Source organism: Microbispora sp. H10836, from assembly GCF_012999525.1.
In the GTDB taxonomy this organism is placed as follows: domain Bacteria; phylum Actinomycetota; class Actinomycetes; order Streptosporangiales; family Streptosporangiaceae; genus Microbispora.
This window is the reverse complement of record NZ_JABBWU010000020.1, coordinates 114,205-171,875: the sequence shown is the minus strand read 5'-3', so window position 1 is coordinate 171,875 and position 57,671 is coordinate 114,205. Positions and strand designations below refer to the sequence as shown.

Below are 57,671 nucleotides of genomic sequence, written 5' to 3'. Positions count from 1 at the left end.
GGAGATACTCCTCCTGCTCAACGGTGAGCGCGTCGATCGAGATGCCGGCCGCGGCCAGCTTCAGGCGGGCCACCTCGGCGTCGATGCCGGCCGGGACGTCGTACACGCCGGGCGTCAGCCGCGCCGACTCCCGCACCAGCCAGGCGACGGCGAGCGCCTGGGCGGCGAACGACATGTCCATCACCGCCGCCGGGTGCCCCTCGGCCGCGGTCAGGTTCACCAGGCGCCCCTCCGCGAGCAGCAGCAGCCTGCGGCCGTCATTGAGGACGTACTCGTCGGTGTTGGGCCTGATCCCGAAGCGCACCTCGCGCGCCATCTCCTCCAGCGCGCGCACGTCGATCTCGACGTCGAAGTGGCCCGCGTTCGCGAGGATCGCGCCGTCCTTCATGACAGCCAGGTGCTCGGCCCGGATGACGTCGCGGTTGCCGGTGACGGTCACGAACACGTCGCCGGTCTCGGCGGCCAGGCTCATCGGCCGCACGTCGTAGCCCTGCAGGGCCGCGTCGAGTGCCTTGACCGGGTCGATCTCGGTGACGACGACCCGCGCGCCGAGGCCTTTGGCCCGCTCCGCGACGCCTCGGCCGCAGAAGCCGAAACCCGCCACGACGACGGTGCGGCCGGCCAGCAGGACGTTGGTGGCTCGCATGATGCCGTCGAGCGTCGACTGGCCGGTGCCGTACCGGTTGTCGAACATCCGCTTGGTCCGGGTGTCGTTCACCGCGACCATCGGGAAGCGCAGCGCGTTCTCCGAGGCCATCTGGCGCAGCCGGATGATCCCGGTCGTGGTCTCCTCGCAACCGCCGATCACGTCGTCGAGAAGTTCGACCCGCTCGGTGTGCAGGGTGTTGACGAGGTCGCATCCGTCGTCCAGGACGATGTTCGGCGCGATGTCGAGCGTCTGGTGGATGTGTCGGTAGTAGGTCTCCATGTCCACGCCGGCGCGGGCATGGACGGCGATGCCGTACGTTCTCAGCGCCTCGGCGACGTCGTCCTGCGTGGACAGGGGGTTGGACGCGGCCAGGGCGATCTCGGCGCCGCCCTCCCGCAGGGCCCCCATGAGCACCGCCGTCTCGGCGGTGACGTGCATGCAGGCGGCGACGCGCAGGCCGTCGAGCGGCCGATCGGCGCCGAAACCGGCGCCGACCGCCCGCAGGACCGGCATCGACCGGGCCGCCCATTCGATGCGCCGCTCTCCGGCCTCCGCGATGTCCGCCGTGACGTCCGGCTGAATCACGCCGTCTACCTCCTGACGAGGCGCGGGCCGGGCCCGCGCCCTCGTCGTGCGACCCGCCTGTCAGTAGCGGTAGTGGTCCGGCTTGTACGGGCCCTCGACGTCGATGCCGATGTACTCCGCCTGCTTCTTGGTGAGCGTGGTCAGCTTCACCCCGAGCGCGTCGAGGTGGAGACGGGCCACCTTCTCGTCGAGGTGCTTGGGCAGCACGTAGACGCCGATCGGGTAGGCCTCGGTCTTCGTGAAGAGCTCGATCTGCGCAATGACCTGGTTGGTGAACGAGTTCGACATGACGAACGACGGGTGGCCGGTGGCGCAGCCGAGGTTCATCAGCCGGCCCTCGGCGAGCACGATGATCGAGTGCCCGTCGGGGAACACCCACTCGTCGACCTGCGGCTTGATGTTGTTCCTCTCGACACCGGGGGTGCGGGCGAGGCCGGCCATGTCGATCTCGTTGTCGAAGTGGCCGATGTTGGACACGATCGCCTGGTGCTTCATCTGCGCCATGTGCTCGGCGGTGATGATGTTGAAGTTGCCGGTGCAGGTGACGAAGATGTCGGCGATGCCGACGACCTCCTCCAGGGTGGTGACCTGGAAGCCGTCCATGGCGGCCTGGAGCGCGCAGATCGGGTCGATCTCGGTGACGATGACCCGGGCGCCCTGGCCGCGCAGCGCGTCGGCGCAGCCCTTGCCCACGTCGCCGTAGCCGCAGACCACGGCGACCTTGCCGCCGATCAGCACGTCGGTGGCGCGGTTGAGGCCGTCGATCACCGAGTGGCGGCAGCCGTACTTGTTGTCGAACTTCGACTTGGTCACCGAGTCGTTGACGTTGATCGCCGGGAACAGGAGCGTGCCGGACTTGTGCATCTCGTACAGCCGGTGCACACCGGTCGTGGTCTCCTCGGTGACGCCCTTGATCTCCTCGGCCACGCGGGTCCACCACTTGTCCTCGGAGACCGTACGGCGGAGCGTGTCGAGGATGACCGCCCACTCCTCGGGGTCGTCCTCACCGGCGACCGGCACGGCGCCGGCCTTCTCGAACTCCACACCCTTGTGGACGAGCAGCGTGGCGTCGCCGCCGTCGTCGAGGATCATGTTGGGGCCGGAGCCGTCGGGCCAGCGGAGGGCCTGCTCGGTGCACCACCAGTACTCCTCCAGCGTCTCGCCCTTCCAGGCGAAGACCGGGACACCGGAGGGGTTGTCCACCGTGCCGTCCGGGCCGACGACGACCGCGGCGGCGGCGTGGTCCTGCGTGGAGAAGATGTTGCAGCTCACCCAGCGGACGTCGGCGCCGAGCGCGACCAGCGTCTCGATCAGTACGGCGGTCTGGATCGTCATGTGCAGCGAGCCCATGATCTTCGCGCCGCGCAGCGGCTGCGCCGCGGCGTACTCCTTGCGGGTCGCCATGAGGCCCGGCATCTCGTGCTCCGCGAGGCGGATCTCTTTGCGGCCGAATTCCGCCAGCGAAAGGTCGGCGACCTTGAAGTCCATGAGTGTCTCCTCCATTGTCCGTCGGTGCGAGTTTAGGTGTCGCGGACGCGCCGACGCATACGGAGGCGTGCGAACCTGACACAAGAATGTGAGATTACGCCGCCGACGGGTGCCAGAGGGCCGCCGGACTGTCTAGCGTGGACCCAGGGAACGGGGACCGGAGGCACGATGCGCATCACCGAGGCGGCCAGGCGGCTCGGCATGTCCCCCCGGATGCTGCGCTACCGGGAGGCCCTCGGCCTGCTGCCGCCCGTACGGGACAGGGGCGCCCATCGGCGCTTCGGGCCCGACGAACTGGAGGCGGTGCGCCAGGCGACGGAGCTGGAGCGCCGGTTCGACGTCTCGCCGGCCGAACTGGCCTTCGCGCTCCGGGCACTGTCCGAGCCGGCGGTGGCCCAGGCCGTGCGCGACCTCGGCGTGCGCATCGGGCGCATCCAAGCGCCGCGCCGGGCGCTGGACTTCGAGAAGGAGAAGGCCCTGCGGCTGCTGCGGCACCGATGAGCCAGGCGCCGACGAGTCAGGCGCCGACCACGAGACGCAGGTCGTCGGCGCGCAGGGAGTCGGCCGTGACGTAGGGCTGCTCGCTCACGATGTCGGTCATCGTCAGTGGGACGTTCAGGGACGGCACCAACCTGAGCGCTTTGACCAGGAGGTTCGGGTGCTCCGCCGTGAACTCCTGGGGCAGGCCGAGAAGCTTGGCGGTCATCTTCGTCGTGCAGATCACCACGTTGCCCTCGAAGGTGAACGTGCTGCCGGTCAGCGTCGTCGGGCCCATCGTCTGGGTGGGCCGCTCCAGCACGGCCTTGTCCATGGTGAAGCGGAGCATCTTGACGGTGCCGGTCGCGGTGGGCATCTCGACCACGCCGGTGAACTTCATCCCGGTCATGGTCAGCGAGGGCGCGCGGACCGCGGCCGTCTCGGTCGCGACCCGCACCGCCCCAGGCGCACTGCCCCCGCGCGTGGAGGAGCCCCCCGGCTCGTCCTCGCCGCCCTCCCCGGGCGACGGCGAGGGACTCCTCCTGCCCGTGAGGGACCCCACGGCGTCCTGCAGGCTCGTGGGCAGGGCCGTGGGGACCGCGCTGGGCAGTACTCCGTCGAGGACGTCGGACAGGCCGCTGGGAACGGCACTCGGGACGACACCGGGCAGGAGGGAGCCGCCCTGCCCGCCCGGACCGGGGTCCTCCCGTGCCACGGCCGTTCCGGCCGCCAGGATGACGGGGAGCACGGCGATGGCCAGCGCCCTCGTCGCCGGGCCCGGACCCCCGTCTCCGCGTCCGCCACCGTGCCCACCGCCGTGCCCGCCGCCGTCCGGCCGCACGCCCCCGTCGTCAGGGCCGTCTACCGGGCCGTCACCGTCATCCGGGCCGCCGCCGGGGCTCTCGTCCTCCGGCTCGGACGCGGACCCGTCGCGGACGCGGGCCACCAGGACACGCGGGCCCTCTCCCGGGGGCTCGGCCGCCGGCCGCTGGGGCCGTGTGGCCCCCAGCCGCTCGTCGCCGCTGACCACCCGGCGCCCGGTGATAGTGATCTCGCCCTCCTGCGGCCCCGGCGGAGCGGCGGGCTGGGTCGGCGCCGAGCCGGCCACGGTGGTCTCCGCGGGCGTCCAGGCGACCGCCAGCGCACCACCGACCAGGCCGAGCAGCATGCCGATCAGGAAGCCGCCGAGGTTGGCGTAGATGAACGACGCGATCGAGATCAGCACGGCGACCACGCCGAGGAAGGCCCGTTTGTCGGGCTGGAGCCAGACCATCAGGCCGAGGATGATCAGCACCAGCGAGATCAGGTAGGTGGCGCCGACCGTGCCCGACTGGATGACGAGCGGCAGGGCCTGGGTCGCGAACGGAATGCTCAGCAGTTCCAGGCCGGCCGCGAGCACCAGCAGGCCGCCCCAGAACGGCCGCGACCGCCGCCAGGAGCCGCTCATCTCCGCCCGCCCGAGATCGTGTGTCCGGCCATCTGAAGCACCCGCATCAGAAGCACTCGTGCTTGCCCGGCTCCACCGACAGCTTCAGCCCCGGCAGCTTGAACGTCGCCGCGTTGACCGACCAGGAGACCTGCCGGAAGTCCTTGATGGTGATGCCGCTCGCCTGCTGGCCGAACATGCCGGCCGCACCCTCGGCGCCCGGCAGCTGGTCGAGGGCGCTGGCGTCACGACCCGCCTCCAGCTTCGTGAAGACCGCGTTGCCCTCGATCTGGGAGGCGTCGACGATCATGTTCTCGGCGGTGACCGGGTCCTTGCCCGTGCCGGCGGTGATCCGGATGGTCACGGCGCCGACGGGCGACTTCACCAGGACCGTCTGGCACATGTTGGTCAGGGTGGCCTTCCGGATGCCGGAGACGGCGACCGGGATCTTCTGGCCCTTCTTGTTCTCCACCGTGCTGCCGTACTGGACGAAGCCCTGACCCTGCAGGGTGTCCGCGGAGACCTTGAACGTGTCACCCGAGACCACGAACGACGCGCCGATCGCCCCCTCGGCGGTCGCGCCGACCAACACGGACGCGACCGCGAGTGCGGGCACGAAGACGAGCGCGAAGCGCTTCCAACGCACGCGTCCCTGCCGGACGCGTCCCTGTTGAGCCATGAGTCACCTCTGGGGGGAACCAGTCAAATGCAGAAGCAAAGTTACCGATCGGTACCGCAGAGGTTGAAGTGACTCAGCATCACATTTCAATTACGGCGCGCAGCGAGAAGTGGCGGACCGTAACAGGGATCATGCGCCGGCGCGCTGCCCAGAGGCGGCGTCCGCCCGGTAGAGGTCCGGCTCCAGGTAGATCACCCGGGCCATCGGAACCGCCTCACGGATGCGCCGTTCGGCCTCGTCGATGCCCCGCGCCACCTCGCCGGCGGTGTCGTCGTGCTGCACCGCGATCTTCGCGGCGACCAGCAGCTCCTCCGGGCCGAGATGCAGGGTGCGCAGGTGGATGACCCGGCTGACCTCGGGGGCGGCCTCCAGCGCGGCGCAGATCTTCTCCTCCACCTCGGGGGTCGCGCTCTCGCCGATCAGCAGCGACTTGGTCTCGGTGGCCAGGATGACCGCGATCACCGCGAGGAGCACGCCGATCATGAGGGTGCCGACACCGTCCCACACGCCGTTGCCGGTGACGACGGCCATCGCGACGCCGAACAGCGCGAAGACCAGGCCCAGCAGCGCGCCGAGGTCCTCCAGCAGCACGACGGGCAGTTCGGGTGCCTTGGCCCTGCGGATGAACGACACCCAGGACTCCCTGCCCTTGTGCTCCCTCGACTCCTTGATCGCCGTACGGAACGAGAAGCCCTCGGCGACGATCGCGAAGATCAGAACGCCGAACGCCCACTGCGGCGCCTCCACGGGGTGCGGGTCACTGATCTTGTGCCAGCCCTCGTACAGGGAGAACAGCGCGCCGATCGTGAACAGCACCACGGCGACGACGAAGGCGTAGAAGTAGCGCTCACGGCCGTAGCCGAAGGGGTGCTTGCGGGTTCTCCCCTTGGCGGCGCGCTTGCCGCCGAGCAACAGCAGCGCCTGGTTGCCGGAGTCGGCCACCGAGTGGACCGACTCGGCGAGCATCGACGACGACCCGGTGAACACGAACGCCACGAATTTCGCCACGGCGATCGCCATGTTGGCGCCGAGTGCCGCGAGGATCGCCTTGGTACCGCCACCCGCACTCACGTTGAACTCCTCAATTCGATCGGCCGAAGCGATCCTAAGGGGAAATCCTCGCCCGGAGTTCCGCTGCGGCCGACGCCGGGTCCATCCCGTACCCGAGAGCGAGGTAGACACTCGCGTAGTCGCAGAGGCCGACCAGGGCGGCGAGCCGGTCCAGCGGGTGCCCGCCTTCGGCCCTGATCTCGGAGACCGGAACGCCCCGGTCCTCGGCCAGCCGTACGGCGGCCGTGCGGGACGCGGCCACCAGGGGATCCTCCTCCACGTCGCGCAGCAGGAACAGGCGCAGGCGCGGGCTCTCACCCGGCTCGTCGGCGAACGGGTCGGCGAAGACGTCCCGCCCGGCCAGGGGGCCGTGGAACGTCACGATCTGGTTGTGCGCGGCCTCGGGCAGCTCCCCCCAGATCGCCGGATAGCCCGCGTTCCCACTGAGCCGGTCGGCCAGGCGGCGGGCCGCCACCGCGGCCAGCGGCGAGGTGCCCCAGATGAGCGGAAGCGTCCCGGCCAGTTCCATCGCCAGCGTCTTGCCGGGATTGATGAACGACTCGCTCGACGGGCGGCAGCGATGGGCCAGGTCCTCCAGCCGCTTGGCCGCCGACTCGAACTCGCTCTCCCCCGCGGAGACCAGGCCAAGCGCGGCAGCCGCCAGGATCGGCGGCACCACGAGCGACCACAGCGTGGCCTTCGGCTGTCCGGCCACCCCGGTCGCGCCACCCACCGGCACGTACGGCCCGCCCGCCCGCGCGACCAGGGCCGACAGCGGCGTGTCGGGCGCGCCCACACCGACGAGCGCGCACCCGCGCCGTACGGCCTCGGCGGTCACGCCGAGGGTCTCCTCGGTCCTGCCGGAGCGGGAGACCGCGATGACGAGATCGGCGGCGCCGGCCCAGCCGGGCAGCCGGTGGCCGCGCACGGTCACCACCGGGACCGGGGCGCCGTATCTGCACAGCGCCTCCAGGACGTCGCCGGCGAGGGCGGAGACGCCCATGCCCGCCACGACGATCGCGCGGGGGCGGCCGTCCCGCCCTATCCGCGCCACGCCGTTCTCCACGGACGATCGGTAGGCCGCCCGCATCTGGGCGGCCGACGACGCGACGGAACGCAGCATGCCGGAGGGGTCGCCCTCCATCAGGTACGCCTGGTCGTCGAGCCGGTCGGGCTCGAACCGGGCCCCTCCGGCAGCGGTCATGCCTTGCGGGCCTCGTCGACGAGGAGCACCGGGATGTCGTCACGCACGGGGTAGACCAGCCCGCACGACTCCGAGGTGCAGGCCAGCTCGTCCGCGTCGGGCATCGCGCGGAGCGGGGACTTGCACGCCGGGCAGGCGAGGATGTCCAGCAGCCAGTCGTCGATCTTCAACTCGTCAGCTCCTTACCACGGCGAGCACTTCGTCCCGGACGGCGGCGACCTTCTCCTCGTCGGCGGCCTCCGCGTTGAGCCGGAGCAGCGGCTCGGTGTTGGACGGACGCAGGTTGAACCACCAGTCCGGACCGCTGACGGTGAGTCCGTCCAGCTCGTCGAAGGTAACACCCTCCCGGCCCGCGAAGGTCTCGCGCACCCGCGCCAGGGCGGCGGCCTGGTCCTCGACCCTGCTGTTGATCTCCCCGGACGCGGCGTAGCGCGAGTAGCGGGACAGTACCTCCGACAGCGGCCGGTCCTGCTCGCCCAGGGCCGCGAGCACGTGCAGGGCGGCCAGCATGCCCGAGTCGGCGAACCAGAAGTCGCGGAAGTAGTAGTGGGCCGAGTGCTCTCCGCCGAAGACGGCGCCGGTGCGGGCCATCTCCGCCTTGATGAACGAGTGGCCGACGCGCGTGCGGACGGGCTTGCCGCCGTGCTCGGCGACGATCTCCGGCACGCCCTTGGAGGTGATCAGGTTGTGGATGACCGTGGCGCCGGGGTTCTTGGCCAGCTCGCGCACCGCGACCAGCGCCGTGACGGTGGACGGCGAGACCGACTCGCCCCGCTCATCGATGACCCAGCACCGGTCCGCGTCGCCGTCGAAGGCGATGCCGATGTCCGCGCCCTGCGAGACGACCGCCTTCTGCAGGTCGCGCAGGTTCTCCGGCTCGATCGGGTTGGCCTCGTGGTTGGGGAAGCTGCCGTCGAGCTCGAAGTAGAGCGGGGTCAGCTCGATCGGCAGGCCCTTGAAGACCTCGGGGACCGTGTAGCCGCCCATGCCGTTGCCTGCGTCCACGACCACCTTGAGCGGCCGGATGCCCGACAGGTCGACCAGCGTCTTGAGGTGGGCGGCGTAGCCCTCCAGCAGGTCGCGCTCGGTCACCGCGCCCGCGCCTGGCGTGCCGCCCAGCCCTGTGGCGAGCAGTTCGGCCGCGCGGTCGCGGATCTCCAGCAGGCCGGTGTCGGTGCCCACCGGTACGGCGCCGGCCCGGCACATCTTCATGCCGTTGTACTTGGCCGGGTTGTGGCTCGCCGTGAACATGACGCCCGGCAGGTTCAGGCTGCCGCTGGCGTAGTAGAGCATGTCGGTCGAGCCGAGACCGGCGTTGACCACGTCGGCGCCCCGGGAGGTCGCGCCCCGGGCGAACGCCGCGGCCAGCGGGCCCGACGAGGGGCGCATGTCGTGCGCCATCACCACCGAGGTCGCACCGGTCAGCTCCACGAAGGCCGCCCCGACGGCCTGTGCGATCTCCTCGTCGAGCTCGTCCGGCACCACGCCGCGTACGTCGTACGCCTTGAAGATCCTGCCGAGGTCGGCCACTGCACGCCCCTAAAAGTCGTTAGTCTTCGCACCTGAGCCTATAGCGCCCGATTGCCCACACAATGAGCCCTCCAACGCGCCGCGCGCGATCTCATCGCGGGGTGTTGTCGCGGGGTGTTATCGCTCCCTGTTCGGCTGGGCGGACTTGAGCACCCGCAGGTGACCTCGGCGGCCCACCTCGACCGCCTGACCGACGGGCTCGCCGGCGGCGGGAGCGGGGCGCGCGGCCTCCCGGACCGCGTTCGCCAGGGCCTCCAGGTCGTCCCCGCTCGGGGCGACGGACTCGGACGGAAGGCGCACGACCTCCCATCCCCTCGGCGCGGTGAGCCGTTCCGCGTGCTCCGCGCACAGGTCGTAACAGTGTGGCTCGACGTACGTCGCCAGGGGGCCGAGTACGGCGGTCGAGTCGGCGTAGACATACGTGAGTGTGAAGACGGCAGGCTGCCTGCAGGCGGTACGGGAACAGCTGCGGACGGGGCTCACGGAGGGACCGTATCCGGTCCGCGTTCACATTGCCACCACCCCGCCGCTCTTATTGAACGTGTCGCCACAATTCAGCGTTCTTTGAAGTCGGTATGACGTTGGTGGGCAAAGCGGACACAACCCGCGGGATCCACCACACCGACGGGACGGGCCTTAAGCTGGCTGCGTGAGCGATCGGAGCGGTGACAGGCCGGATCCAGCGCGGCGGGTGCGCCGGCGCGACCGGCACGGCCGTGGCATGCGCGGCCCCCTCGCACCCTCGCACGTTCCCATCGCCAAGTCCCGCGGCGAGCGGTTCGACGACCTGGTGCTCGAAGCGGTCGACCGGCTCAAGCCGCGGTGGGGCACCCAGCTCGCGTCGGTCGAGTTCGCGGTGGAGGAGGTGCCGCCGGCCGCCGAGCTGGTGGACGGGCCCGCCCGGCTGTCCTCCGACCCGATCCCGCTCGGGCGCGCCGAGTCGGCCCTGGGGGACGAGCCCGCCGCCGTCGTGCTGTACCGCCGGCCGCTCGAGGCGCGGGCCCGCGACCGCGAGCAGCTCGGCACGCTGGTCCTGGATGTGGTCGTCGAGCAGGTGGCCAGCCTGCTGGGCCTCACCCCGGAGACGATCGACCCGGGCTACGACGACCGGCACTGAGTGGCACTGAGCGGCGCTGCGCGGCAGTGAGTCGTTAGGGAAGCACCACGCCCGGCGAATCGACGGTCGGGGGCACCAGCGCCCAGATCCTGGCCATGGCCAGCGGCTGCGCGGTCACCATCTGGCCGTCCCTGGCCGCCTCGTCGAGGACGCGCCCGCCGTACACCGGCCCCGAGCCCGGCTTCGGCCGTACGACGACGCTGAAGCCGCCCTTGCTGCCCTTGGGGGGTGTGAGCCTCAGCTCCTTGGTTCGGGCGGCGGGCAGCGTCACCTCGATCGGGGCCGGCGCCTCGCCCTTCGCGGGCAGCAGCCGCACCTCCACGGTGGCCGGCCCGAACGGCGCCGAGAGCACCAGCCAGGAGGTCTGCTTGCCTTCGGCCCGGCCGTCCGCGACGACGCTGCCGAGGTCGACGGAGGCGGCGCCGGCCGTGAAGGCGACGTCCTGCCTGGCTCCCGTTCCGGTGATCTTCAGGCCCGCCACGATCGGGACGTCGGACTCCAGCACCAGTGCGGCCGGCTGTCCTCCGATGCCGGTGGACAGGTCGAGCGAGGACGCCGAGCCGGCCGGCACATCGAGCGTCTCCTTGTTCTTCAGCGCGTAGGAGCCGTCCTCGAGCACGGCCCTGATCCGCACGACCGTGTCCCGCTCCCCCGGCGCGGCGACGTAAAGCTCCCGCTGCCCGGCGGTGCCGGGGACGCCCGGGACGACGACCCGGGTGGCGGGGGCCGTGGCGACGGGCAGCCAGTCGACGCCCCTGCCCTGGCCCAGCACGGCCTTCACCGCGGCGGCCACCCGGCCGCTGCTCGTGCTCACCTGCAGGGCCATGATCAGCGGAGAGGGCGCGAGGTCGCGCAGCCTGATCACGCGGTGCTCGCCGGGCTTGACGACGACGCCGTTGCCCCGCTCGCTCAGCACCGGGCCTTCCCCGGAGTAGACCATGAACGAGACGTTGGCCGGGGCGGAGTCGGGGTTGGCGAGGTAGAGGGTCATCTCCGCCGCGGCCGGCCCCGGCCCGACGAACCAGCTCTCGGCCCCCGGTTCGACGCAGCGCACCCCGGCGAGCCCACGCTGGGTGCCCGACGTCTCCCGTGCGGTCTGGGCACTCTCCAGTCCGGCGGCCATCGAACCGTCGGCGTCCACCACGAGAGGGCCGCCCCCGGCGGCGACGTCACGCTGCCACAGCAGGCCGACCCGGTCGATCACGTCGTCCTTGCCGCCGCCGTTCTTGCCCGGCGCTTTGATCGCCGAGAGGGTGGCGCTCCCGGGGGTCTGGGGACGCTCGGGGTCCGCCGGCGTCACCACGCTCACCCGGCTGCCGGACGGCGCCGGGCACACGGCGGTCACCGACTCCACCGGCGCCTTGACGGCCTGCGGACGCGCCTGCGCGACCGGCGCGGGCCGGCTGACGTAGGCCACGCCGTACAACGCGCCCAGTGCGACCAGCACCAGGGCGAGCAGGCCGAAGCGGTTCTCGATCAGTCTCCTCACGCGGGCACCCGATCTTCCTTCGCCCGGCGGCGGCCCCGAGGCCCTTCCTCGACGGGCACGTCGGCGTAGTCGCCCTCCGGCTCTCTCGTCCGGGCCCCGGGCGAGGCCAGGACCAGCACGAGCACGAGCAGCGCGCCCTGGGCCCACAGCCAGCCCCGGTGCAGCGCGCCCGCCGTCGCGGGCGGCGGGGGAACCGTCACCTGACCCGCCACGCGCCACAGGCCGCCCGTCTCCGAGAGGCTCACCCTGATCAGGGCGGGCTGCGAGTCGAGCGCCCGTCGCAGGGCCGGGTCGACGGAGCCGGGCACCGTCACGAAGCGCACTCCGAACGACGCGAGCGTCTGGACGTACGTGCTGCCCCGGCCCGAGGCGAGCCCGGCGACCGCGGTCGCGAGACGGGCGCTCTCCTCCCGGGGCGGTTCGAGGTCGGACTCGCCGATCAGCGGCCCCCGGCCGCGCAGCAGCGTGTAGCCGACCCTTTCGTCCCTGGAACGCAGCAGGAGCGTGCCCTCGCCGGGCGCCGACTGGAGCGCGGCGAGCACCGGCACCGGGTCGCTCAGGTCGCCGCGCAGCGGGCCGTCCGCGCCCCTCGTCACCCACAGCGCGGCGGCGGCGAGCGGGGTCGCGAAGGCGACCACGACGATGAGCATCGCGCCGAGACGGCGCAGCCCGCCCGCGGCGCGGAACTCGGCGATCCGGTGCGCCTGATGCCCCGCGGCCACCAGCAGGCCCGTCGCCGCGAACGCCAGCGGCACCCCCGGCCACGCCGTGTCGTCGATCCGGCTGACCACGATCGCCACCAGCAGCCCGAAGAGCATGACGCCCCAGCCGATCGCGACGATCATCTGGTGGCGCCGCAGCAGCAGGGCGGCCAGCGCGACCGCGCCCAGGCCCGCCGTCGCCCACACGGGCGGCACCCCCGGCCCGCCGGGACTCAGCATGAGCAGGGACTCGGCGCCGAGTCGGAGGCCGGTGAGACGCTCGTCGTGCAGGCCGGACTCGAGCAGGATGCGTCCCGGTTCCCTCGCGACCTGGACCAGCCACGGGAACAGCAGGACGACCGGGGTGCCGAGGCCGATCACGAGCGACCGCCTGACGCCTCTGCGGATGCCGCCGAACGACACCGCGGCGAGCCCGCCGAGGATCGCCACGAGCACGTACACGAGCGGGACGAAGGCCGTGCCCACGGTCAGGAGCAGGCCGAAGCCCCAGGCCGCCCGCCGCGACCCGGCGATCACGCGCGTGGCGAGCGCCGCGTAGACGGGCAGCAGCACGATCACGATCGCGGTGCCAAGCCGCCCGCCCGCCACCGCGCCGGTCGCGACCGGCAGCAGGGCATAGGTGACGGCCAGCCAGACCCGCGCGGGCGTGTACGGGATCATCCGCTTGGTCGCCGCGTACGCCGAGATCCCGGCCAGCGGCACGCAGCCGAGCAGCACCACGCCGACGGCCAGCCACACCTTGCCCAGCGCGACCGCCGACAGCCCGGCGAGCACGGCGACGTACGGCGGGGCCCAGGTCTGCGAGCCGAGCCCGGTGCCGTGATGGTCTTCGACGTAGAGCCGCCACAGGTCGGACGCGCCGCCGGTGACGGGCACCAGGGCCCCGCCACCCAGGTGTCCTCCGGACAGGAGCCCGGACAACAGCGTCCTTTCGGCGGCCAGCGTGATCGCGGCCAGGATCAGGCCGAGCATCACAACGGGGCTGCCGAACACGCGCTGGACGCCGCCGGAGTCGGTCAGCAGCTCGTCGCCGTCGTCCTCCTGGGCGCGGTCCGCGGCCGCGTGGTGACGGCCCGCCGAGTCGACCGGGCCGGCTCCGGCGAGGAAGCCCTGCACCATGTCGGCCAGCCGCCGCAGCGCGGCGCCCGGCGGGGTGAGCTTGCGCCGGATCGCGGGCCAGCTCTGCTTCCTGCCCTTCCTGCGGGCCTTGCGGGCCCGCCGCAGGCGCAACGGGCGGCCGATGACCGAGCCGAGCGCGGCGAGTTCGTCGAGGGCGTTGGCCGGCTGCTTGGCCAGCAGGAACAGCAGGGCCCGCAGCGTCGACGCGACGACGTTGCGCAGCACGGACCGCACGAACGCGCCGAACGGCAGGTTCGCCATGAGGACGAACAGGCCGTTGCGCCGGCCGAGCCTGCGGGGATGCTCGTCGCTGGTGGCGATCCTGCGCCGCCGCCGCGCCGCCGCCTCGGCGTGCCAGGCCACCGCGTCGCTCACGTTGAGCACGCGGTGCCCGGCCGTACGGGCCCGCCAGCACAGGTCGAGGTCGTCGCGGAAGAGCGGCAGCGCGGTGTCGAGGCCGTTCAGCTCGTCCCAGACGTCCCTGCGGATCAGCATGCCCGCCGTGGAGACCGACAGGACGTCGGCGATGCCGTCGTGCTGCCCCTGGTCGTACTCCCTCGGCTCCAGGCCGGTGTCGCGCCGCCCCGACCTGCTGACGGTCACGCCCATCTCCAGCAGCACCCGCCGGTCGAGCCAGTCGCGCAGCTTGGGGCCGAGGATGGCGGCCTTGGGATCCTGCTCCGCCGCCCACAGCAGAGCCTGCAGCGCGTTCGCGTCGGGCGCGCAGTCGTCGTGGAGCAGCCAGACCCACTCCTGGCCCGGCGCGGGCGGCAGCCGCCGCAGCACCTCGTGGACGGCCTCGCCGAACCCGGTGGACCGGGGCAGGGTCAGCACGTTGCCCGTCCCGAACGCCTCGGTCAGCAGCTTCCCGCTGCCGTCACGGCTGCCGTTGTCGACGCCGACGACACGGTCGAGAGGCCGGGTCTGGCGCAGCACCGCCGCCAGCGTCTCCTTGAGCCAGCGGGCGCCGTCGTGGGCGACGACGATCGCGGTCACCGAGTGCACGTCGAGTCCTAGGGGGGTCGTACGGCTGAGCGCCGACCACGATACGGCAACCCGGACTCACCCGATCACATCCAGGCGAAACAGGATGTCAGCAGCATCCCGGACATGCCCCGGACATGCGTACGGGGCCGCACGCCCAACGCGCGACCCCGCCGACGTCGTCGTCAGACGGCCTGGCGCTTGATCTTGCGCCTTTCCCGCTCGGACAGGCCGCCCCAGATGCCGAAACGCTCATCATGCTGAAGCGCGTATTCAAGGCACTCGGCGCGCACCTCACACGAACGGCACACCTTCTTGGCTTCCCTGGTGGAACCGCCCTTTTCAGGAAAGAACGCTTCAGGGTCGGTCTGCGCACACAAAGCGCGCTCCTGCCACCCCAGATCTTCACCATCGAGCGCCTGTGCCATGACCAGATCGGTCATTGCACACCTCCCTGTCGCTCGCCCGCCCACATGGAGCCCCCCATAAAAACGCCTGCCCTATACCCACCCTCGGGAAGGCGTAACAACATGTCTGTAATTACACGCGCGTGGCGCGTGTGGCGTCAAGCGGCATAACGATACCCGGGGAAAGACCTGCTCGCCCCGGTTCGTATGCCCCGATCTACGGTCCTATCAGCGTTCGGAACCATACCAAGGGAGGTTGGGGTCGGTTCCGCGGCCTGCCTGATCGGGGGCGGAACCTTCCTCATACTTTGCCTGCGACCGGTCCGGCGTGTAGATCGCCGTGGGGTCGAGCGGCTCCTCCCTGCGCAGCGGGTCGCTGAGGGGGTCTCCGTGGTAGGCGGAGGGGTCGAAGCGGACGGTCTGCTCGGTGGGGCCGGCCGCCGGCGGCTGGAACGGCGCGGGCTCGGACTGGGGGTGGCCGAGCGGGTTGTCGTAGTACTCCGGCAGGTCCTGCGGACCGGTGGGGTGATCCGGCAGGGCGATCTTCTGGTAGCTCTGCGCCTGCTGGTAGGCCTGCGCGAGCTGCTGCTCCCTCGGGTCGGCCGGGCCCTCGTACGCGGGGGGAGCGTCGAAGGCCGGGCCCGTGGCGGCGTGCTCTCCGGCTTGCCGGGCGAACGCCGGGCCGGAGTATCCGGAGAACGGCGACCCCTGCCCGTACGGCTGGTCCTGCTTGGGGGAGTCGTAGGAGGGCTGGTCGTAAGAGGGCTGGTCGTACGAGGGCTGGTCGTACCCGGCGTTGGACGCGCCGGCGGAAACGGCCGGGAACTGCCCGAACGAGCCGGAGTCCGTCTGCTGTCCCGCGTAGCCGTACTGGTCGAACACCGGGCCCTGCGGCGGGGAGTAGTCGGAGCGCTGGGGCGCCGGCGCCTCGGGCTGCGTGCCGTACGCGCCGGTCGGCGGCCGCTCCTGCTGGTAGCCCTGGGCGCCGTAGTCGGCGTAGTGGGCGCCGGTCTGGACGTCCTGCAGCGACGGCCGGGGCTGCTGCGCCTGACCCTGCCCATGGACGGGGGCGCCGGGCTGCCCGAACGGCGGGGGCTGCGGGGCGGTCGGGGCGGGGGCGTAGGAGTGCTGCGGCTCGTGTTCCTGGCCGTAGACGTCCTGGGGCCGCTCCTGGCCGAAGGCGCCCTGGCCCCGCTCCTGCCCGTACTGCTCCTGGCCGTACTGCTCCTGGCCGTACTGCTCCTGGGGGTACTGCTCCGCGTACTGCTGGGGCTCGGCGTACCGGTGCTCGGCGGGCGGCAGCTGGGGCTGGGCGGGCTCGCTCTGCCCGTACGCGGTCCCCTGCGGCTGGTTCTGCGGGTGACTCTGCGGCTGGTTCTGTGGCTGGCCCTGGTGGAGGGCGTCGTACTGGCCGGGGTGCGGAAGGTTCTGCGGCGGGGTCTGCGCGCCGTTCTGGTGGCCGTTCTGGTGGCCCTGACCCGGGCCGCCCTGCTGGCCGCCGGGGGCGGCGGCGTGCGAGGGAGCAGCGTGCGAGGGAGCGGCGTGAGAGGCGATGTGCGGCGCGCCCTGGGGGCCGTTCTGCCCGGGCAGCGGGCCGTTCTGCCCGGGCAGCGGGCCGTTCTGCGGATCGCCCGGAGCGGGGTGCCCGAACTGCTGCTGGGCGAGACCCTGCTGGCCGGGACCCTGCTGGCCGGGTCCCTGCTGGACCGGCATCGCGCCGACGGTGGGGGCGTGAGGCTGCGCGCCCGCTCCGGGGGCCTCGCCGTATCCCTGCGGGGCCTGCTGGCCCAGGGGGCCGTGGTGGCCCTGGGGACCGTGGGGGCCCTGGGGCAGCGCCGGAGCGTACGACAGCGGCGGGTGGGCGTCCTCGCGCCTGCCGAAGTAGTCGCCCGCCGGTTCCGCGGCGGACTGCAGCGCCGCGGCCGTGCTCGACGCGAACAGCGCGCCGAAGACGGCGAGCGCGATCATCGGCAGTCCGGTGATCAGGTATTCGAACCGGTCGCGGAACGTGAGCAGGTCACCCACGAGCACGCCGAGCATGCCGATCACGCCGAAGACGACGCCGAGACCGAGCGACCCGGCCGCGCCGAGCGACACCAGGCGAGCCCGGGGGGTGGGCGCGCCGGCCTTGGCGACGAGCAGGACGGCGCCGGCCGCGAGCGCGGTCGAGAGCGGGGACACGAGGGAGTGCAGGCTCATCGCCGCACGGACACCGAAGGTGCTGCTCGGCGAGGAGCCGATCAGCAAGCGCGCGATGCTCACGAGGATGCCGGTGATCACCACCGCGAGCATCATCCACGCGGCCGGCTCGCGGAGCCGGCCGGTATCGACCTTGAGCACGACTACCCCCATCGGTCCAAACGGCACTCGGGGAAGTTTCGCACATGCCTGACTTAAGCGTCGGCAGACCCAACAACCTCGCAAGCCGAACACACCCTACATATGGCTGTTCGTACCGCTCCCGGGGTGGGTGTCGGCGATGCCGCGTACGGCCGATGGAAGACTGACGGCATGCGCATCGTGTCCCTCGCCGGAGGAATCGGCGGCGCCCGGTTCCTCCGAGGTCTCAAGGCGGCGGCCCCCGATTCCGACATCACCGTGATCGGCAACACCGGCGACGACATCACCCTCTTCGGCCTGCGCGTGTGCCCTGACCTCGACACGGTCATGTACACGCTGGGCGGCGGCATCAACGAGGAACAGGGCTGGGGACGGGCAGATGAAACGTTCACCGTGAAGGAGGAGCTCGCCGCGTACGGCATGGAACCGCAGTGGTTCGGCCTCGGCGACCGGGACTTCGCCACCCACATCGTCCGCTCCCAGATGCTGGCGGCCGGTTATCCGCTCTCGCAGGTGACCGAGGCCCTGTGCGACCGGTGGCGGCCCGGGGTGCGGCTGCTGCCGATGTCGGACGACCGCACCGAGACCCACGTGGTCGTCTCCGACGAGGCCGGCAGAAGGGCGATCCACTTCCAGGAGTGGTGGGTGCGGCTGCGCGCCTCCGTGCCGGCCGAGCAGATCGTGCTCGTCGGCGCGGACGAGGCCCGGCCCGCGCCCGGCGTGCTCGACGCCATCGCGGCGGCCGACGTCGTGATCCTCCCGCCGTCGAACCCGGTCGTCAGCATCGGGACGATCCTCCAGATCCCGGGCATCCGGGCGGCCCTGGAGACCAAGACCGTCGTCGGCGTCTCCCCCATCATCGGCGGAGCCCCGGTGCGCGGCATGGCCGACGCCTGCCTGACGGCGATCGGCGTGGAGACGAGCGCCCAGGCCGTGCTGGAGCTGTACGGCTCCGCCCTGCTCGACGGCTGGCTCGTGGCCGAGGAGGACAAGGGCGTCGCGCTCGACGGCGTGGCGGTGGAGGCCCGCCCGCTCCTGATGAGCGGCCCCGAGGCCACGAGGGACATCGCCGCCGCGGCCCTCGCCCTGGCCCAGTCACTCAGGTCCTGAATCCAGATGTCAGAGGAGCACATGCCCCAGATCACCGTCAGCGGCGTGCCCGGCCTGCCCGAGGTGCGGCCCGGCGACGACATCGCCCTGCTCGTGGCGCGGGCCGCGCCCGATCTGGAGGACGGCGACATCCTGGTCGTCACCTCCAAGATCGTGAGCAAGGCCGAGGGCCGCGTCCGCCATAGCGACAGCGGGACAACAGAGAGCGACAGCGGGACAACACAGCGCGACAGCCGTACGGCCGCGATCGAGGAGGAGACCGCGCGCGTGGTCGCGCGGCGCGGGGACACGGTCATCGCGCAGACGCGGCACGGCTTCGTGATGGCCGCGGCCGGCGTCGACGCCTCGAACACCTCCCCCGGCACCGTGCTGCTGCTCCCCGAGGACCCGGACGCCTCGGCGGGCCGCATCCGCCGGGGGCTGCGCGAGCGGCTCGGCGTGCGCGTCGGAGTGATCGTCTCCGACACCTTCGGCCGGCCCTGGCGGCACGGCCTGACGGACGTCGCCATCGGCGCCGCCGGCGTACGGCCGCTGGAGGACCTGCGCGGCGGCGTCGACCCCTACGGGAATCCGCTCAACGCCACCGTCACGGCGCTGGCCGACGAGATCGCGGCGGCGGGCGACCTGGCGAAGGGCAAGCTGTCCGGCGTCCCGGTGGCCGTCGTGCGCGGGCTGGGCGGCCTGGTGACGGACGAGGACGGCCCGGGCGGGCGGGTGCTCGTCCGCCCCGCCGACGAGGACATGTTCCGGTTCGGCTCGGCCGACGTCGTCTTCGCCCGCCGCACGATCCGCGAGTTCTCCGCCCGCGAGGTCGATCCGGCCGCCGTACGGCGGGCCGTGGCGGCCGCCGTCGCGGCACCCGCCCCGCACCACACCACGCCCTGGCGGTTCGTGCTGCTCGAGACCCAGGGAGCGCGCACGGAACTGCTCGACGCGATGCGGGACGCCTGGGTCGAGGACCTGCGCTCCGACGGCTTCTCCGAGGAGTCGATCGCCCGGCGGATCCGGCGCGGCGACGTGCTCAGGAACGCGCCCTACCTGGCGGTGCCGTGCCTGGTCATGGACGGCTCGCACACCTACCGCGACGAGCGCAGGAACGCCGCGGAGCGCGAGATGTTCGTGGTCGCCACCGGCGCCGGCGTGCAGAACTTCCTGGTCCAGCTCGCCGTGCAGGGGCTGGGCTCGGCGTGGGTGTCGTCCACGATGTTCTGCCGCGACGTGGTGCGCAAGGTGCTCGGCCTGCCGCAGAACTGGGACCCCATGGGCGCCGTGGCCATCGGCCATCCCGCCGCGCCGCCGAGGGACCGGCCGCCGCGCGACCCGGCCGACTTCTACGTCACCAGGTGACCGTCCCTTCCAGGTGCACGTGCTAGGTGCACGTGGGGTGGCACAGCCGCCGGGCCAGCGCCGACAGGAACACGTCGATGATCTGGCCCGGCTCCTGGGCGACGTAGAGCTGGCCGTTGGTGGCCGAGACGATCTCGCCGAGCGCCGCCCGGTCGGCCGCCTTGCCGAACGCGACCACGATGATCTGCACCGGCCTGTCCGGGTCCCACTCCTCGCGGAGCCTGTCGACGAGCTCGCGCCGCGACACGCCCTTCCCGTCGTCCACGCCCGCGGTGAGCACCAGCAGGGCGTTGCTCATCAGCGGGTCGTAGCCCTCCGACACCGAGCGGAAGCCCGCGTCGATCGCGTCGTACAGCGCGCCGCTCCGGTCGCCGAGGGCCTTGATTCCGTCGGCCACCCGGAACAGGGCCGTCCTGCGGATCTCCTCCTGGCCGCCGTCGGGCTCGGTGATCGGGCCGAGGCCGATCAGCTCACGGTGGTCCGCGCCGCCCTTGATGTCGCGGGCGAACTCCCACAGGCCCATGTGGGTCTCGTTCGGGAACAGCTGCAGGCCGAGCTTGGCGGCCTCGACCGCGACGTCCAGCCGGGTCTCACCGCCCGCCCTGATCGGCTCGGCGTTCTCCTTCGACACGTCCGCCAGCACCAGGATCCGGCTCGGCGGGGCCAGCCTGCTCCACGCTTCCAGCGCCTCGTCGATGACCTCCGCGGTGATCGACGGGCGCGAGCGGGGCTGCACGGTCGGAATGTCGTCGCCCGCCGGGAACGGCGGCTGCCCGTCCGCGCCGCGGAACCCGGCCCGCCGTACGGCCTCCTGCGTGGCCGCCGACCGCAGCCAGGAGGCGAACAGCCGCGAGGCGGCCGCCCGGTCGGGGTCCGCGGCCGTCACGACGTACGGGTAGTCGAGGTCGATCGTGCCTTCCTTGGGCTGGAGGGCGACCACGGGCTCGGCGTGGCCCTCGCGGTTGTGCGCCCACACCGACTGCTCGGGGACGATCACCACGGGCCGCGACCAGAAGCCCGGCGCGTCCACCGCGCCGAGCATGCTGCGGTAGTCGGGGGCCGATCCCGACTGCGCCATCCGCACGAACGCCGTGAGGTCGCGGTCCGCCTTCTCGCCGGTGCCGACGATGTCGCGGGCCGCCGCGACGGTCGCGATCCCCGCACCCGACACCGACGGATCGGGGATGCGCACGATGTCCGGCTCGTGCTCGGTGGGCCGGAGCCGCCCCCGCACCGTGGCGGGGAAGACCATGTCCCAGCTCATGGCCGTCCCCCCGGCGGCGAACCGCTCGGCGAGCGAGCGGTGCGTGGCGAAGACCAGCGGGGAGGTCGCGACGACGGTCTCGTCGGCGGCGATGTCCTGCCCGCCCTGCTTGCGGGCCAGCCGCACCCACACCGAGGAGTCGGCGATCCAGCCGTCGGGACGGTCGGGCAGGACGCCGGCCCGGTCGCCGATCAGCGTGCGGAGCACCGGCGCGGGCGGCTGCTCGGCCACCTGGACCTGGACGCACCGCCCCTCCACCTCCGCGCCCGAGGCGTTGAACCGCCCGGCCGCGTCCATCACCGGCGGCGCGACGTCCAGCGCCGCCGCGACGCTCACGAGGATCGGATCCCGGGCGGAACACGTTCCTGCCGACCGGGTGAGGAAGAGATAGGCCCCGCCCACGATGATCACCGCGACCGTGAGGACCGCGACCGCGCCCTTCCAGCCGGCCTGCCTGCGGCGCCGCTCGGCCGTGAAGGCGGCCCGGTGACGACCGGAGGGCACGTGCGGATCCTCCCCAGTTCTCGTAGCTTTCGTGGGGCTCTCGTGGGGCTCTCGTCGCCGGCGCTCCGCGGCGCCGCGCCTGTTCCTGGAACGGTCACCGTGCGCTGCCGAATGTCACGATTCTGCCCATCACCCCCGCTCCCCGCGCAAGAGCAACGTAGAACTTGTTATATACACGGCGTCCAATTAGACGGGCGCCGTCATTCCCGGGGAAGCCCGAGCTCCAGCTCGATCCAGTAGACGCCGGTCATGACGGGAGTGAAGTCGGCGACGACCTCCTGCGCGTAGTCGCCGCCGTCGCGGAGCTTCACCCCGAGCGGGCGGCCCTCGTAGTCGGCCGTGATCCGGTAGCGGCCGATGGGCACGTCCTCCAGGCCCGAGCCGTCCCCGTTCCGGGTGGCCGTCCGCACGATCCGGCTTCCCTCTGAGCCGTCGATCAGCGGACCTTCCGGGACGAGGGTGAGCCGCACCTTCTCGTCCTCCAGGAAGGCGCCCGCGTCGAGCTGGTCGTTCAGGTCGACGCGGAACAGCACCTTGCCCCCGTAGAAACCGAGGCCGTCGGGCTTCTCCCCCGAAAGCTTCCAGGTGAAGTTCCTGATCGCGCCGCTCGGCCCGGCGAACGGCGCGTCGTCGTCGGGCGCCAGGCTCAGGGTGTACTCCCGGCCGTTGTACCGCCTGGTCATCGTCGCCGACGCGTGGAAGGTCACCCCGATGTTCGTGGCGACGCGGTAGCGGCCGTCGCCGCCGGTGCGCACGACCTCGTTGCTGTCGTAGAGCACCTGGTTGTCGGCGACGATCTCGGCCCCCTCGATCGGGCGGCCCTGCGCGTCGACCACCCGTCCCTTCAGCACGCCGGGTTCGACCTCCCCGGGTTCGGCCTCCCCGGGATCCACGCCCCGCCCGGACCGCCCCTCGCTCACCGAGCCGCTCATCACGCCCTCCTCCAGGACCCCGCATCCGCTGAGGACCGTCATCAGCAGGACACCGAGCACCAGCCGTCTCTCCATGCCGACCGACGTTAAGATCGTGATCTTGCAATCGGCTTGGAAAACCGCGCGGCGGCGGCCGGGCTACCCGGTCGGCTGCCGCCCGAACTGCGGCGTCTCCAGGAACCGCACACCGCGGACGGATCCGCACACGCCGTCACTGCGGCGGGCGGCCTCGGCACGCTCCTCGCTCGGCCGGCCGTACGACGTGGTGCGCTGGCGCAGCGGGCGGCCGGTCGGCGCGACCATGGCCGCGATCTCGCTGATCGTCTTGTAGGACCCGTTCTCGGAGCCGGCCATCCGGCTGATCGTCTCCTCCATGAGCGTGCCGCCAAGGTCGTTCACGCCTCCGGCGAGCACGTCCCGGCACAGGTCGTCGCGCAGCTTGACCCAGGAGCACTGGATGTTGCGGATCGCGCCGTGCAGCATGATCCGCGCCAGCGCGTGGACGGCCCGGTTCTCCCGCGAGGTCGGCCCCGGCCGGGCGATCCCCGCAAGGTAGATCGGGGCGCTGTGGTGGACGAACGGCAGCAGCACGAACTCGCTGAACCCGCCCGTCTCCTCCTGGATCGACCGGATCAGCCGGATGTGGCGCACCCAGTGCTCGTGGGTGTCCACGTGGCCGTACATCATGGTCGAGGTCGTCGGGATGCCGACCCGATGGGCCGTGGTGACGACCTCGATCCACTCCCGGGCGGGCAGCTTGCCCTTGGTCAGCACCCACCGGACGTCGTCGTCGAGGATCTCGGCGGCCGTGCCGGGCAGCGAGTCGACCCCCGCCTCCCGCGCCGCGTGCAGCCACTCCTCGACCGACAGGTTCGCACGGCTGGCCCCGTTGACGACCTCCATCGGCGAGAACGCGTGCACGTGGATCTCGGGGCAGCGTTCCTTCACCGCGCGGGCGATGTCGAAGTAGGCCGTGCCGGGCAGGTCGGGATGGATGCCGCCCTGCATGCACACCTCGGTCGCCCCGGCCTCCCATCCCTCCTGCGCCCGGTCGGCCACCTCGCTCAGCGACAGGGTGTAGGCGTCGGCGTCGGTGCGCCGCTGGGCGAACGCGCAGAAGCGGCAGCCGGTGTAGCAGACGTTGGTGAAGTTGATGTTCCGGTTGACGACGTAGGTGACGTCGTCGCCCACCGCCTCGCGGCGCAGCCCGTCGGCGATCCGGCACAGCTCGTCCAGACCGGCGTCGTCGGCCCCCGCCCCCGACTGGTCCCCGGCGAGGTCGAGCAGCGTCAGCGCCTGCTCGTCGGTCAGCCGCGCCGGGTCCGCCTCGGCCTGCCGCAGCGCCTCCCGCACGTCCGCCCTGACCGACCCGTCCCGTCCGCCGCTGGGCAGGCGCTCGCGCAGGGCGTCCCAGTCGCCGTACACGCTGTCGAAGTCGTCGCGGCGGTCGCCCGTGCGGCCCTCGGTGTCGACGGCGGTGTGCAGGTCGGCCCGGCCGCCGGTGACGAGGCCGCCGTCGGGCTCCTGCCAGGGACGGCCGAGGAGCACCGCGTCCTCCCGCGCGAGCCCGGTGGCGGGGTCGGCGAGCGCCGCGACGTGCTCACGCAGCCGGGGGTCGAGCCACGGCTCCCCCGCGAGCACGTACTCGGGATAGATCGTGAGCCGCTCGCGCAGCGTGAACCCGGCGGCGGCGGTCCGCGTGGCGAGGTCGTCGATCTGCGGCCACGGCCGCTCGGGGTTGACGTGGTCGGGCGTGAGCGGGGAGACCCCGCCCCAGTCGTCGATGCCCGCCCGCAGCATCAGCGCGTACTCCTCGCCGATCAGGTTGGGCGGCGCCTGCACGCGGACCTTCGGGCCGAGCACGAGCCGTGTCACCGCGATCGTCGCGGCCAGTTCGCGCAGGTCGGCGTCGGGCATGCCGCGCATGGCCGTGTCCGGCTTGGCGCGGAAGTTCTGCACGATGACCTCCTGGACACCGCCGTACTCCCTGGCGACCCGGCGGATCGCGAAGATCGACTCGGCGCGCTCCTCGACCGTCTCGCCGATGCCGATCAACAGGCCCGTCGTGAACGGCACGCTGGAGCGGCCCGCGTCCTCCAGCACGCGCAGCCGTACCTCCGGGTCCTTGTCGGGAGAGCCGTAGTGGGCCTCGCCCTTCTCGGTGAACAGCCGCCGTGAGGTGGTCTCCAGCATCATGCCCATCGAGGGCGCGACGGGCTTGAGCCGCTGCAGGTCCTTCCAGGTCAGCACGCCGGGGTTGAGGTGCGGCAGCAGCCCCGTCTCCTCCAGCACCCGGATCGCCATCGCCCGGACGTACGACAACGTGTCGTCGTACCCGTGGGCGTCGAGCCACTCGCGCGCCTGGTGCCACCGGTCCTCGGGACGGTCGCCGAGCGTGAACAGCGCCTCCTTGCAGCCCATCGCGGCGCCCTGGCGGGCGATCTCCAGCACCTCGTCCGGGGACAGGAAGGCGCTCGGCAGTTTGTGCGGGGCGGTGGCGAACGTGCAGTAGCCGCATCTGTCCCGGCACAGCCGGGTCAGCGGGATGAACACCTTGCGGCTGTAGGTGATGACGCCGGGCCGTCCGGCGGCCTCCAGGCCCGCGTCCCTGACCCGCGAGGCGTGCGCGAGCAGCGCGTCGAGGTCGTCGCCGCGGGCGCGCAGCAGGATCGCCGCCTCGGCGAGGTCGAGCGTCTTGCCGTCCCGCGCCCGTGCGAGTGCCCGGCGGGTGCCGCTGTCGGAACTGACGTTCGGGGGTCGCTTCGCCGTCATACGCCGCACCCTATGGGGCGTGGGTCCGTCCGGCGCACTCAGCCCCCGGCGACCCGTGCGGGAGGAGTCATGGCCTGTGGCTGCCGGGAAGTTTGCGGCCGGAGGGTATGACGACGGGGCGAAATCAACGAACCGGCGGGAAATCGATGGCAGTAATCAGGGTGATTGGCGTGTTTTGTCTGGCCTCGGGGGTCCGGCCGCTGGCCGTCGCGACCCTCGTCGTCGGGATGTCGCTGTCGCCGGCTCAGGCGCTGGCCGTGCCGTACACCGGGCACGGAGACGGGTCCGGCAAGGGCCGTGCCAAGCAGGTCACGGACGGCCGCAACACGGCCAACGCCCCCACGATCACCAGTCCGGTCCGCCAGCTGTCCGGGGGCAGGCGCAACGTGAACGCCTCCGCGGGCAACAGCGGTCTCGCGGTCGCCGGCCTCCAGCAGGAGACGAGCGTCGCCGTCTTCACCAACACCCTCAGCGGCCAGTGCAGGAAGGGGCTCGACGACTGCGGGATCAACCAGGCCCTGCGGACGCGGGAGGGCGGCGGCCGGCGCGCGGGACGGGGTCAGAAGGCCCGGTAGTCGCGAGGGGCCATGCGCGGGCCGCGCGCCGGCGGCCTGACGCCGCTGAGCTCGATCAGCCTGACCACGCGATGGCGGTGCCCCCGGAACGGCTCTAGCAGTTCGAGCATGCCGCCGTCGTCGGCCTTGCGCCCGGTCAGCGCGTAGCCGACGATGCCCGGCAGGTGGAAGTCGCCGACACTCGGGGCGTCCGGGTCGCCGTGGGCCCGCTGGCGCACCTCGGCGGACGTCCACACGCCGATCCCCGGCAGCGCCCGCAGCAGACGGTCCGCCTCCGCCGACGCCTCCGCGGTGGTGGTAGTGGTGCGCTCCAGCTTCCCGGCGTGCCGGGCCGCGTTGACGATCGTCCTCGCCCGTACGGCCTCCGCGCCCGCCCGGTGCCAGTCCCACGACGGGATCGCCTGCCACACCTGCGGCGGCGGGATCACGTACATGCCCTCGGGTGCCGGGCCGGGGGCCGGCTCGCCGTAGCGGCGCATGAGGAACCGCCAGGCCCGCCACGCCTCCCTGCCGACCACCTTCTGCTCCAGCACGGCGGGCGCGAGTGCCTCGAACACCCGCAGTGAGCGGCCGATCCGCAGCCCGGCGGCGCGGCCGGCCAGGTCCGCGACGAACGCGGCGGCGCGGGCGTGCCGGGGATCGCCGGCGCGGGTCAGCCGCGCGAGCATCGCGGCGAAGCCGGTTACGTCGTCGTCGGCGCCCAGCAGCGACGGGAGCGTCTCCAGCAGCCAGCCGGCCCCCGGCCCCCACGCCTGCCCGCGGACCTCGCCGCCGCTCGCCGTCACGCGCAGCGTGCCCGGGCCTTCGGGGGTGCGCGACGTGCGCCAGATCGCCCCGTCCGGGGTGCGCCGCCAGGCCGGATCGCCTCCGCCGCGCCGGTGCGGGGACAGCGTCAGCACGACGTCGAGCGGCGCGGACGGCCGCCAGCACCGCTCGCGGAGGGCAGCCCCGGGCGCGGGTAACACAGGTGCTCGGCTCGCCTCCACCTGCCCAGTCTGCCGCACGGTCAGACGTCGCTGGAGAAGCGGACCGCGCACTCCGGCAAGGTGATCCCCGGCCAGACGCGCATGCCGGAGGTGAGCTCGTTGCCGGGGCCGATCAGCGCGCCGTCGCCGACCACGACCTGCCGCAGCACGGCACCGGACGCGACGCGGGCGCCCGCGCCGACGACCGAGTCGACGACGGTCGCGCCGGACGCGACGTGGCAGCCCTCGGACAGCACGCTTCCTCGTACGCTCGCCCCGGCCTCGACCGTGGCCCGGGCGCAGACGACCGTACCCCCGGTGACCTTGGCCTCGGGCGACACGACCGCCCCGTCCAGCAGGAGGCGCTCGCCCGCCGGGCCGGGCAGGGCGGGCGAGCCGAGCTTGCCCAGCACCAGGTCCGCCGAGCCCTGCACGAACGCCGCCGGCGTGCCCACGTCCAGCCAGTACGAGCTGTCGGCGAAGCCGAGCACCAGCGCACCGGCCGCGATCAACCCGGGGAAAGTTTCACGCTCCACGGAGACGACCTGGCCCTCGGGGATCGTGTCGATGACCGAGCGCCGGAACACGTAGCAGCCGGCGTTGATCCGGTTGGTCACGGGATTGGGCGTCTTCTCCAGGAAGGCGCTGACCCTGCCGTCGCCGTCGGTCGGCACGCAGCCGAACCTCGACGGGTCGTCCACCTCCGTGAGGTGGAGGGTCACCGCGGCGCCCCGTGCGACGTGCAGGTCCACCTGGGCGGCGATGTCGTGACCCGACAGGATGTCGCCGTTCAGCACGAGCACCGGCGCCTCGGACGGGCAGGTCAGAGCCCGCGCGGCGTTGCGGATCGCGCCACCGGTGCCGAGCGGGGTGTCCTCGGTCATGTAGACGATCTCCAGGCCGAAGCCCGAGCCGTCGCCGAAGGCCTCGGTGAACATCGACGCCCGATAGGACGTCGCGAAGACCACCCGGCGCACCCCGTACGCCCGCGCCTTCGCCAGCTGGTGCGCGAGGAAGGGCACCCCCGCCGTCGGAAGCAGCGGCTTGGGCGTGCTGAGCGTCAGCGGTCGCAGACGCGTGCCCTGGCCGCCCACCAGAAGGATCGCCTCGAGACCGTCGGGCGACCGCACAGAACTCTCCCTCACAGCCGCGAGGGTAGCCTAGTGCCGCCTCCGGCGGGGTTCGCCGCGAAAGGTGGCGCTCAATCCTCTACGGCTCGCTGGTACGCGACGAGGTGGGCCTCGGCCGAGTGCCGCCAGGTGAACTCGCCTGACCGCGTGACCCCTGCCGCGGCCAGCGACGCGCGCCGTGCCGGCGACTCCAGGAGGGCGCGCAGCGCCCGCGCGATGCTGTCGGCGTCGGGCTCGGTGTAGGCCACGGCGTCGCCGCCGACCTCCGGCAGCGAGGTGCGGTGGGTGGTCAGCACGGGCGCCCCGCAGGCCATCGCCTCCAGCACCGGCAGCCCGAACCCCTCGCACCGCGAGGGGGACGCGACCACGAGCGCCCCGCCGAGGAAGCCCGGCAGGTCGGCGAAGGGCAGGTAGCCGGGACGTACGACCTTCACCCGGGGCGGCAGCGCGGCGACGGCGGCGTCGACCTCCTCGTCCCAGGCCGGGCCGCCGGCCAGCACCAGCGCGGGCGGCGAGGACAGGTGCGCGACCGCCCGGCCGAAGCCGGTCACCAGGTTCGGCACGTTCTTGCGCGGCTCCAGCGCGCCCAGATAGGCGACGTACGGCCGGCCGTGCAGCCCGATGCGTCCGGCCACCCGGCGCACGTCCTCGGGCGCCGGGGGGTGGAACAGCGCGGGATCCACCCCGTGGTAGGCGACGTCGATCCGCGTGGGGTCGGCGTCCAGCACCCGGACCAGCTCGTCCATGGTGGCCTTCGACGGCACGATCACGCGGTTCGCGTGGCGTACGGCGGTGCGGGTGGCCGACCGGAAGAACGAGGCCCGCACGGGATCGTGCTGGTCGGGGTCGGTGAACGAGGTGACGTCGTGGACGGTGGCCACCGTGGGCAGGCCCGACCCCAGCGGGATCGAGTAGTAGGGGGCGTGGATCACCTGGGCGCCGGCGTGCCGGGCCAGGACCGGCAGCCCGGTCTGTTCCCAGGCCAGCCGCTTGTCCCGGTTGGTGATGGCGGGCGGTCCGGAGAGGATCCGCACCGAGGGGGCCAGCGCCGCGTACCGCTCGGCGTCCGCTCGCTGGCAGACCACCGCGACGTCGGCGCCCGCCTCATGCAGGGCCGCGACCAATCCATCGACATACCTGATCAGGGCGCCGCGGTCGGCGGGGACCGCGGCGGCGTCGACGAGCACCCGGGGTGTCAAATGAATCGCTCCCCTCCTTGGGCCCGCGCCGGCCGGGAGGATCGCTCCCCGCCCACGTGGTCCCGTTGTTCCGGCGGTGTTCCGGCAGGGGCCCGGGGGCCCACGCCGCGAACGGACGCCTTCCCCCGCTCCCCTCCTTGTCACTCTATTTCCGGAGTCCCCCGAAACGTGAGCGATATCACATGAGGGTCGTCTCTCAGGATGCCCATTCCGCGCCGAGTCCACGGATTCAGGCCCGGACTACGGGTTCCTTCCGCGTACGGACCGCACGGCGGGAGGCCAGACCGGCGGCGCCGGCGCACACCAGGTCGCCGACGGACACGATGAGCCGGGAGCACAGCGCGGCGGCGATCGCCGCGGGCCGGTCGAGCACCGGGGCGAGCGCGGCCACCATCGCGACCTCGCGCACGCCGGCGCCTGCCGGGGCGATCACGAACACGAACCCCAGGCACCAGGCGAGCGCGAACGCGCCGAAGCTGAGGATCACGGCCGAGGGCCCGCCCGCCCCGAGGCCGTGCACGATCAGCGCCAGGTGCACGCCGTACGCCGCCCAGCCCGCCAGCGCCCAGCCGCACGCGACGAGCACGCCGCGCCGGGTGAGGGGCCGTTCGAGCGGCGGGCGGCGCAGCTTGCGCAGCCCGAACGCGATGACGCCGTTGACCACCCGGGGATGCAGGGCGACGGCGACCACCGGCACGAGCAGCAGCAGCCAGGCATACCTCGCGACCGACTGCCCGGCGAGCACCGGCAGCGTGACGACGGCCACCAGCAGGCCGGTGCCGAGGTAGATCGGGTACGTCAGGAAGAAGGCGGCCGCGCTGCGCGGCCGGGGTATGCCGTGGTCGCGGCCCATCTCCATCTGCGCGAGCATCGGCCACACCGACCCGGGGATGTACTTGCCGAGCTGGCCCACGAAGAAGATCTTGGATGCGTCGGTGAACGCCAGCGGGGAGCCCAGGTCGGCCAGCAGCGCCCGCCACATGAGCATCCCCGCGACCAGCGCGCCGAGCACCGCCACCAGCGAGCCGGCGAGCTCCGCCCACGACAGCCGGGTGAACCCGTCGGCCACGGCGGTCCACTGGCTCGCCACCGCCCAGACGCCGAACCCCAGGGCCACGAGCAGGAACAGCGCGCGTACGAGTTTGCGGCGGCTCATCGGGACGTGCGGACCGGCTCGGGCGGCTGCGGGAGCGGCGCGCCGAGGGGACGGCGGGGCGTCTTGGTCGCGACCCACAGGTAGGTCGGGACGACCGGCAGCAGCGCCCGCAGGGCCGGGCGCGGGGTCCGCTCCAGCGTGGCCTTGGCGGCGCGGCCGACCGCGCCGGGGAACAGCTCGCCCCCGGCGAACCGCTCGGGCGCGGCCAGCACCGGGAACGTGTAGTCCCACACGTGGAAGTCCGCGAGCATCCGCCGCAGCCCCGGGCGGGTGCGGAAACGCTCGTAGTAGTGGTCGGCCCGGCCGAACCCCCGCACGTACCGGTCGGCCGCGGCGCGCGGCAGGTAGGACAGGAAGGGCAGCTTGTAGTGCGGCTCCATGACGCCGAGCCGGTTGCCCAGGCCCAGGTAGAGCACGCCGTCGTCGGACAGCACCCGGTGCATGTCGGCGATCACGGCGTCGGGGTCAACCACGTGCTCGTAGATGTGGTTGAAGACCAGCACGTCGATCGAGCCGTCCGGGAAGGGCAGGCGGGAGCCGTCGGCGCAGACGAACGCGACCCGCCCGCCGAAGCGGTCCGACGCCTTGCGCAGGCCCGGGACGTCGATGTCGAGCCCGAGCGTGTGGCGCGCGCCCGCGGCGGCCAGCTCGTCGGCGATGAATCCGGCCGAGCACCCGACGTCGCCGACGGTGAGCCCCGACAGCACCTCGCCGGGCTTGGCCGCGTCCCTGCCCAGGAAGTGCGCGAGCACGGCGATGATCTTCGCGGCCTTGCGCCGGCGCTTGTCCTCGTCGAGCATCGCGGCCTGGAACTCGGAGTATTCCAGCTGGGCCGCGCGTTCCCCGCTCACCGGTCGATCACCCTCGCGTCCTGCCTGTCGTCCACGGTGCCCAACAGTACCCGTGGCCGCCCCGCCCCCGCCTCGCGATCAGCCGACCCTGTGGACAACCCTCGCGGCGAACCTACCGATCAGTAGCTTCAGGCTTTACTCTGGGCGCGTGCCGCGCCTGCTGAACCGCCTGCGCTCCAGCCCGCTGCTGCGGGTGCTGCTCGCCTTGGTCGCGCTCGCCTTCCTGGCGTACGGCCTGGCCCGGAACTGGACGGACACCTCGGCCGCCCTGTCGCGGCTGTCGTGGTGGTCGCTCGGCGCCTCGTTCCTGGCCGTGCTCGCCGGGCTCGGGTTCATGCTGGTCGCCTGGCGCGACATCCTCGCCGGGCTCGGCTCGCCGCTGCCGCTGCGCGTGGCCGCGCGGGTGCTGTTCGTCGGCCAGCTCGGCAAGTACATCCCCGGCTCGGTCTGGGCGTTCGCCGCGATGATCGAGCTGGCCCGCGACCACGGCGCGCCGCCGCGCCGGACGTTCAGCGCCACCGCGCTCGGCCTGGTGACCTCCCTGGGCTGCGCGCTCGCGCTCGCCGCGGCCACGCTGTCGCAGCAGATCGCCAGACAGGCGTGGTGGCTGCTCGCGCTGGTCCCGCTCATCCTCGTCTGCCTCCACCCACGGGTGATGACCTGGGGGCTCAACCTCGCCCTGCGCGTCGTCCGCAGGGAGCCGCTCGACCGGGTGCTCAGCGGGACGGAGATGGCCAAGGCCGCCGCCTGGACGATGGCCGGCTGGCTGGTGTACGGCGTGCACCTGTGGGTCCTCGTCGGGGGCATGCGGCCCGCGGACCTGTCCCTGTACGCCGTCGCGGCCGGGGCGTACGCGCTGGCCTGGTCCACCGGCATCCTCACGGTCGTGGTGCCCGCCGGGATCGGCGTACGGGAGGGCGCGATGGTCGTGGCGCTCGCGCCGGTGCTCGACATGCCGAGGGCGCTGGCGATCGCGGTGGTGTCCCGCGTGATGTTCACCCTCGGCGACGTCGCCTGGGCCGGGCTCGGCTTCCTGCTCGCCCGCGGCCGCGCCGCCCCCGCCGGTCAGCTGTCCGACGCGGCCAGCAACGTGTCCAGGTAGACGGCCCAGTGCGGCTCGGGGTCGACGGGCGCGACGCCCGCCCGCAGCCGCTCGGGCGTCCCCGGCTCGTAGAACCGCTTGATCGCCTCCGCCAGCGCGCCGGCCGAGCCCGGCTCCACCAGCAGGCCGTCCACCCCGTCGCGTACGTTGTCGGGCAGCGCCCCGACCCGGGTGGCGATCACCGGCACGCCGTGCTCGTGACCGAGCCACACGTTCTGGCTGGCGGTCGCCGACCGGTAGGGCAGCACCAGGGCGTCGGCCGCGGCGAACAGTCCGGGCACGTCCTCGGCGGGCACGTACCCCGGCCGGATCTCGACCCGGCCGGCGAGACCCAGCCGCTCGATCAGGGCGCGGGTGTCCTCCAGGCCGCCCCAGAACTCGCCCGCCACGGTGAGCCGTACGTCCGGCACCTGCGCGAGCGCCTCCAGCAGCAGGTCGAGCCCCTTGTACGGCCGGACGATGCCGAAGAACAGCAGCCTGCCGTGCGCCGTGCGGCCCGCCGTCTCCCGCGCTCCGCGCGAGGGCAGGTGCGGCGCGAGGGCGGCCACCCGCACCGGCGCGGCGGTGAGCGCGCGGGCGAGGTCCGCCTGCTGCTCCGAGTGAGCGAGCACGCCGTCCACCCGGCGCAGCAACGCCTTCATCAGCGGCCTGTCGTACGGCTTGCTCTCGTGCGGCAGCACGTTGTGACACAGGGCGATGACCCGCGCCCGGCGGCGCAGGCCGGACAGGATGCCGAGATAGGCGGGCACCTGCACCGGGCTGAGCACGGTGAGCACGACGAGGTCGGCCCCCCGCAGCCGCCGCCCGCACGCCACCCAGCCGTCCGGCCGCCGCCAGTCGAGGTCGCGGCGGGTGCCGGGATACGGCTCGCCCTCGGGGCTGTCGATCGTCTGCTGCCCGGGATACAGGAACGACGGATACTGCGCCCGCCACGACTCGATGACGACGTCGTGCCCGGCCGCCCGCAGCCGGTGGGCCAGCTCGGTGGTGTGCTGCGCCCCGCCGCCCTTGTACGGATATGTCGGGCCGACGATCGCGATCCTCACACATCACCTCTCGAACGCACGATCAGGTCGGCGAGCAGCGCGAGCGAGCCGATGATCATTCCGGTCAGGAAGATCACGACGGTGTTGCTGGTGAAATAGAACTCGATCCCGTGGCTGATCACGTCGTACACACCCTTGACCAGGCCGAAACCGACCAGCCAGAGCGCGGGCGGCATGAGCACCTTGAGCGGGTTGAAGTACATGATCATCCGCAGCACCTGCAGGATGTAGCGGTAGGCGTCGGAGACGAAGCTGAACTTCGACTTCCCCGCCCGCTTCGCGTAGTCGATCGGCAGGTAGTAGACGTCGTGCTGGTTCGACATGAACGCCAGCGTGATCGTCGTGACGCAGGAGAAGCCGGGAGGCAGCAGCCGCAGGTACGGCCTGGCCACCGACCTGCGGAAGGCCCGCAGGCCGGAGTTGAGGTCGGGGATCTTCTGCCCGGCCAGCCGCTCGGCGATCTTTCGGATGAACCACTTCGCCGGCACCCGCAGGAACTTGTGCGAGCCCTCCTCGGTGGTCCGCGCGCCCACGACCTGGTCGATCGTCGGGTCCTTCTCCAGGATCTGCACCAGCTCGGGGATGCGCTCGTTGGGGTAGCTCATGTCGGCGTCGGTCCACACGACGATCTCGCCGCGGGCCTCCTGGCTGCCGATCCTGCGTACGGTGCCCGAGCCGCCGTTGCGGTGGAAGGCCCTGATCCGCATGTGCGGGAAGCGCGGCGCGGCCTCGTGGAGACGCGCGAGCGTCTCGTCGGTGGAGCAGTCGTCCACGGCCAGCAGTTCGTAGGTGTAGCCGCTCGCGTCCATGGCGGCGCAGATGCGCTCCACCTCGGCGATCACGTGATCCTGCTCGTTGTAACAGGGCAGGACGATCGTGACGTACGGGGTTTCTGCGGGAGTCACGGCGCTTCCAGAGGTCTCGGGCGTTGTCACGTCCGGCTAGGGTACTCTGCCCCGCCAAATCGCGGTCTCACTTCGAATCTCCTCACCCCGCCGCTACAGGGGGCGAACTTGCCGGACCACCTTCACGACGCCGGGCATGCCGGTGAGGGCCCGCTGCACCTGCGCGAGGTCCCACGAACCGGCGAACCTGATGTGGAAGGCCTCCGGCATCCGGTCCGCCTGGAACATGTCGGGCCGTTCCCACCACTGCCTGTGGCGCATGACCGCGGCGGCGTGCTCGGCGTCCTCGAAGTAGATCTCGGCTACTCCCGGTAGCCCACGGATGCGGTCGAACACGGCCCGCCGGTCCGCCACACCGCCCTCGCAGTCCTGCCGGCACAGCCGGACCGCCGCGTCGGCCTTGCCCCACCAGAAGTCGTCCCGGTAGGACTCGACGTGGAAGACGCCGGGCAGCCGCTGCACCTCGCCGAGGACCCGCCGCCAGTCCCCCGGCGCCAGGACACCGCCGTACACCGCACGCCTCACCAGGTATTCGTCGAGCATGTCCCCGACACGCCGATCCTGCCGGGCGATGGCGAGCGCCTGGGCCGGCGAGAGGCGCCGGTATCCGCGGGTCTCCGCGTGGCTCGTGAGCACGCGCTCGATCTCGCGCCGCTGGGCGGCCGTGGCCGCACCCGACGGGCAGTAGTCGTCCATGGTCGGCGATTCGTCGGACAACCGCCCGTCATAAGGGGACGGGGGCCCGCACAGGTGCACCAGGAAGGTGCCGGTACGCGGCCACGGCCCGTCCGGCGGAAGCGACGGCTCCCGGGAGGCCCGGTAGGCGAACACGCCACCGGCCGCCAGCGCCACGACGAGCACGGCCGCCGCCGCGACCAGGAGCGGCCCTCTCCGCGGGCCCCGGCTCTCGCCGATCGTGATCTCCTCGGCCTGGGCAGCCCCGGGAAGGGTCATGAGACCGACACCACCTCGGCGACGCCGGGCATCCGGCCGAAGACCTTCTCCATGTCCGCCCTCGCGGGCGGCCTGTCGAACGTGACGTAGAAGGTCTCGGTCAGGCCGCGCGGGTCGAGATCGCTCTCCTGCCCGTTCCAGAGAATCCGCCGGTAGTCCTCGATCGCGTGGTCGATGTCCTCGAAGTAGACGGCCTTCACCCCGTCGAGGTCCTTGACGCGACTCAGAACGGCCGCCTTCTCACGCTCAGAGGCGTGTGCACGCCCCCGGCACGGTTTGTAAGCCTCGCCCTCCCGGGGACAGAGCTTGATCCCGATGTCGGCGATGCCCTGCCAGGAAGTGTCTCCGAAGATGTAGGTGTTCGAGATTCCCCGCAGCGCCTCCAGGCGACGCTTGAGCGCGTTCCAGTCCCCCGGGCCCAGGGTGCCCCGATAGGACTCGGGCATGTCGTCGGCGCTGAGCACGCTGAGGAGCTTGGGGCCGCCCTCGCTCTCGTCGGCATGAGTCCGGAATTCCTCCCACGCCTGTTCCTTGGTCACGAAGGAGAGGTCCCGGATCTCCGGATACGTCTTGAGCTCGGCCTCGATCGCTCGTTTGTCGCCGGCCGTAGCCGTGCGGTGGTGGCAGTTCGGCCAGATTTCCACGCTGCTCCGGTCACAGAGGTAGGCCGAGAAAGACCCGGTCTGGGGCCGGGGGTCGCCGGGCGGGGGCAGCGGCCAGCGGGACTGCTCGTAGAACCGCCACCCGGCGATGCCGAGTGCCGCGAGCCCGCCGAGGACCACGACCGCCAGACCGGCGATGACCAGCGGCTTCCGGAAAGGACTCGCCCCGGATTCCGGCTCCCGCCGATCGCCACCGAAGGACAATTCCTCCATCGCAGGAGAATCCACACGCCGAACCCTAGAGCTAATCGGTTGGAACGGTCATCCAGACGTCGATGTTGAGCGACCAGGTGCCGTTGGGCGGGTCCACCAGCGAGCGTTCGTCCTGCCGGGTGTGCAGGCTCATCACCCGCGTCGCCGGGCCGTACGCCATGAGCTGCTCGGGCTCGGCGGCGAGCAGCACGGGCCGGCGGCCGGTCCGCCGGACGGCCTCGACCAGGCGCAGCACGTCGGCCCGGCGCGGCACGTCGGAGCGCGGGGGGTAGACCACGCGAGCCGTCGGCAGCCCGCACTGGCCGCGCAGGACCTGCGTCAGCCGGTCGCCCGTGACGCGCTCGGCGACGAGCACGGAGGCGTTCGCCGGGATCGCCCGGCACAGGCCCGCGACCGCGGCGGCCTCCCCCCGGTTGACGAGCGAGAACGCGGTGCCGATCGAGGTGATCGCGGGCGGGACCGCCAGCAGCAGCACCCCTGCCGCGACGGCCGCCCGCGAGCGGCCCGGACGGGCGGCGAACCAGCGCGTACGCGCGAGCCGCCGCGAAAGCCACCGCAGCCCCCAGACGGCGAGCAGCACCAGACCGGGGATGACGATCGGCACCAGCCTGCGGGAGGCGAAGGGGTGGTCGGGGGTGATCGCGGGACGCCAGAGCGTCGTTACCGTCGTCCACCCGATCACCGCCAGCGGCAGCAGCCAGTCGAACGCCTCTCCCTTCATCAGGCCGCCCCTGGTCAGGCGGCGCGCGAGCACGGCCGCCGCCACGGTCGCCAGCACGACGGCGGGGAGCCCGACGTACCAGAGGAGCCAGTCGAGGGAGTGCTCGTAGTACAGCCGGGACTTGTCGGGCACCAGACCGTTGGCGACCTGCGTCTTCTCGATGAAGTCGGCCGTGAGCATGTCCTCGGGCGTGACCGCGTCACGACGCACGGTCTGCACCCAGGGCCGTACGGCGAAGCCCGCCATGACCAGCACGACCAGGGCCGCGGCGGCGTTCGGCAGCCATCCCGCACCCGGGAGGCGGCGGGCGCGGGCGGCGATCCGGGGCGCGAGAGCCGCGCCGGCGACCGTGAGCGCCACGACGACGGCGCAGATCGCGAGCAGGGGCATGAGCGAGCCCGACAGGTACTCCAGATAGGGCCGGGCGAGGACGTAACCGCCGGTGAACCCCCACACACCGCCCACGAGCAGGCCGGTCAGCAGAGGCACGCCCAGCCGTCCCTCGGGGAAGGGCCTCGCGCGGGGTGTCCGCCGGAGCGCGACGAGCACCCCGGCGAAGGCGAGCACGGGCAGCACGTCGCGCAGGCCGTCGATGCGCACCAGCAGCGCCAGCCCGAACGACAGCCCCGCGAGCGCGGCGGACGGGAGGCCCGCGCCGGGCGGCTCGGCCCGGAGCCTGGCACGCGCGTCGAGCAGCAGGTTCATCCCGCCGAACAGCAGGATGAGCGAGGGGATCTCGCTGAACGTCGTCCGCGACGTGTAGAGGATCGGCAGGCTGACCGCGAACACGAGGGCGGCCAGGGGCGCCCAGCGCGCGCCCGCGAGCCGCGCGGCGGTCCCGGCGACGGTGAGCACCGCGAGCGCGCCCAGCACGGGCGGCACGAGCAGCAGGCCGGGGACGCCGCCCAGCCAGTGCCCGATCGCGTGGATCATCGGCGGCCCGGCCATGAACTGCGGGCCGATCCCGCCGTCGACCGCGTAGAACCCCATGCTGTCGAAGCGCAGTGCGGTGTCGGGGCCGCCGAAGTCCCCCACCGGGATCGGCAGCGACCCGTGCCGGGCGAGCCAGACGGCGTACTGCGCGTAGGTCGACGGGTCACGCCGGACGATCAGCTGCTCGCCGTGCAGGAGCCCGTTGAACACCCCCGATCCGAGCGCCACGGCGAGGGTGGCCGCCGTCGCCCGGCGGTGCGGCGTCGCGGCCTCGGGCAGGCGGCGCAGGCCGTACGCGCACAGCAGGAGGGCGGCGGCGCCGCCGAGCACCGCCATGGGCAGCGGCAGGAACCGCCCGAGCAGCAGCAGCGGAAGCCCGGCGATCAGCCACCCGCTCAGCGCGAGCGCGGGCACGACGGAGACGGCCGCGAGCAGCCTGCCCGCCGCCTTCCGCTGCGATGGCAGCCGTGTGCGGCCACGCGCGTGGCCTGACGTGTTCACCGGGATGCACCCGAGACTAGCGGCCCGCCCCGGAGCACCGCCTTCACCGTCGTGTCCCGCCCGCCCCGCGCGTCGCCGTTGTCCACAGGCGCGTCCCGGCCCCGCACAGGGGTCGCGGGGAGCCGGTAGCGTACGCCGGGAGGCAGGCAGGGGGGCGCATGAGGGTGTCGGACAGCCGGGGCTCGGCGCCCTGGCCGGAAGGGGAGGACGGGCGCCCCCACGAACGCCCCGGACCCGCCCGGCCCGGCGAGCCGCCCTCCGCGGGCCCGCCGACGCCGCTCGCGCACGGGCGGCCCATCGACAGGCGGCCCATCGGCGAACGGGCCATCGGCGGGCGGACCGGAGGCGGGCGGCTCAAGGGCTGGGTGCGTGGGCGTGTCGCGCCCCGCGACCCGTTGCACCCGGTGGCGTGGGCGCGTGAGGACCTCCCCCGATGGGCGCGCCGGCACCGGTGGTTTCTCGTGGTCCTCGGGCTGGGGGCGCTCCTGCGGCTGGTGACCGTGCTCGGCTACCGGCCCGCGCTGTGGTTCCCCGACTCCTACACCTACGTGGTGACCGCCATGCGGCCGAGGCCGGACCTCGTCCGCCCGGCGGGCTACTCGATGTTCCTGAGGCTGCTGGAGGCGTTCCACAGCTTCGCCCTGGTCGTGACCGTCCAGCACGTGCTGGGGCTGCTCGTCGGCGTGATGCTCTACGTGACCGTCCTGCGGCGTGGCGGTCCCCCGTGGGCGGCCGTCCTGGCCTGCGTCCCGGTGCTGCTCGACGCGTACCAGATCGAGCTGGAGCACCTGCTCGTCTCCGACTCGTTGTTCACCTTCCTGCTCGTGGGGGCGGTGTGCCTGGCGATGCGCCGCCCGCTGACGCCGCGCTCGGCCGCCGCGCTCGGCCTCGTGCTGGCCGCCGCCACGCTGACCAGGACCGTCGGGCTTCCGCTGGTCGCCGTCTTCGCGCTCTTCCTGCTCGCGTACGGCGTACGCCGTGCGAGCGGAACTAGCGGGGAGAGCGGGGCGAGCGGGGCGAGCGGCACAAGCGGGGCGGTGCGCCCGGGCAGGGCGGTGGCCAGGCTCACCGTGCCCTTCCTGGTGGCCGCGCTCCTGCCGGTCGCGGGCTACGCGGGGTGGTTCCACGCGACCTACGAGCGCGTCGGGCTGGTCGGCTCGAACGGTGTCTTCCTCTACGCGCGGACGATGTCGTTCGCCGACTGTTCGGTGATGAAGCCGTCGCCCGACCTCGCCGTGCTGTGCGACTCGCGGCCCCCCGCGTCCCGGCCGGCGTCCCAGGAGTACATCTGGAACGCGCAGTCCCCCCTGGTCCGGCTGCCCGGCATCACGTTCACCAAGGAGACCGACACCCTGGCCGGGAGGTTCGCCTCGCTCGCGATCCGCAGCCAGCCGTTCGGGTTCGTCCGCACAACGCTGACCGAGCTCGGCAGGTCGTTCACGCCCGGCCGGCCCGTCTACCCCGACGTCGAGACGTACGGGTACTACGAGTTCCCGGCGACCGTGCCGCCACCGCCCGGTCGGCACCCCGCCGTGGTGGGCAAGGAGTTCGCGCAGCGTTACGAGCGTGGGTCCCTCACGCTGCGCATCGCCGAGCCGTTCGCCGGCCTGATGCGGGCCTACCAGGACGTCGCATGGCTTCCGGGGACGGCGCTGCTGGTGATCCTCCTGGTCCCCCCGGCCGCCTGGGCCGTCCGTACCAGGTCCGCACGCCGGGCCCGGGCGAGGCGCACGACCCGGGCAGCGGGCGAATCCCGGGCAGCGTGGACTCGACGGGCGCCCGAGGACCGCGTCTCCTCGAACCGTGCTCGCTCGAACCGTGCCCCCTCGAAGTGGGGCATCGCCTGGGCGACGGCCTGGGCGCTGCTGCTCGTCCCGTCCGCCACGGCCCAGTTCGACTACCGCTACGTGCTGCCCGCGGTGCCGCTCGCCTGCCTGGCCGCCGCCCTGTCCGTGCGAGGGCCCGGCCGACGGGCACGAACCCCTTGACCTGGCCAAACGGCGCGCGCATCATCAAAGCCAGGTAAAGGCAAACTCATTCCCATACCCAGAATGTCGGTGTTTAGTATGCTCTGCCCCTGGATCAGGGGGACGTGACACGGCATGATCGTGGCCCGGATCCTCCCAATCGCGGCACTCGCAGACGCTCCCGTGACCTACCCTCGGAGCGCCACCTGTGATCGCCAGGCAAGGAGGACAAGTGTGCGAGCGAACCAGTAATCCTTCCGGCCTCTCGCCCACTCGTCCGGCTGCCACACCATGTCGCCCAGCTGACGCCGCATGCCGCCCGGATGACACGGCATGTCGCCCGGCCGCCGCCTCCCGGGCGGGCCTGCGGTGAGCGAGCGCAGGCGCGTCTCCGCGCGCACCAGCCCTCCGCCGCCCCCGTCCGACCAGAGGGTGTGGGGTCCCCCGGAGGACGCCGCGTACGGCGGGGCCTTCGAGCCCCCGCGAGGCCGCAGAGCGGCTCCCGCGCCCGCCGGGTACGCCGACATGCCGGTGGCCGCCGCTCCCGCCGGCTACGCGGAGATGCCGGGCAGACGTGGCGGACAGCGACCGCCCCGGGACGACTACCCGCCCGAGGCGTACGACGGGGGAGGACGCCGCGGCGGGCGGCGCGCCGAGCCGAGCGTCCCGCCCGAGTCCTCCTACGACGAGGAGGAGCCGCCGCGGCGGCGCGGCCGCAGGCGCGGCGAAGACGAGGAGACCGGCCACGCCCCCGGCACCGTCCCGAGCCGCGCGCACGGCGGCGGCGCCGACTTGCCCCCGGACGGCAAACCGCCGCGCCGGCGCGGCGGAGGCGGCGGCCGTTCCGGCCTGGGGATCGGCGGCTGGATCAGCGTGGTGCTCACATGTGTGCTGGTCATCGGCACGCTGACGGCCTACAAGGTCTACCGGAGCACGATCGGCCTGATCAACAGGGGTGCGTCCACCGACGACCTCGACAAGAACCGCCCGGTCAACGAGACCGGCGCGATCAACGTGCTGCTCGTGGGCTCGGACACCCGGGCGGGAGACAACAAGAAGTACGGCCAGCACCTGGTCAACGACGGCGAGCGCACCGACACGATCATGCTGCTGCACGTGTCGCCCAACCGTGACGCGGCGACGCTGCTCAGCTTCCCCCGCGACTCCATGGTGATGATCCCCGCCTGTTACTCCCGCAGCAGGACGCTCATCCCGGCGCACCTCGGAATGATCAACTCCGCGTTCTCCGACGGCGGGATGATCTGCACGCGGCGGACCATCGAGAGCCTCACCGGGATCCGCGTCCACCACTACGTGAAGGTCGACTTCACCGGCTTCAAGAGCATCGTCAACGCGCTCGGCGGCATCGAGATCTGCCTGCCGCAGGCCGTCAACGACAAGAAGTCGAAGCTGACGCTCCCCGCCGGCAAGCAGACCGTGAGGGGCGAGGCGGCGCTGGGCTACGTGCGGCTGCGCTACGGCCTCGGCGACGGCAGCGACATCTCGCGCATCAAGCGTCAGCAGGTCTTCATCTCCCAGGTCGTGAAGAAGGCGACCAGCAGCGCCCTGCTCACCGACGTGGGCAAGCTGCAGAACTTCATCGCCGCGGCGGCGAAGTCCGTCACGATGGACGACGCGCTCAACACCGAGGAGCTCATCAGGATCGCGCAGAGCGCGTCGAAGCTGTCGGCGAAGGGCTTCAAGGCCACCACCGTGCCGTGGGAGCCGTACGCCGCCGACAAGAACCGCGTCCAGTGGAAGCAGCCGGCCGCCGGCAACCTCTTCAGGGCCATCGCGAACGACACCGAGGTGGCCCCCACCGCGTCCGCGAGCCCGGCCGCCTCGCCCTCCGGTCCGGTGGTCACCAAGCCGCAGCAGGTCAAGGTGCAGGTGTTCAACGGCACCAACGTCTCCGGCCGCGCCAAGGAGGTGGCCGAGGAGCTCGCCGGGCTCGGCTTCAACGTCGTCGGCATCGGCGACGCGAGGAAGCCCGACGGCACCGACCAGCCGAAGACCATGGTCCGCTACACCGGTCAGGGCTGGAACTACTCGAAGATCCTGGTCGGCAAGCTGGTCAACCCCATCAGCCCGGAGACCGGCAAGGCGGCGAGCGGCCCGGTCACGCCGTTCACCCCGTCCTCGCCTCCGCCGGACGCGCCCACGGGCAAGGTGCGCGGGCCGATCATCCAGCTCGTCATCGGCGCCGACTGGAAGGGCGTGCGCGTCCCCCTGCCGGTCGGTGACAACGCGGTGACCGCCGAGACCAACATCTGCGCGAGCTGACACGCGTCACACCCTGTCCCACACCCCGGCCGGGGCTGCCAGGCCGTCCACGTGGACGGAGGCGCCCCGGCCGTTCTGTCACCGGTGGTCTGACAGAGGAACAGGACAGTGTCACACCCGTTACGTTCAGCCCCAGAGGCGACATCAGTCTTCAAGAACGTTAGGGTGAACACCTGGCCAACGCGCCCTGTTCGCCCGTTCGGGCTGATGCGCCGGGGCGCCTTCGCTAGTGTCCGAATGGACGCGGCGACGCACCCGAGGCGTGGCCGTTCCCCCGAGCCTCCAACAGATAGCTGAGCGTTTCTCCCGTGAGTGACACCCGCCATCACCCCCCGGTTCCCGGATCCCCGCAAGGCAACGACCCCGATGCCGAAGAGGCTCCCACCGGAGTGATAGGCCGGATCACCGGAGACTGGCCCGCTCCGGAAGGCGGCCTGCCGCGGCGGGAGCCGAAGCCCGCGGGCGATCCGGGGGCGGAGCAGGGCGCGGGCGGGCCAGGCGGCCCGGCGAGCGAGCGGCCCGAGCACGGGCGCCACGAGAGCGGTCTCCCGGCCCCCGGCGACGAGAGCACGGCCGCGCCCGCACACGGACGCCACGAAAGCGACGAGAGCGCCCCGGGAAGCACGGCAGGCAGCGCCTTGGGGAGCGCGGCAGGCTCCGCCCCCTACGACAAGCCGTACGAGAAGCAGCCCCTGCCCGTACGGAAGCCGCGCAAGCCGGGCGCCTCCCGCCTGGGCATGCCGCCCGCGTCCGCCCCGCGGCCTGAGGGCTTCGACTACTTCTCCGCGGGCGGGGGCCAGGAGCGTCCGGGCGCCCCGCGCGCGGCGGCCGCCGCCGACGGCCCCGCCTGGCCGCAGGCGTTCCCCGAACACGGTCCCCGCAACCTGTCGGACGCCTTCCCCGGCGCCGGCCCCCAGCCCGGCTTCGGCCAGCGGGACGGCTCGGGCCTGCGGGGCGGCTCCGACGCCCCGACGCCGCCCTTCGGCGACTCCCCGGCCTTCCCGGCGCCGGCCTTCGGCGCCGCGCCGCCGTTCCCCGAGCCTCCGGGCTTCCCCGAGCCTCCACCGAGCTTCCCCGAACCCCCGGGACTCCCGCAGCAGCCGGCCGCCGCCGCGGACAGGACGGCCAACCCCTTCCTCGACACTCCCCCGTCCGGCGTGGGCCCGGCCTTCCCGCCGGACGACCCCTTCGGCGCCGCACCGCCGTTCCCCGAGACCACCCACGGCCGGCGCGGCGGGCGGGACTTCCCGGACGCCTTCCCCGGTGCCGCTTCGAACGCGGCCTTCGGCCCCGCGTCCGCGCCGGAGGCGCCCGCTCCCGCGTGGCCCGGCCAGGAGGCCGACCCCGCCCAGTGGGACCCCTGGCGGCGCTCCTCCCAGGACGGCGCCGGCGACCCCCGCCAGACCGGCCCGCTCGGCAGGCCGCTGCACGCCCCGCTGCCCGCCTGGGCCGAGGTGCCCCTCCGTCCGGACGACGCATTCGCCCGCGGTGGGGGCCAGGATGACCGCCGGGTGGACGAGCCCGAGCAGGAGGCCGCGCCCCGGGCCAAGAAGCCCCGCGACCCCTACCTGGACAACGTGAAGTTCGTCGGCATCGCCCTGGTGCCCATCGGGCACGCGCTGGTCCCGACGCTCGCGGCCGACTCCGCGCGGGCGACGTACCTGTTCATCTACGTCTTCCACATGCCGCTGTTCGTCATCATCAGCGGTTACCTGTCCAGGAACTTCTGGAACTCCAACGCGAAGACCAACAAGCTGGTCGACACGTTCCTGGTGCCGTACGTGATCGTCGAGGTGGGGTACGCCCTCCTGCGCACCGCCTTCGGGCACAAGTTCAGCCTCACCATCATGGATCCGGCGTGGTTGAACTGGTATCTGCTCGCACTGCTGTTCTGGCGGCTCTCCACACCCGTGTGGAAGCGAATGAAATATCCGTTCGCCATCTCGGTGGCCGTCTACCTCTTCGCCGGGTTCTCCCAACTGTCCGGCGACTTCAGCATGGACCGATTCTTCGGCCTGCTGCCGTTCTTCGTCCTCGGCCTCGTGCTCAAGCCGGAGGTCTTCGACTTCCTCAAGCAGCGCTGGGTGATGATGCTGTCGGTGGTCGTGCTGCTGGGCGCCGCGGGTGTGGCGGTCTTCCTGGTGAAGAACTACTCCGTGAAGCTCGGCCCGATCTACTACAAGGACAGCTACAAGGACCTCCACCTGGCCTGGTGGAAGGGCATGCTGCTGCGCACCGGCCTGCTGGTGGCCGCGCTGGCCATGTCGGCGGCCGTGATGTCGCTCATCCCCCGGCGCCAGACGTGGTTCACCGACCTCGGCACCCGCACGCTCTACTGCTACCTGCTGCACGGCGTGCCGGTGATGATCGCCAAGGAGATGGGCTGGGTCAGCTTCCCCTGGCTGTACGGCCCGCTTGGAGTGGCGGCCATCGCGGCCTCGGGCTTCGCCCTGGCCATCGTGCTCTGCCTGCCGGTGACCCGTACGGCGTTCAAGTGGCTGCTCGAACCCCGGCTGACGTGGCTGTACCGGCGGCCGAGCGGACAGGCGCCGAAGCCGGTGAGCACCGGAAGTTAAGCCTTATTTCGGGAGGCATTCACCCGGGGCATCCGGTCATTTCGGACGGCACGGTCAGCCTCCCCCTATGAGGGTATGCGTCGGCACGACAGTCCATCACCCGGAGGACGCGCGGATCACCCACCGGCAGATCCGGGCGTTGCTCGACGCCGGGCACGAGGTGACCTTCGTCGCGCCCTTCACGCACTGCAACGTGACGCCGCGGCCGGGCATCCGGGCCGTCGACGTGCCGAGGGCGGTCGGCCTGCACCGCGGTAAGGCGCTGCGGGCCGCCGCCTCCGCCCTGCGCAGGGCCGTGCGGGACGCCGACCTGCTGCTCGTGCACGACATCGAGCTGCTGCTCGCGCTGCCGCGCAGGCGGCCGCCCACGGTCTGGGACGTCCACGAGGACACGATCGGCGCGCTGCGGGCGAAGGCGTACCTGCCGGGGCCGTTGCGGAGCGTCCTGCCGCCCCTGATCCGCGCGGTCGAGGGCCGTGCCGAGCGGCGTCTCCACCTGATCCTCGCCGAGGAGTCCTACCGTGAGCGCTTCCCCGGCCCCCACCCCGTGGTGCCCAACCACACGTACGTGCCCCCGACGCCGCCCGCGCCGCCGGGGGACTCCCGGGTCGTCTACGTGGGGCACATCTCCCTGGCGCGCGGCGCGGCCGAGATGGTGGAGGTCGCCCGGCGGCTCCGGCCGTACGGCATCCGCCTGGACCTGATCGGACCGGCCGACGCGGCGGTGCGCCCCATGCTGCGCGACGCGCAGCGCGCGGGGCTGCTCGACTGGTTCGGGTACGTCCCCAACAACCACGCGCTGCGGATGGCCGAGGGCGCCCTTGCCGGGCTGTCCCTGCTGCACGACGTGCCGAACTACCGCGACTCGACGCCCACGAAGGTCGTCGAGTACATGGCCCGCGGCATCCCCGTCGTCACGACCCCGCTGCCGAGGGCGGCGTCCCTGGTCGGGCGGGTCGACTGCGGGACGATCGTCCCGTTCGGCGACGTCGGCGCGGTGGCCGGCGCGGCCGTGCAGTCCGTGCTCCGCCTGCGCGAGGACGCCGAACGGCGGGCCGCGATGGGCGCCCGGGGCTACGTCGAGGCGCTGAACCACCATCACTGGCCCGCCGTGGCCGGCGAGTTCGTCGCCCTGCTGGAGCAGTGGGCCCAGGCCGCGAACACGGTGCCGGCCCTGAACCCCGGCCGTACGGTCCCGGCCTGACCCCGCTCAGGGCCGGCCGGACGCGGACCGCAGGCGCGCACCCGTGACGGCAAGGCCGGCGGCCTGGGCGATCGCGCCCGCGACCTCGAACCACTCGGTGCCGGCCACGAGCCCGATCACGTGCAGCGGCGGCCACGCGATGACCCCGGCGGCGGCCCACAGCGGCACCACACGGGCGCGGAGCAGGGCCAGCCCGAGCAGCAGCGTGCCGACGAGGTTGCCGAGCGCGAAGAGCAGGAACACCCAGATGCCCGTCGGCTCGCTCTGGGCGCCGTCGATGACCGCCGCGTAATCGGCGACACTCCCCCCGCGTTCCGCCATGACGATGCCGGTGATCCCCGCGAAGGCGACCGCGAAGTAGCAGATGTACCCGCCCGCCACGAGGGTCGCGCCGAGGGCCCCGAGCCTGCGGCTCCGGTCGCCGATGAGGCGCCTCGCGCCGAGGGCGGCCGGGACCATGAGCAGGCTGCCCAGCATGGCGGCGACGGTGCTGAGGCGATACAGGCCGGGGTGGGCCGCCACGAGGGCGAGTGTGTTCGCCCCGGTGCTGTCGTCACCTCCGGCGCGGGTGGCCCAGGCGTAGGCGCCGTTGGCGACGACGAAGCCCCACGGCGCGGTGAACAGCGCCAGGGCGAGCGGCAGATGACGAGTGTGCGACGGAGCCGTTTCCACGGGTTCTCCTCGGTCGAGCAGGTGGGGGGTCATGCGCGGGAGCGCAGCGCCGGGGCGAGGAGCGCCACGCAGACGAGGGTGAGCACGATCCCGGTCGCGGCCACCGCGACCGCCGGCGCCGGGACCCCTTCGGCGAAGAACGCCGGCACGGCGCTGAGCGCCGACAGCAGCCGGGTGACGATCACGGCCACCACCCCGGCGCGGCTGCCGCGCCAGGCGAGCACGACGCCGACCACGGTGATCAGACCGAGCACGCCGCCGGCGAGAGCCACCGCGAACGGCGGGTGCTCACCGTCGCCCAAGGGCACCGAGATCACGTCGCTGAGACCGAACAGGCCGGCCAGGACCAGGCCGATGACGAGGGGAACGGAGCGTTTCACTGTGCCTCCTGAGCTGCGGGACCGGATGCCGATGTCTCGCAGTGTGGGCGCGCCGGCCCCACCGGCGGATCCGGGCCGGCTCTGGTCCGATCTCCGTGCTGGCACGTATTCACCCCGGCCGCTGCGCGGCCTACGGTGTGCTCGTGGCACTCCCCCGTTTGCTCACGTACGCCGCCGCGATGCTGGTGTTCGCGCTGATGGTCGCCCCGGTGGTACCGGCCGTCGCGGGCGACGGGACGGTGGCGCCGGACGGCATGGCGCTCGTGATCGGCATCGCGCTCGCCCTGCCCTCCGTCGTGCTCGGCGTGCTGGTCGCCACCCGGCGCCCGCGCGGCGTGGTGGGCCTGCTGCTGGTGCTGGCCGGCGCGACGACCATCTACCTCGCGGTCGGCGATTCGTACGCGAGCCTGGCCGTGCGGCGGGGGCTGTTCACCGAGGTCTACGCGGCGCTGTCGCAGGGCGACTGGATGTTCCTGTACGTGCCTTCGGCGCTGCTCATGCTCGTCTTCCCCGACGGCAGGCTGCCGGGGCGGCGCTGGCGCTGGGCCGTCGCCGGGCTGCTGGTCGTGCCCGTGCTGTTCATGCTGATCGCGGCGTGCGTCCCCGACACGTATCCGCCGCCGTTCGAGAGCACGCCCCACCTGCTGCGGCCTCCGCGGGCGTACGTGCCGATGCTGGAGATCGTGGGAGTGGCGCTGCTGCCGGTCTTCCTCGGGCTGCTGATCGCGTCGGCGGCGGCGATGGTCGTCCGCTACCGCCGGGCGGCCGACGAGGTGAGCCGGGCACAAGTCAAGTGGTTCGCCCTCGGCGCCGGATTCCTGCCGCTCACGCTGCTGCTGTGCTGGGCCGGTTATCTGTTCCTGGGCGGCCCCGACCTGGTGGTGTTCGGCCTCGCGGCGACGGCCCTGGCGATCCCGGTGGCGACCGCGATCGCGGTGCTGCGCCACGACCTGTACGACGTCGACCGGGCGATCAGCGCCGCGGTCACCTACGGCCTGGTGACCGCGGCCCTGCTGGGCTTCTACATGGCCGCCTCGTTCCTCGTCGGCTTCGGCGCCGGACGCGGCTCACCCGTCGCGGCGGCGGCCGCCACCGCCGTCTGCGCCGCCGCGCTGTCTCCGCTGCGCGTCCGGCTCCAGCGCCGGGTGGACCGGCGGCTCTACCCGGCCCGGCAGGCCGTGCTGACCGCCGTCGCGCGGCTGCGCGACCGCATGCACGCCGGGCAGGCCCGGCCGGAGGAGCTGGAGGCGGCGCTGCGCGAGGCGCTGCGCGACCCGGCGCTGCGCGTCGGCTACCGGATCCCGGGCGCCACAGGGCTGGTCGACGCGGCCGGCGCCCCCGTCGATCCCGGCGACTCCCCCGTGACACCCGTACGGCTCGGGGGTCACGAGATCGGCGCGATCGTGCGCGGCCGGACCGGGAGCCGTGAGCTGCTGCGCGAGGCGGCCGGCGTAAGCGCCCTGCTCATCGAGGTGGTCCGGCTGCGGATCGAGGTGAGCCGGGCGCTCGAGGAGGCCGAGGCCAGCCGGACCCGGCTGCTGCACGCCGGTTACGAGGAGCGGCGGCGGCTCGAACGCGACCTGCACGACGGGGCCCAGCAGCGCCTGGTGTCCCTCGGCATGGCGATCCGGCTCGCCCAGCGCCACCTCGGCGACGGCACCGCCGACGCCGGAGCCCTGCTCGACGAGTGGGTGGCCGAGCTGGCCGCCGCGGTCACCGAGCTGCGGCAGATCGCCCACGGCCTGCGGCCGAGCAGCCTCGACGACGGTCTCGGCACCGCGCTGGTCACGCTGGCGGGCAAGGTGCCGGTGCCCGTGGCACTCGACGTGTCCGCCGACGACCTGCCCGACGACGTGGCGACGACCGCCTACTACGTGGCGAGCGAGGCGATGACGAACGCCGTCAAGCACGCCGGCCCCGCCGCCATCGGCGTGCGCGTCAGCCGGGCCGGCGACCGGGTCACCGTGCGGATCAGCGACGACGGGCGGGGCGGCGCCGAGATGCGGCCCGGCGCGGGGCTGGCGGGACTCGCCGACCGCGTCCGCGCGGCGGGCGGTGCGCTGCGGCTGTCCAGCCCGGAGGGCGGCGGGACGACGGTGGAGGCGGTGCTGCCGTGCGCGTCGTGATCGGAGAGGACTCCGCCCTGTTCAGGGAGGGGCTGGCCCGGCTGCTCGCCGACGCCGGGTACGAGGTCGTGGCCAAGGCCCAGGACGCCCCCGGGCTGGTCGCCGCCGTCGACGCCGCCGCCCCCGACCTGGTCATCGCCGACATCCGGATGCCGCCCGACCACACCGACGACGGCGCGCGGGCGGCCCGGCGGATCCGCGACGCCCATCCCGGCCTCGGCATCGTCCTGCTCTCCCAGCACGTCGAGACCCGGCACTCGGTCGACCTGGTGTCCCGCGGCGGGTTCGGCTACCTGCTCAAGGACCGGGTCTTCGACGTGGACGACTTCCTCGACACGCTGCGCCGGGTGGCGGCCGGCGGCTCCGCCCTCGACCCCGAGGTCGTCTCGCGCCTCATCGGCGTACGCCGGGCCGCCGACCCCCTCGCGTCGCTCAGCGCCCGTGAACGCGAGGTGCTCGCGCTGATGGCCGAGGGCCGTACGAACGTCGGCATAGCCCGGCGGCTCTACCTGACCGACCGGACGGTGGAGACCCACGTCAGCTCGATCCTCGCCAAGCTCGGCCTGCACGGCTCGGAGGAGGACCACCGCCGCGTGCTGGCCGTCCTGCTCTACCTCAACCGCTCCCGGACCTGACGCAGGCGGCGGTCCAGGAAGGCCCGCTCGGAGGCGTTGCGGGTGCGGGCGATCGCCGCCTCGTACGCCCGCACGGCCTCCTCGGCCCGGCCGAGCCGCCGCAGCAGGTCGGCCCGGACGGCGTGGAACAGGTGGTAGCCGTTCAGGTCGAGAGCGTCCACGAGGGCGAGCGCCGCGGCGGGCCCGTCGACCTCGGCGACCACGACCGCGCGGTTCAGCGCGGCCACCGGGCTCGGGGCGAGGGCGAGCAGGTGGTCGTACAGGCTCAGGATCTGCCGCCAGTCCGTGGCGGCCGCCGTCGGCGCGTCGGCGTGGACGGCGTTGATCGCCGCTTGGATCTGGTACGGCCCCGGCCGGCCGCGCCGCAGGCACGCCCGCACGATGTCCTGGCCCTCGGCGGCGAGGACGCGGTCCCACCGGCCGCGGTCCTGATCGGGCAGCGGCACGAGGTCGCCGGCCGGGGTGGTGCGGGCGTCACGCCGCGCGTGGAGGAGCAGCATGAGCGCGAGCAGCCCCATGACCTCCGGCTCGCCGGGCATCAGCGCGGCCAGCAGGCGGCCGAGCCGGACGGCCTCCGCGCACAGGTCCTCGCGGACCAGCCGGTCGCCCGCGCTCGCCGTGTACCCCTCGTTGAAGACCAGGTAGACGACGGCGAGCACGGCCCTGAGCCGCTCCGGCAGGTCGGCCTCCTGTGGGACGCGGTACGGGATGCCGGCGTCGCGGATCTTGGCCTTGGCCCGGACCAGCCGCTGGGCCATGGTCGGCTCCGGGACCAGGAACGCCCGTGCGATCTCGCCCGTGGTGAGGCCGCCCAGCAGGCGCAGCGTCAGCGCGACCCGGGCGGCGGGGGCGAGCGCCGGATGGCAGCAGGTGAAGATCAGGCGGAGCCGGTCGTCGTGCACCGGCCCCTCCTCATCCGGCCCCTCCTCGTCCGGTTCGTCCTCGGCGGCGTGCAGCTGGACCGCCCGCGCGTGCCGGTCCGCACGCAGGGACTCCCGCCGGTGGCGGTCGATCATCCGGTTGCGGGCGGTGGTGATGATCCAGCCGGCCGGACTGGGCGGCATCCCGTCGCGGGGCCAGCGCCGCACCGCCTCCGCGAACGCGTCCTGGACGGCCTCCTCGGCGACGTCGATGTCGCCGAAGTGGCGGACCAGGACCGCGACGGCGCGGCCGTACTCCTCGCGGAACACCCGCTCGACGTCCGGGGACGCCGCACTACGCGAGGTCGTCATCGCCTTCCACGACCCCGGCGAACGGGCGCACCTCCACCGGGAGCGTGGTGGCGCGGGCGAGCTTGCGGCCCCACTCCAGCGCCGCGTCGAGATCGGGCGCCCTGATGATCGTCAGCCCGCCGACGTGCTCCTTGCCCTCCGTGTACGGCCCGTCGGTGACGAGCTCCTCGCCGTCGCGCGCCCGCACGACGGTGGCCGTGGCCGGATCGTGCAGCCCGCCGGAGAAGACCCACGCGCCCGCGGCCCGCAGTTCCCCGTTGAGGGCCGCGAGGTCCCGCATGATCGGCTCCAGGACCTCCGGCGGGGGCGTCCCGCCGTCGGGCTGCTGGATGCTGAGCAGGTAGTGCCTCACCGTCTCGTACACCTCCTCCGCGGGGCCCGCCGGACGCGGGCCCGTTCACCCTCTATACGAACGGCCGCCCCTGATTTCGACATCCGCATTTCGACATCCGCCGGAAACCAGGTCTGGGACAACCTTGCCGCCGTACGACTGTCGCCGGGCCGCCGGGCTTGCTGTACTGGAACCATGGCAAGCCATGTCGTCCAGGGGCGCGGGGTCGAGACGCCGGTGGAGGTACGCGACGCCTCGGTGTGCCTCGCCGCCTACCTGGTGCGAGCCGACGCCGCCCGCGCGGTCCTCGCGTACTCCGGGATGGACGTCACCGAGGTCCTGCCGGGCAAGGCCCTGTGCTCGCTGGTGTTCGTCCGCTATCACGACTCCGACCTGGGCTCCTACAACGAGTTCGGGGTGACCTTCCTCGTACGGCCGGCCGACGCGGGCCCCCCGCCGAGGCGCGGGCCGCTGGCCGGGCTGAAGGACCTGCGCGGGGCGGGCACGGGCGCCTTCGTCCACTGGCTCCCGGTCGACCAGGGTTTCACGCTGGAGGCCGGAAGGACCATCTGGGGCTTCCCCAAGGAACTCGCCGACGTCGACCTGCGGCTCGGCTCGCCGTACAAGCGGTGCCTGCTGCGCAAGGACGGGCGGATGGTCGTCGACCTGCTGCTCAGGCCCGGTGTTCCGGCGACGCCCGTGCCACTGCTCGGTGAGACCCTTCCCGTGCCGGACGCCTACGCCCACCTGGACGGAGTCACCCGCCGCATCCCCTGGACGGCCCGCGCCCGGGGCGTCCGCTGGCGCCCGGGCGGCGCGCTCATCCGCCTCGGCAACCACCCGATCGCCAAGGAGCTGAGCGAGCTCGGCCTGCCCCGGCGGGCCCTGATGACGGCCACCGCCGAGCGCGTGTCGATGGCCTTCGAGGAGCCGGGACGCGCGTGACGCCGTGCTCCCGGCGCCCTCACCCGCCCTGGCGCCGGTCGTCCGCCTCGGCCTGTGGTGCCTCGCCGCCGCGTAACCGATCATGGCCGCAGGTGCAGCGGTCCCTCCCCGAGGAGGCGCCGACCTGCCCGGGACGGGCGTCCGCGGACACCGGCAGGGCGGCCGCCAGCCGGTCGACCTTCTCGCTCAGCGCCCTGATCTCGTTCATGACCACGATGTGCTGCTCCAGTTCCAGCTCCTGGTCCTCCTTCCACCGCTGGGCGTTGACCTCGGCCTCCATCGCGGAAACGATCACACCGATGAGCAGGTTGAGCACGAAGAACGCCGTGATCACGATGAACGTGGCGAAGAAGATCCACGCCAGCGGCTCCTTCGCCATCACGTCCTCGGCCACCTGCGGCCAGTTCTCGACCGTGAGCACCGTGAACATGGTGAACAGCGACCGCCCGAGATCCCCGAAGTACTGCGGGGCCGCCTCGCGGAAGAGCTGTTCGCCGATCACGGACGCCGTGTAGAGCGACAGCAGCAGGAGGACCACGGCCGAGGCCAGCCCCGGAAGCGCGGCGAACAGCGCCGAAACGACCCGGCGCATGCCCGGCACCACGGAGATCAGCCGCAGGACGCGCAGGAACCGGAAGAGCCTCAGGATCGACACCGACTCCGAGGCCGGCACGAGGGCCATGCCGACGATGATCAGGTCGAACCAGCTCCACGGGTCACGGAAGAACGCCTTGCCGTGGACGACGATCCGCAGGATGATCTCGACGACGAAAACGGCGAGGATGACCCGGTCGATCACGAGGAAGGTCGTGGCGTGGCCGTCGGCCAGCTCGGGTGACGTCTCCAGCCCGAGCGCGATCCCGTTCAGCGCGATGACGGCGATGACCGCACGTTGGAAGACCTGTGAGTCGACGAAGACGCGGAGCCGTTCGCGATGGAAAACGGGCAATCCCACACCCCTGAAGATCAGGCAGCAAACGCCCGAAATCTTACAGTTTGGGGCTGACTATGGTTTCCGCAGGGCATCGACAGCCTGCCACCTCACGCGGCCCCGGCCAGGGCGCGCCGCCGGACGCCGACACCGACGTCCGTGGTCAGTGCACCTAGACGATGGGCGGGCGGCCGAGGCGGAGCATGCGCCAGGCGGTGCGCCAGGCCATGGGACGGCGCTCGCCGGCCGGCTCGCGCAGCCCTTCGAAGAAGCCGCGGAACCACGCCTTGATCGCGGGCATCGAGCGCTCGCGTACGAGCGTGAGCACGACCCAGTTGAGCAGGTAGAGCAGCGCGAGCGGCCACGGCAGGTTGCGCCGGGCCAGCCACACCCGGTTGCGGGCGTTCAGCCGGTAGAAGTCCGTGTGCCGGGACGGCAGCACCAGCGGGTGGTACATCACCGTCTCGGCGTCGTACTCGATCCGGTAACCCTCGCCCAGCAGCCGCCAGGCGAGGTCGGTCTCCTCGTGGGCGTAGAAGAACTTCTCCGGCAACCCGCCCACCTGCAGGAACGCCGACTTGCGAATGGCACAGGCGCCGCCGAGGAAGGTCGTCACCGGGGAGGACCGCTCGGGGTCGCCGGCCCGCAGCCGGGGCACGTGCCGCCGCTGCACCGAACCGCCCTCGGGGTCCATCACCCGGAAGCTGATCACCGCGAGGTCGGGCTCGTGCGTGAACCGCTCCCGGACGTGCGCGGCGACCTTGGCGTTGGCGTACCAGCCGTCGTCGTCGAGGAACAGGACGATGTCGCCGGAGCACTCCTGCACGCCGCGGTTGCGGCCCTCGGGGATGCCCGCGTTGCGCTCCAGCCGCACGGTCTTGATCGTGGCGGCGGAGCCGGCGAGCGGCTGGGCGGTCAGCCGCGGCACGTCCGCGCCGTTACCGACGATGACCACCTCGATGTCGCCGTCGGTCTGGGTGAGCGCGGACTCCACCGCCCGGTCGAGCTCGGCGATCCTGTTGCCCATGGTGAGGATGACACAGGAGATTTTCACCGCGTCACTGCCTCGACATGGGGCGCACTACACACGACTTCATGATCACCGAGTCTGTATGGCCGGGCAATCCGGAATCTGCCTGGTTTACCGTGGGACAAGGGTATCGGAACTGCCAACAAACCCCTACCCAACCGCGAATGTACGGCTGATCGGCATGCCACGCGGGAAACGACACGCTCATGAGAGCCGCCGGGACGCGAGGATGCTGACCAGGTGCAGCAGGAGCTGGACTCCCGCGATGACGACGCAGGCCACCACGAGGATCCGCGTGGCGGAGAACCAGTTGTCGAGCACCGCCGCGACCACGACGATCAGCGACAGCTCGACGGCCTGGATCACCCGGTGGAACCGCAGCGCCGCGGCGAACCTGCGGGCCAGCGCGAGCCGGGGCGAGGTGAACTGCTGCGCCGCCGCCTCGCTGGTCGCCACCAGGCCCGACCGGGCGCGGGCGACGTCGACCAGGTCGGTCTCCGACTTGATCAGGATCGCGCCGAGCGCCGCCGCCACGCCCATGACCGTGTACCAGTCGGGCAGCGTCTCGGAGGCACGGAAGCCCAGCCCGATCAGCAGCGCCGCCTCGGCGAAGTAGTGCCCGACCCGGTCGAGGTAGACCCCGGTGATCGAGGTGCGGCCGGTCCACCGGGCCAGCTCCCCGTCGGAGCAGTCGAGCAGCAGGTAGACCTGGATGAGCAGGGCCGCGGCCAGCGCCGCCCAGAAGCCGGGGAGGGCCAGCACGGCACCCGCCGCCACCCCGCACACGATCATCAGGCCGGTGACCTGGTTCGGCGAGATGGGGGTCTTGGCCAGCAGCCAGGTGGCGTAGATGGACAGGCGCCGCATGTACAGCAGGCCTGCCCAGTGCTCGCCGCTGCGGCGGTCCATGGTGGTCTGCGGCTGGGCGACCGCGCGGAGCTCAGCGACCGACGGCGCGGACATAGTCCTCAACTCTCCCCCGGACCTCGTGCTCCGACAGCCGGAGGTGCTCAAGGATGGTGTAGCGGCCGGGCCGGGTGCTGGGGGCCAGCATCACCGCGGCCGCGAACTGGTCGGTCGTGAGGCCGACGTCGCCGGGTACGACGGGCAGGCCGTGCCGCCTGAGGCAGCCGGTCACCTGGTCGAGCCGGTGCGCGTCCTCGCGGAGGAAGAAGCAGAACGCCGCGCCGATGCCCGCCAGCTCACCGTGATTGGAAGTGCCGGGGAAAAGCTGATCCACGGCATGAAGGATCTCATGGTCGCCACCACTCGCCGGACGGCTTGACCCCGCGATGACCATCGACATCCCCGACAGGATCAGCGCCTCGGCGAGCACGGTCAGGAACGCGTCCGACTCGATCGTGTCCTGCCGGCCGAGCACGGCCTCGGCGGCCGTGCGCGACATGGAGATGGCCAGCCCGTCTATGGGCTCGCCCCGCTCGGTGCCGCCGAGCTGCCAGTCGTCGATGGCCGACAGGTTGCTGAGCACGTCGCCGATCCCGGACCGTACGAGCGCGGGCGGGGCGTCGTGGACGAACTCGAGGTCCACCATGATCGCGAGCGGCATGGGCACGCCGAACGAGCCCTTGCCGCCCTCGTACACGAGGGAGGCCACCGGCGAGCAGATGCCGTCGTGCGAGAGGTTGGTGGCCACGGCGACCATGGGGATGCCGGCGAGCGACGCGGCGTACTTGGTCGCGTCGATCGTCCTGCCGCCGCCGACGCCGACCACCGCCTCGTAGTTGCCCTTGCGCAGGTCCGCGCCGAGGGACACGGCCGCGTCCACGGTGCCGTCCGCCACCCGGAGCACCTTGGCCTCACCCAGCGACGGCGCGATGACCTCCGCGATGCGGTCGCCCTGCCCGACGCCGACCGCGACCGCGACCCGGCCGGAGGTGGCCACCCTGCTGTCGGCGAGCAGGGTGCCGAGCTGCGCGATCGCGCCCCGCCGCACCTCCATCGTGAGAGGCGCGGGGAGCATTCTTGCCAGAATCGGCATGCGAACTCCTCAGAAGACCGCGGAAATCAGTAACGGCACGCGATCTCACGGGCCTTCGCGAGGTCGTCGTGGTTGTCCACCTCGACCCACTCGACCTTGCCGATCGGCGCGACGGCGATCTTCTCGCCGCGCTCGACCATCTCCTGGTAGCCGTCCTCGTAGTAGAGCTGCGGGTCGCGCTCGAAGGTGGCCTTCAGCGCGTCGGCCAGCCGCTCGGCCGCGGCCGGCCGGATCAGCGTGGCGCCGATGTACTCGCCGTACGCCTCGGCGGGGTCCATCAGCTTGGTGATCCGCTTCAGCCGGCCGTCCTCCAGCGTGACCTTCATCTCCTCGTCCGCCAGCGACTTCACGTCGTCGACGGCGAGCAGGATGTCGGAGGTGTTCTCGGCGGCCAGCAGAGTCCGCTCCACCGACACGGGGTGGACGGTGTCGCCGTTCACCAGCAGCGCGCCCTGCGAGAAGTAGTCGCGGGCGCACCACAGCGAGTAGGCGTTGTTCCACTCCTCGGCCTTGTCGTTGTGGACAAGCGTCAGCTTCACCCCGTGGCGCCGCTCCAGGTCGGCCTGCCGTTCCCGGACGGCCTGGGCCTGGTAGCCCACGATGACCACGACCTCGCGGAGGTCCACGGCCGCCAGGTTACGCAGGGCGATGTCGAGGATCGTCGTCTCACCGTCGACCGGCACCAGCGCCTTCGGCAGCGTGTCGGTGTACGGCCGCAGGCGACGTCCGGCTCCGGCGGCCAGCACCATTCCGAGCAATTTCCCGCACTCCTTGAGGTCGAGCGTCAGACAGTAACCCCAAAGGTTAGTTGGCTCGGCACCCCGCTTGGGTAATCCACCGTTGGTCTGACGTTAATCAGCGGGTGCCGGTTCCACGGCCTCGTCCGGCGTCCGGGGGGCGGCGAGCCAGCATGTCAGGCTCTCCCAGCCGAACAGACCCCAGAGATAGAGCGCGAGCAGCACGAAAACGGCGGTCATCACGTCGAGCAGGCCGCCGAGGGCGACGACGAGCATCCGGCCGTCCCAGCCCAGCCCGGCCGTCGCCAGCCACGGCGGCGGATACACGTGCTGGCGCACCCGGTAGACGGTGTCGTAGTGGTGGAAGGCCATCGCGCCGAGCAGCGCGACGACGAGCACGGGCGGAACGGAACGGGCGAACCCGGCCGAGGCGATGAAGCCGTATTCGGTCAGCCGCAGGATCGGAGGCGCCAGCCAGTCGAGCCGGCCGTCGTGCCGGTGGGCGCTGCCCGCCC

General features: G+C 72.6%; 49 protein-coding genes (2 of these 49 only partly in view). 13 read left to right on the top strand and 36 right to left on the bottom strand.

Going from position 1 to position 57,671, the window contains the following annotated elements; genetic code table 11:
• Nucleotides 1–1,234: the 5' portion of an adenosylhomocysteinase gene (locus tag HHX30_RS31045; protein WP_169986294.1), read on the bottom strand. It extends 23 nt beyond the left edge of the window; 1,234 of the gene's 1,257 nt are visible here — the first part of the coding sequence; its start codon is at nt 1,232–1,234; the stop codon falls past the left edge of the window.
• Nucleotides 1,235–1,294: 60 nt separating this feature from the next.
• Complete coding sequence (ahcY, locus tag HHX30_RS31040) at nt 1,295–2,722, bottom strand: adenosylhomocysteinase (protein WP_169986292.1); 1,428 nt, start codon at nt 2,720–2,722, stop codon at nt 1,295–1,297.
• A gap of 168 nt (nt 2,723–2,890) precedes the next feature.
• Between ahcY and HHX30_RS31035 the strand changes: the two genes are divergently transcribed.
• Nucleotides 2,891–3,223, top strand: a complete 333-nt coding sequence (locus HHX30_RS31035) for a MerR family transcriptional regulator (protein ID WP_169986290.1) — start codon at nt 2,891–2,893, stop codon at nt 3,221–3,223.
• A gap of 16 nt (nt 3,224–3,239) precedes the next feature.
• Here the strand turns inward: HHX30_RS31035 and HHX30_RS31030 are convergent, their stop codons facing one another.
• The 7 genes from HHX30_RS31030 to HHX30_RS31000 form a co-directional block, all read right to left on the bottom strand.
• Nucleotides 3,240–4,646, bottom strand: coding sequence for a DUF6114 domain-containing protein (locus HHX30_RS31030; RefSeq protein ID WP_169986288.1), 1,407 nt, complete (start codon nt 4,644–4,646; stop codon nt 3,240–3,242).
• A 46-nt stretch (nt 4,647–4,692) separates the two neighbouring features.
• Nucleotides 4,693–5,304: a DUF6230 family protein gene (locus HHX30_RS31025; protein ID WP_169986286.1), complete on the bottom strand. Its 612-nt coding sequence runs from the start codon at nt 5,302–5,304 to the stop codon at nt 4,693–4,695.
• Nucleotides 5,305–5,433: 129 nt separating this feature from the next.
• Complete coding sequence (locus tag HHX30_RS31020) at nt 5,434–6,375, bottom strand: cation diffusion facilitator family transporter (protein ID WP_169986283.1); 942 nt, start codon at nt 6,373–6,375, stop codon at nt 5,434–5,436.
• A 34-nt stretch (nt 6,376–6,409) separates the two neighbouring features.
• Nucleotides 6,410–7,558 carry an SIS domain-containing protein gene (locus HHX30_RS31015; RefSeq protein ID WP_169986281.1) on the bottom strand — a complete coding sequence of 383 codons (1,149 nt, stop codon included), beginning with the start codon at nt 7,556–7,558 and terminating at the stop codon, nt 6,410–6,412.
• Nucleotides 7,555–7,728: a Trm112 family protein gene (locus tag HHX30_RS31010; protein WP_169986279.1), complete on the bottom strand. Its 174-nt coding sequence runs from the start codon at nt 7,726–7,728 to the stop codon at nt 7,555–7,557. Before HHX30_RS31010 ends, HHX30_RS31015 begins: the two co-directional genes overlap by 4 nt.
• 4 nt (nt 7,729–7,732) lie before the next feature.
• Nucleotides 7,733–9,088, bottom strand: coding sequence for a phosphomannomutase/phosphoglucomutase (locus tag HHX30_RS31005; protein ID WP_169986277.1), 1,356 nt, complete (start codon nt 9,086–9,088; stop codon nt 7,733–7,735).
• Between the two features lie 117 nt (nt 9,089–9,205).
• Nucleotides 9,206–9,571, bottom strand: coding sequence for a DUF3499 domain-containing protein (locus HHX30_RS31000; RefSeq protein ID WP_030509365.1), 366 nt, complete (start codon nt 9,569–9,571; stop codon nt 9,206–9,208).
• 166 nt (nt 9,572–9,737) lie between these two features.
• Between HHX30_RS31000 and HHX30_RS30995 the strand changes: the two genes are divergently transcribed.
• Nucleotides 9,738–10,205 carry a metallopeptidase family protein gene (locus HHX30_RS30995; protein WP_310741953.1) on the top strand — a complete coding sequence of 156 codons (468 nt, stop codon included), beginning with the start codon at nt 9,738–9,740 and terminating at the stop codon, nt 10,203–10,205.
• 34 nt (nt 10,206–10,239) lie between these two features.
• Here HHX30_RS30995 and HHX30_RS30990 read toward each other — a convergent pair whose 3' ends face one another.
• From HHX30_RS30990 to HHX30_RS30975, 4 genes are all read right to left on the bottom strand, one after another.
• Nucleotides 10,240–11,694 carry a DUF5719 family protein gene (locus HHX30_RS30990; RefSeq protein WP_169986275.1) on the bottom strand — a complete coding sequence of 485 codons (1,455 nt, stop codon included), beginning with the start codon at nt 11,692–11,694 and terminating at the stop codon, nt 10,240–10,242.
• Nucleotides 11,691–14,540 (bottom strand): glycosyltransferase family 2 protein, encoded by a 2,850-nt coding sequence (locus HHX30_RS30985; protein WP_169986273.1) that lies wholly within the window; start codon nt 14,538–14,540, stop codon nt 11,691–11,693. The genes HHX30_RS30990 and HHX30_RS30985 overlap by 4 nt, the downstream gene beginning before the upstream one ends.
• 164 nt (nt 14,541–14,704) lie before the next feature.
• Nucleotides 14,705–14,962, bottom strand: a complete 258-nt coding sequence (locus tag HHX30_RS30980) for a WhiB family transcriptional regulator (protein ID WP_079313297.1) — start codon at nt 14,960–14,962, stop codon at nt 14,705–14,707.
• Nucleotides 14,963–15,154: 192 nt separating this feature from the next.
• On the bottom strand, nt 15,155–17,266 hold the full coding sequence (locus tag HHX30_RS30975; protein WP_169986271.1) for a hypothetical protein: 2,112 nt from the start codon (nt 17,264–17,266) through the stop codon (nt 15,155–15,157).
• Nucleotides 17,267–17,437: 171 nt separating this feature from the next.
• On the opposite strand from HHX30_RS30975, the gene cofD reads away from it, so the two are divergent.
• Complete coding sequence (cofD, locus tag HHX30_RS30970; protein WP_169986269.1) at nt 17,438–18,376, top strand: 2-phospho-L-lactate transferase; 939 nt, start codon at nt 17,438–17,440, stop codon at nt 18,374–18,376.
• Between the two features lie 21 nt (nt 18,377–18,397).
• Nucleotides 18,398–19,723 carry a coenzyme F420-0:L-glutamate ligase gene (locus HHX30_RS30965; RefSeq protein ID WP_211592787.1) on the top strand — a complete coding sequence of 442 codons (1,326 nt, stop codon included), beginning with the start codon at nt 18,398–18,400 and terminating at the stop codon, nt 19,721–19,723.
• A gap of 22 nt (nt 19,724–19,745) precedes the next feature.
• Here HHX30_RS30965 and HHX30_RS30960 read toward each other — a convergent pair whose 3' ends face one another.
• The 3 genes from HHX30_RS30960 to HHX30_RS30950 all read right to left on the bottom strand — a co-directional run bounded on the left by HHX30_RS30960 (nt 19,746) and on the right by HHX30_RS30950 (nt 25,195).
• On the bottom strand, nt 19,746–21,491 hold the full coding sequence (locus HHX30_RS30960) for a substrate-binding and VWA domain-containing protein (protein WP_169986265.1): 1,746 nt from the start codon (nt 21,489–21,491) through the stop codon (nt 19,746–19,748).
• A 200-nt stretch (nt 21,492–21,691) separates the two neighbouring features.
• A complete protein-coding gene (locus HHX30_RS30955) occupies nt 21,692–22,498 on the bottom strand; it encodes a carboxypeptidase-like regulatory domain-containing protein (RefSeq protein ID WP_169986263.1) in 807 nt (268 codons plus the stop codon).
• 63 nt (nt 22,499–22,561) lie between these two features.
• Complete coding sequence (locus HHX30_RS30950; RefSeq protein ID WP_169986261.1) at nt 22,562–25,195, bottom strand: bifunctional FO biosynthesis protein CofGH; 2,634 nt, start codon at nt 25,193–25,195, stop codon at nt 22,562–22,564.
• A 161-nt stretch (nt 25,196–25,356) separates the two neighbouring features.
• Here HHX30_RS30950 and HHX30_RS30945 point away from each other — a divergent pair, with 161 nt between their 5' ends.
• The gene (locus HHX30_RS30945; protein ID WP_211592786.1) at nt 25,357–25,770 is read left to right on the top strand and encodes a hypothetical protein; all 414 of its coding nucleotides are present in this window, start codon (nt 25,357–25,359) and stop codon (nt 25,768–25,770) included.
• On the opposite strand, the gene HHX30_RS30940 is transcribed toward HHX30_RS30945, so the two are convergent.
• The 5 genes from HHX30_RS30940 to HHX30_RS30920 all read right to left on the bottom strand — a co-directional run bounded on the left by HHX30_RS30940 (nt 25,755) and on the right by HHX30_RS30920 (nt 31,071).
• A complete protein-coding gene (locus HHX30_RS30940) occupies nt 25,755–26,756 on the bottom strand; it encodes a DNA-3-methyladenine glycosylase 2 family protein (RefSeq protein WP_311922942.1) in 1,002 nt (333 codons plus the stop codon). The genes HHX30_RS30945 and HHX30_RS30940 overlap by 16 nt on opposite strands.
• Before the next feature lie 20 nt (nt 26,757–26,776).
• Complete coding sequence (locus HHX30_RS30935) at nt 26,777–27,880, bottom strand: NDP-sugar synthase (protein ID WP_310741952.1); 1,104 nt, start codon at nt 27,878–27,880, stop codon at nt 26,777–26,779.
• A 56-nt stretch (nt 27,881–27,936) separates the two neighbouring features.
• Nucleotides 27,937–29,064: a glycosyltransferase family 1 protein gene (locus HHX30_RS30930; protein ID WP_169986257.1), complete on the bottom strand. Its 1,128-nt coding sequence runs from the start codon at nt 29,062–29,064 to the stop codon at nt 27,937–27,939.
• A 229-nt stretch (nt 29,065–29,293) separates the two neighbouring features.
• A complete protein-coding gene (locus HHX30_RS30925) occupies nt 29,294–30,220 on the bottom strand; it encodes a lysylphosphatidylglycerol synthase transmembrane domain-containing protein (protein WP_169986255.1) in 927 nt (308 codons plus the stop codon).
• Nucleotides 30,217–31,071, bottom strand: a complete 855-nt coding sequence (locus tag HHX30_RS30920) for a class I SAM-dependent methyltransferase (protein WP_311922941.1) — start codon at nt 31,069–31,071, stop codon at nt 30,217–30,219. Before HHX30_RS30920 ends, HHX30_RS30925 begins: the two co-directional genes overlap by 4 nt.
• A 148-nt stretch (nt 31,072–31,219) precedes the next feature.
• Between HHX30_RS30920 and HHX30_RS30915 the strand changes: the two genes are divergently transcribed.
• The gene (locus tag HHX30_RS30915; RefSeq protein ID WP_311922940.1) at nt 31,220–32,173 is read left to right on the top strand and encodes a lysylphosphatidylglycerol synthase domain-containing protein; all 954 of its coding nucleotides are present in this window, start codon (nt 31,220–31,222) and stop codon (nt 32,171–32,173) included.
• Here HHX30_RS30915 and HHX30_RS30910 read toward each other — a convergent pair.
• The 5 genes from HHX30_RS30910 to HHX30_RS30890 all read right to left on the bottom strand — a co-directional run bounded on the left by HHX30_RS30910 (nt 32,137) and on the right by HHX30_RS30890 (nt 38,108).
• A complete protein-coding gene (locus HHX30_RS30910) occupies nt 32,137–33,219 on the bottom strand; it encodes a glycosyltransferase family 4 protein (protein ID WP_169986254.1) in 1,083 nt (360 codons plus the stop codon). The genes HHX30_RS30915 and HHX30_RS30910 overlap by 37 nt on opposite strands.
• A complete protein-coding gene (locus HHX30_RS30905) occupies nt 33,216–34,154 on the bottom strand; it encodes a glycosyltransferase family 2 protein (RefSeq protein WP_169986252.1) in 939 nt (312 codons plus the stop codon). The genes HHX30_RS30910 and HHX30_RS30905 overlap by 4 nt, the downstream gene beginning before the upstream one ends.
• 63 nt (nt 34,155–34,217) lie before the next feature.
• Nucleotides 34,218–35,078, bottom strand: coding sequence for a permease-like cell division protein FtsX (locus HHX30_RS30900; RefSeq protein ID WP_169986250.1), 861 nt, complete (start codon nt 35,076–35,078; stop codon nt 34,218–34,220).
• Nucleotides 35,075–35,953 carry a permease-like cell division protein FtsX gene (locus tag HHX30_RS30895; protein ID WP_169986248.1) on the bottom strand — a complete coding sequence of 293 codons (879 nt, stop codon included), beginning with the start codon at nt 35,951–35,953 and terminating at the stop codon, nt 35,075–35,077. Before HHX30_RS30895 ends, HHX30_RS30900 begins: the two co-directional genes overlap by 4 nt.
• Nucleotides 35,954–35,984: 31 nt before the next feature.
• The gene (locus tag HHX30_RS30890) at nt 35,985–38,108 is read right to left on the bottom strand and encodes a hypothetical protein (protein WP_311922939.1); all 2,124 of its coding nucleotides are present in this window, start codon (nt 38,106–38,108) and stop codon (nt 35,985–35,987) included.
• A gap of 158 nt (nt 38,109–38,266) precedes the next feature.
• On the opposite strand from HHX30_RS30890, the gene HHX30_RS30885 reads away from it, so the two are divergent.
• The 4 genes from HHX30_RS30885 to HHX30_RS30870 all read left to right on the top strand — a co-directional run bounded on the left by HHX30_RS30885 (nt 38,267) and on the right by HHX30_RS30870 (nt 46,138).
• Nucleotides 38,267–40,096 (top strand): hypothetical protein, encoded by a 1,830-nt coding sequence (locus tag HHX30_RS30885; RefSeq protein ID WP_211592807.1) that lies wholly within the window; start codon nt 38,267–38,269, stop codon nt 40,094–40,096.
• A gap of 348 nt (nt 40,097–40,444) precedes the next feature.
• Nucleotides 40,445–42,358, top strand: coding sequence for an LCP family protein (locus tag HHX30_RS42065; protein ID WP_169986246.1), 1,914 nt, complete (start codon nt 40,445–40,447; stop codon nt 42,356–42,358).
• A 308-nt stretch (nt 42,359–42,666) separates the two neighbouring features.
• The gene (locus HHX30_RS30875) at nt 42,667–44,934 is read left to right on the top strand and encodes an acyltransferase family protein (protein WP_169986244.1); all 2,268 of its coding nucleotides are present in this window, start codon (nt 42,667–42,669) and stop codon (nt 44,932–44,934) included.
• A 67-nt stretch (nt 44,935–45,001) separates the two neighbouring features.
• Entirely contained in the window at nt 45,002–46,138 is a 1,137-nt protein-coding gene (locus tag HHX30_RS30870) for a glycosyltransferase (protein WP_169986242.1), read from the top strand.
• Between the two features lie 6 nt (nt 46,139–46,144).
• On the opposite strand, the gene HHX30_RS30865 is transcribed toward HHX30_RS30870, so the two are convergent.
• Both HHX30_RS30865 and HHX30_RS30860 read right to left on the bottom strand, forming a co-directional pair.
• On the bottom strand, nt 46,145–46,810 hold the full coding sequence (locus tag HHX30_RS30865) for a hypothetical protein (protein WP_169986240.1): 666 nt from the start codon (nt 46,808–46,810) through the stop codon (nt 46,145–46,147).
• Between the two features lie 29 nt (nt 46,811–46,839).
• On the bottom strand, nt 46,840–47,190 hold the full coding sequence (locus HHX30_RS30860; protein WP_211592785.1) for a hypothetical protein: 351 nt from the start codon (nt 47,188–47,190) through the stop codon (nt 46,840–46,842).
• A 143-nt stretch (nt 47,191–47,333) separates the two neighbouring features.
• Between HHX30_RS30860 and HHX30_RS43495 the strand changes: the two genes are divergently transcribed.
• On the top strand, nt 47,334–49,316 hold the full coding sequence (locus HHX30_RS43495) for a histidine kinase (protein ID WP_211592784.1): 1,983 nt from the start codon (nt 47,334–47,336) through the stop codon (nt 49,314–49,316).
• Nucleotides 49,304–49,951 carry a response regulator gene (locus tag HHX30_RS30850; RefSeq protein ID WP_169986238.1) on the top strand — a complete coding sequence of 216 codons (648 nt, stop codon included), beginning with the start codon at nt 49,304–49,306 and terminating at the stop codon, nt 49,949–49,951. The genes HHX30_RS43495 and HHX30_RS30850 overlap by 13 nt, the downstream gene beginning before the upstream one ends.
• Here HHX30_RS30850 and HHX30_RS30845 read toward each other — a convergent pair.
• Together HHX30_RS30845 and HHX30_RS30840 are read right to left on the bottom strand one after the other, a co-directional pair.
• Nucleotides 49,927–51,183: an RNA polymerase sigma factor gene (locus HHX30_RS30845; RefSeq protein ID WP_169986236.1), complete on the bottom strand. Its 1,257-nt coding sequence runs from the start codon at nt 51,181–51,183 to the stop codon at nt 49,927–49,929. The two genes, HHX30_RS30850 and HHX30_RS30845, sit on opposite strands and share 25 nt — an antisense overlap.
• Complete coding sequence (locus HHX30_RS30840; protein WP_310741947.1) at nt 51,167–51,547, bottom strand: YciI family protein; 381 nt, start codon at nt 51,545–51,547, stop codon at nt 51,167–51,169. Before HHX30_RS30840 ends, HHX30_RS30845 begins: the two co-directional genes overlap by 17 nt.
• A gap of 162 nt (nt 51,548–51,709) precedes the next feature.
• On the opposite strand from HHX30_RS30840, the gene HHX30_RS30835 reads away from it, so the two are divergent.
• A complete protein-coding gene (locus HHX30_RS30835; protein ID WP_169986234.1) occupies nt 51,710–52,459 on the top strand; it encodes an acetoacetate decarboxylase family protein in 750 nt (249 codons plus the stop codon).
• A 19-nt stretch (nt 52,460–52,478) separates the two neighbouring features.
• Here the strand turns inward: HHX30_RS30835 and HHX30_RS30830 are convergent, their stop codons facing one another.
• The 6 genes from HHX30_RS30830 to HHX30_RS42900 form a co-directional block, all read right to left on the bottom strand.
• On the bottom strand, nt 52,479–53,414 hold the full coding sequence (locus HHX30_RS30830) for an ion transporter (RefSeq protein WP_311922938.1): 936 nt from the start codon (nt 53,412–53,414) through the stop codon (nt 52,479–52,481).
• A 148-nt stretch (nt 53,415–53,562) separates the two neighbouring features.
• Nucleotides 53,563–54,444 carry a glycosyltransferase family 2 protein gene (locus HHX30_RS30825; RefSeq protein WP_169986230.1) on the bottom strand — a complete coding sequence of 294 codons (882 nt, stop codon included), beginning with the start codon at nt 54,442–54,444 and terminating at the stop codon, nt 53,563–53,565.
• 180 nt (nt 54,445–54,624) lie between these two features.
• The gene (locus HHX30_RS30820; protein ID WP_169986228.1) at nt 54,625–55,383 is read right to left on the bottom strand and encodes a CDP-alcohol phosphatidyltransferase family protein; all 759 of its coding nucleotides are present in this window, start codon (nt 55,381–55,383) and stop codon (nt 54,625–54,627) included.
• Nucleotides 55,361–56,401, bottom strand: a complete 1,041-nt coding sequence (locus HHX30_RS30815) for an iron-containing alcohol dehydrogenase family protein (RefSeq protein ID WP_169986317.1) — start codon at nt 56,399–56,401, stop codon at nt 55,361–55,363. Before HHX30_RS30815 ends, HHX30_RS30820 begins: the two co-directional genes overlap by 23 nt.
• Before the next feature lie 44 nt (nt 56,402–56,445).
• Complete coding sequence (locus HHX30_RS30810) at nt 56,446–57,177, bottom strand: sugar phosphate nucleotidyltransferase (protein WP_169986226.1); 732 nt, start codon at nt 57,175–57,177, stop codon at nt 56,446–56,448.
• Nucleotides 57,178–57,270: 93 nt separating this feature from the next.
• Nucleotides 57,271–57,671, bottom strand: the 3' portion of a protein-coding gene (locus HHX30_RS42900; protein WP_169986224.1) for a DUF5941 domain-containing protein. The gene runs 265 nt beyond the window's last position; the window shows 401 of its 666 coding nt (coding positions 266–666); the start codon falls outside the window, past its right edge — the gene reads right to left on this strand; it ends in the stop codon at nt 57,271–57,273.

Excerpts from the sequence above, each read along its gene's own strand:
- HHX30_RS31025 (WP_169986286.1), bottom strand. The coding sequence starts at position 5,304 with ATGGCTCAACAGGGACGCGTCCGGCAGGGACGCGTGCGTTGGAAGCGC.
- HHX30_RS30835 (WP_169986234.1), top strand. The coding sequence starts at position 51,710 with ATGGCAAGCCATGTCGTCCAGGGGCGCGGGGTCGAGACGCCGGTGGAG.
- HHX30_RS30895 (WP_169986248.1), bottom strand. The coding sequence starts at position 35,953 with ATGGAGGAATTGTCCTTCGGTGGCGATCGGCGGGAGCCGGAATCCGGG.
- HHX30_RS31015 (WP_169986281.1), bottom strand. The coding sequence starts at position 7,558 with ATGACCGCTGCCGGAGGGGCCCGGTTCGAGCCCGACCGGCTCGACGAC.
- HHX30_RS30965 (WP_211592787.1), top strand. The coding sequence starts at position 18,398 with ATGCCCCAGATCACCGTCAGCGGCGTGCCCGGCCTGCCCGAGGTGCGG.
- HHX30_RS30955 (WP_169986263.1), bottom strand. The coding sequence starts at position 22,498 with ATGGAGAGACGGCTGGTGCTCGGTGTCCTGCTGATGACGGTCCTCAGC.
- HHX30_RS31030 (WP_169986288.1), bottom strand. The coding sequence starts at position 4,646 with ATGAGCGGCTCCTGGCGGCGGTCGCGGCCGTTCTGGGGCGGCCTGCTG.
- HHX30_RS30815 (WP_169986317.1), bottom strand. The coding sequence starts at position 56,401 with ATGCTCCCCGCGCCTCTCACGATGGAGGTGCGGCGGGGCGCGATCGCG.
- HHX30_RS30845 (WP_169986236.1), bottom strand. The coding sequence starts at position 51,183 with ATGACGACCTCGCGTAGTGCGGCGTCCCCGGACGTCGAGCGGGTGTTC.
- HHX30_RS30900 (WP_169986250.1), bottom strand. The coding sequence starts at position 35,078 with ATGACCCTTCCCGGGGCTGCCCAGGCCGAGGAGATCACGATCGGCGAG.
- HHX30_RS30820 (WP_169986228.1), bottom strand. The coding sequence starts at position 55,383 with ATGTCCGCGCCGTCGGTCGCTGAGCTCCGCGCGGTCGCCCAGCCGCAG.
- ahcY (WP_169986292.1), bottom strand. The coding sequence starts at position 2,722 with ATGGACTTCAAGGTCGCCGACCTTTCGCTGGCGGAATTCGGCCGCAAA.
- HHX30_RS30980 (WP_079313297.1), bottom strand. The coding sequence starts at position 14,962 with ATGACCGATCTGGTCATGGCACAGGCGCTCGATGGTGAAGATCTGGGG.
- HHX30_RS30950 (WP_169986261.1), bottom strand. The coding sequence starts at position 25,195 with ATGACGGCGAAGCGACCCCCGAACGTCAGTTCCGACAGCGGCACCCGC.
- HHX30_RS31035 (WP_169986290.1), top strand. The coding sequence starts at position 2,891 with ATGCGCATCACCGAGGCGGCCAGGCGGCTCGGCATGTCCCCCCGGATG.
- HHX30_RS30925 (WP_169986255.1), bottom strand. The coding sequence starts at position 30,220 with ATGAGCCGCCGCAAACTCGTACGCGCGCTGTTCCTGCTCGTGGCCCTG.
- HHX30_RS30870 (WP_169986242.1), top strand. The coding sequence starts at position 45,002 with ATGAGGGTATGCGTCGGCACGACAGTCCATCACCCGGAGGACGCGCGG.
- HHX30_RS30885 (WP_211592807.1), top strand. The coding sequence starts at position 38,267 with ATGAGGGTGTCGGACAGCCGGGGCTCGGCGCCCTGGCCGGAAGGGGAG.
- cofD (WP_169986269.1), top strand. The coding sequence starts at position 17,438 with ATGCGCATCGTGTCCCTCGCCGGAGGAATCGGCGGCGCCCGGTTCCTC.